Source organism: Aquirufa sp. ROCK2-A2 (assembly GCF_054558485.1).
Genome location: NZ_JBPXKA010000004.1, coordinates 1 through 57,671 on the forward strand (window position 1 = coordinate 1; position 57,671 = coordinate 57,671).

Annotated in this window: 48 protein-coding genes and 1 tRNA gene (1 of these 49 running past the window's edge); 23 read left to right on the forward strand and 26 right to left on the reverse strand. The window is 35.2% G+C overall.

What is annotated here, in order from left to right; genetic code table 11:
- Nucleotides 1-52 precede the first annotated feature (52 nt).
- The 9 genes from V7S76_RS07465 to V7S76_RS07505 form a co-directional block, all read right to left on the reverse strand.
- Entirely contained in the window at nucleotides 53-1,249 is a 1,197-nt protein-coding gene (locus V7S76_RS07465; RefSeq protein ID WP_459508595.1) for an IS256 family transposase, read from the reverse strand.
- 253 nt (nucleotides 1,250-1,502) lie between these two features.
- Nucleotides 1,503-2,420: a type IX secretion system protein PorD gene (gene porD, locus V7S76_RS07470; RefSeq protein ID WP_459509440.1), complete on the reverse strand. Its 918-nt coding sequence runs from the start codon at nucleotides 2,418-2,420 to the stop codon at nucleotides 1,503-1,505.
- Nucleotides 2,421-2,541: 121 nt separating this feature from the next.
- Nucleotides 2,542-2,868, reverse strand: a complete 327-nt coding sequence (locus V7S76_RS07475; protein WP_459509441.1) for a DNA-directed RNA polymerase subunit omega — start codon at nucleotides 2,866-2,868, stop codon at nucleotides 2,542-2,544.
- A 48-nt stretch (nucleotides 2,869-2,916) separates the two neighbouring features.
- The gene (locus V7S76_RS07480) at nucleotides 2,917-3,810 is read right to left on the reverse strand and encodes an outer membrane protein assembly factor BamD (RefSeq protein ID WP_459509442.1); all 894 of its coding nucleotides are present in this window, start codon (nucleotides 3,808-3,810) and stop codon (nucleotides 2,917-2,919) included.
- Nucleotides 3,811-3,854: 44 nt separating this feature from the next.
- Nucleotides 3,855-5,615: an ABC transporter ATP-binding protein gene (locus tag V7S76_RS07485; protein WP_459509443.1), complete on the reverse strand. Its 1,761-nt coding sequence runs from the start codon at nucleotides 5,613-5,615 to the stop codon at nucleotides 3,855-3,857.
- 1 nt (nucleotide 5,616) lies between these two features.
- Nucleotides 5,617-5,778 (reverse strand): FeoB-associated Cys-rich membrane protein, encoded by a 162-nt coding sequence (locus V7S76_RS07490; protein WP_459509444.1) that lies wholly within the window; start codon nucleotides 5,776-5,778, stop codon nucleotides 5,617-5,619.
- Nucleotides 5,779-5,792: 14 nt separating this feature from the next.
- Nucleotides 5,793-6,593, reverse strand: a complete 801-nt coding sequence (locus tag V7S76_RS07495; protein WP_459509445.1) for an inositol monophosphatase family protein — start codon at nucleotides 6,591-6,593, stop codon at nucleotides 5,793-5,795.
- Nucleotides 6,594-6,599: 6 nt separating this feature from the next.
- Complete coding sequence (locus tag V7S76_RS07500; protein ID WP_459509446.1) at nucleotides 6,600-8,729, reverse strand: carboxy terminal-processing peptidase; 2,130 nt, start codon at nucleotides 8,727-8,729, stop codon at nucleotides 6,600-6,602.
- 17 nt (nucleotides 8,730-8,746) lie between these two features.
- Complete coding sequence (locus tag V7S76_RS07505) at nucleotides 8,747-9,493, reverse strand: FKBP-type peptidyl-prolyl cis-trans isomerase (protein WP_459509447.1); 747 nt, start codon at nucleotides 9,491-9,493, stop codon at nucleotides 8,747-8,749.
- A 265-nt stretch (nucleotides 9,494-9,758) separates the two neighbouring features.
- On the opposite strand from V7S76_RS07505, the gene atpA reads away from it, so the two are divergent.
- The 6 genes from atpA (at nucleotide 9,759) to V7S76_RS07535 (ending at nucleotide 18,889) form a co-directional block, all read left to right on the forward strand.
- Nucleotides 9,759-11,339, forward strand: coding sequence for a F0F1 ATP synthase subunit alpha (gene atpA / locus V7S76_RS07510; protein WP_459509448.1), 1,581 nt, complete (start codon nucleotides 9,759-9,761; stop codon nucleotides 11,337-11,339).
- An 11-nt stretch (nucleotides 11,340-11,350) separates the two neighbouring features.
- Nucleotides 11,351-12,232, forward strand: a complete 882-nt coding sequence (atpG, locus tag V7S76_RS07515) for an ATP synthase F1 subunit gamma (RefSeq protein WP_459509450.1) — start codon at nucleotides 11,351-11,353, stop codon at nucleotides 12,230-12,232.
- A gap of 5 nt (nucleotides 12,233-12,237) precedes the next feature.
- Nucleotides 12,238-13,062, forward strand: a complete 825-nt coding sequence (locus V7S76_RS07520) for a DUF2911 domain-containing protein (RefSeq protein WP_459509451.1) — start codon at nucleotides 12,238-12,240, stop codon at nucleotides 13,060-13,062.
- Nucleotides 13,063-13,138: 76 nt separating this feature from the next.
- Entirely contained in the window at nucleotides 13,139-14,395 is a 1,257-nt protein-coding gene (hflX, locus tag V7S76_RS07525) for a GTPase HflX (protein WP_459509452.1), read from the forward strand.
- Between the two features lie 70 nt (nucleotides 14,396-14,465).
- Entirely contained in the window at nucleotides 14,466-16,910 is a 2,445-nt protein-coding gene (locus V7S76_RS07530) for a bifunctional YncE family protein/alkaline phosphatase family protein (protein ID WP_459509453.1), read from the forward strand.
- Nucleotides 16,911-16,912: 2 nt separating this feature from the next.
- Nucleotides 16,913-18,889, forward strand: a complete 1,977-nt coding sequence (locus V7S76_RS07535; RefSeq protein WP_459509454.1) for a TonB-dependent receptor plug domain-containing protein — start codon at nucleotides 16,913-16,915, stop codon at nucleotides 18,887-18,889.
- 1 nt (nucleotide 18,890) lies between these two features.
- On the opposite strand, the gene V7S76_RS07540 is transcribed toward V7S76_RS07535, so the two are convergent.
- From V7S76_RS07540 to V7S76_RS07550, 3 genes are all read right to left on the reverse strand, one after another.
- Entirely contained in the window at nucleotides 18,891-21,566 is a 2,676-nt protein-coding gene (locus V7S76_RS07540; RefSeq protein WP_459509455.1) for a bifunctional YncE family protein/alkaline phosphatase family protein, read from the reverse strand.
- A 78-nt stretch (nucleotides 21,567-21,644) separates the two neighbouring features.
- Complete coding sequence (locus tag V7S76_RS07545; RefSeq protein WP_459509456.1) at nucleotides 21,645-23,237, reverse strand: DUF5060 domain-containing protein; 1,593 nt, start codon at nucleotides 23,235-23,237, stop codon at nucleotides 21,645-21,647.
- Between the two features lie 47 nt (nucleotides 23,238-23,284).
- Nucleotides 23,285-24,421, reverse strand: coding sequence for a GNAT family N-acetyltransferase (locus V7S76_RS07550; protein ID WP_459509457.1), 1,137 nt, complete (start codon nucleotides 24,419-24,421; stop codon nucleotides 23,285-23,287).
- Between the two features lie 113 nt (nucleotides 24,422-24,534).
- On the opposite strand from V7S76_RS07550, the gene V7S76_RS07555 reads away from it, so the two are divergent.
- The 3 genes from V7S76_RS07555 (at nucleotide 24,535) to V7S76_RS07565 (ending at nucleotide 28,835) form a co-directional block, all read left to right on the forward strand.
- A complete protein-coding gene (locus tag V7S76_RS07555) occupies nucleotides 24,535-26,025 on the forward strand; it encodes a sulfatase family protein (protein WP_459509458.1) in 1,491 nt (496 codons plus the stop codon).
- Nucleotide 26,026: 1 nt separating this feature from the next.
- Nucleotides 26,027-27,463 carry a sulfatase family protein gene (locus V7S76_RS07560; protein WP_459509459.1) on the forward strand — a complete coding sequence of 479 codons (1,437 nt, stop codon included), beginning with the start codon at nucleotides 26,027-26,029 and terminating at the stop codon, nucleotides 27,461-27,463.
- Between the two features lie 571 nt (nucleotides 27,464-28,034).
- A complete protein-coding gene (locus V7S76_RS07565) occupies nucleotides 28,035-28,835 on the forward strand; it encodes an FkbM family methyltransferase (RefSeq protein ID WP_459509460.1) in 801 nt (266 codons plus the stop codon).
- Nucleotides 28,836-28,871: 36 nt separating this feature from the next.
- On the opposite strand, the gene V7S76_RS07570 is transcribed toward V7S76_RS07565, so the two are convergent.
- Nucleotides 28,872-28,943, reverse strand: a tRNA-Arg gene (locus V7S76_RS07570).
- Between the two features lie 178 nt (nucleotides 28,944-29,121).
- Here V7S76_RS07570 and V7S76_RS07575 point away from each other — a divergent pair.
- The 6 genes from V7S76_RS07575 (at nucleotide 29,122) to V7S76_RS07600 (ending at nucleotide 34,819) form a co-directional block, all read left to right on the forward strand.
- Nucleotides 29,122-29,703 (forward strand): Crp/Fnr family transcriptional regulator, encoded by a 582-nt coding sequence (locus V7S76_RS07575; RefSeq protein ID WP_459509461.1) that lies wholly within the window; start codon nucleotides 29,122-29,124, stop codon nucleotides 29,701-29,703.
- Nucleotides 29,704-30,065: 362 nt separating this feature from the next.
- Nucleotides 30,066-30,665, forward strand: a complete 600-nt coding sequence (locus tag V7S76_RS07580) for a Crp/Fnr family transcriptional regulator (RefSeq protein WP_459509462.1) — start codon at nucleotides 30,066-30,068, stop codon at nucleotides 30,663-30,665.
- Between the two features lie 49 nt (nucleotides 30,666-30,714).
- Nucleotides 30,715-31,758 carry an NAD(P)-dependent alcohol dehydrogenase gene (locus V7S76_RS07585; RefSeq protein WP_459509464.1) on the forward strand — a complete coding sequence of 348 codons (1,044 nt, stop codon included), beginning with the start codon at nucleotides 30,715-30,717 and terminating at the stop codon, nucleotides 31,756-31,758.
- A gap of 46 nt (nucleotides 31,759-31,804) precedes the next feature.
- Nucleotides 31,805-32,884 carry an efflux RND transporter periplasmic adaptor subunit gene (locus V7S76_RS07590; protein WP_459509465.1) on the forward strand — a complete coding sequence of 360 codons (1,080 nt, stop codon included), beginning with the start codon at nucleotides 31,805-31,807 and terminating at the stop codon, nucleotides 32,882-32,884.
- Nucleotides 32,881-34,140, forward strand: a complete 1,260-nt coding sequence (locus V7S76_RS07595) for an ABC transporter permease (protein WP_459509466.1) — start codon at nucleotides 32,881-32,883, stop codon at nucleotides 34,138-34,140. Before V7S76_RS07590 ends, V7S76_RS07595 begins: the two co-directional genes overlap by 4 nt.
- A gap of 1 nt (nucleotide 34,141) precedes the next feature.
- Complete coding sequence (locus V7S76_RS07600; protein WP_459509467.1) at nucleotides 34,142-34,819, forward strand: ABC transporter ATP-binding protein; 678 nt, start codon at nucleotides 34,142-34,144, stop codon at nucleotides 34,817-34,819.
- A 7-nt stretch (nucleotides 34,820-34,826) separates the two neighbouring features.
- Here V7S76_RS07600 and porX read toward each other — a convergent pair whose 3' ends face one another.
- Entirely contained in the window at nucleotides 34,827-36,392 is a 1,566-nt protein-coding gene (gene porX / locus V7S76_RS07605; protein ID WP_459509468.1) for a T9SS response regulator signal transducer PorX, read from the reverse strand.
- A 137-nt stretch (nucleotides 36,393-36,529) separates the two neighbouring features.
- Here porX and V7S76_RS07610 point away from each other — a divergent pair, with 137 nt between their 5' ends.
- Entirely contained in the window at nucleotides 36,530-36,823 is a 294-nt protein-coding gene (locus V7S76_RS07610; protein WP_459509469.1) for a HesB/IscA family protein, read from the forward strand.
- The gene (locus V7S76_RS07615) at nucleotides 36,820-37,716 is read left to right on the forward strand and encodes a Ppx/GppA phosphatase family protein (protein WP_459509470.1); all 897 of its coding nucleotides are present in this window, start codon (nucleotides 36,820-36,822) and stop codon (nucleotides 37,714-37,716) included. Before V7S76_RS07610 ends, V7S76_RS07615 begins: the two co-directional genes overlap by 4 nt.
- Here the strand turns inward: V7S76_RS07615 and V7S76_RS07620 are convergent.
- Both V7S76_RS07620 and fsa read right to left on the reverse strand, forming a co-directional pair.
- Nucleotides 37,713-38,390: a cell division ATP-binding protein FtsE gene (locus V7S76_RS07620; protein WP_459509471.1), complete on the reverse strand. Its 678-nt coding sequence runs from the start codon at nucleotides 38,388-38,390 to the stop codon at nucleotides 37,713-37,715. The genes V7S76_RS07615 and V7S76_RS07620 overlap by 4 nt on opposite strands.
- Nucleotides 38,391-38,403: 13 nt before the next feature.
- A complete protein-coding gene (fsa, locus tag V7S76_RS07625; protein WP_459509472.1) occupies nucleotides 38,404-39,066 on the reverse strand; it encodes a fructose-6-phosphate aldolase in 663 nt (220 codons plus the stop codon).
- A 199-nt stretch (nucleotides 39,067-39,265) separates the two neighbouring features.
- Here fsa and V7S76_RS07630 point away from each other — a divergent pair, with 199 nt between their 5' ends.
- The 3 genes from V7S76_RS07630 to V7S76_RS07640 are packed head-to-tail and all read left to right on the forward strand — an operon-like array spanning nucleotide 39,266 to nucleotide 41,261.
- The gene (locus V7S76_RS07630; RefSeq protein ID WP_459509473.1) at nucleotides 39,266-39,970 is read left to right on the forward strand and encodes a tetratricopeptide repeat protein; all 705 of its coding nucleotides are present in this window, start codon (nucleotides 39,266-39,268) and stop codon (nucleotides 39,968-39,970) included.
- 11 nt (nucleotides 39,971-39,981) lie between these two features.
- Nucleotides 39,982-40,338, forward strand: coding sequence for a transmembrane 220 family protein (locus tag V7S76_RS07635; protein WP_459509474.1), 357 nt, complete (start codon nucleotides 39,982-39,984; stop codon nucleotides 40,336-40,338).
- A gap of 2 nt (nucleotides 40,339-40,340) precedes the next feature.
- Complete coding sequence (locus tag V7S76_RS07640) at nucleotides 40,341-41,261, forward strand: sugar phosphate isomerase/epimerase family protein (protein ID WP_459509475.1); 921 nt, start codon at nucleotides 40,341-40,343, stop codon at nucleotides 41,259-41,261.
- A gap of 10 nt (nucleotides 41,262-41,271) precedes the next feature.
- Here the strand turns inward: V7S76_RS07640 and V7S76_RS07645 are convergent, their stop codons facing one another.
- The 6 genes from V7S76_RS07645 to V7S76_RS07670 form a co-directional block, all read right to left on the reverse strand.
- Nucleotides 41,272-41,727, reverse strand: a complete 456-nt coding sequence (locus tag V7S76_RS07645) for a hypothetical protein (protein ID WP_459509476.1) — start codon at nucleotides 41,725-41,727, stop codon at nucleotides 41,272-41,274.
- An 83-nt stretch (nucleotides 41,728-41,810) separates the two neighbouring features.
- Nucleotides 41,811-42,542 (reverse strand): outer membrane lipoprotein-sorting protein, encoded by a 732-nt coding sequence (locus tag V7S76_RS07650; protein ID WP_459509477.1) that lies wholly within the window; start codon nucleotides 42,540-42,542, stop codon nucleotides 41,811-41,813.
- A 102-nt stretch (nucleotides 42,543-42,644) separates the two neighbouring features.
- A complete protein-coding gene (locus tag V7S76_RS07655) occupies nucleotides 42,645-43,862 on the reverse strand; it encodes a TCR/Tet family MFS transporter (RefSeq protein WP_459509478.1) in 1,218 nt (405 codons plus the stop codon).
- A gap of 24 nt (nucleotides 43,863-43,886) precedes the next feature.
- Nucleotides 43,887-44,786: a sugar phosphate isomerase/epimerase family protein gene (locus V7S76_RS07660; RefSeq protein ID WP_459509479.1), complete on the reverse strand. Its 900-nt coding sequence runs from the start codon at nucleotides 44,784-44,786 to the stop codon at nucleotides 43,887-43,889.
- 36 nt (nucleotides 44,787-44,822) lie between these two features.
- On the reverse strand, nucleotides 44,823-45,575 hold the full coding sequence (locus tag V7S76_RS07665; protein ID WP_459509480.1) for a PI-PLC domain-containing protein: 753 nt from the start codon (nucleotides 45,573-45,575) through the stop codon (nucleotides 44,823-44,825).
- A 2-nt stretch (nucleotides 45,576-45,577) separates the two neighbouring features.
- The gene (locus tag V7S76_RS07670; RefSeq protein WP_459509481.1) at nucleotides 45,578-49,438 is read right to left on the reverse strand and encodes a pyruvate carboxylase; all 3,861 of its coding nucleotides are present in this window, start codon (nucleotides 49,436-49,438) and stop codon (nucleotides 45,578-45,580) included.
- A 260-nt stretch (nucleotides 49,439-49,698) separates the two neighbouring features.
- Between V7S76_RS07670 and pdxA the strand changes: the two genes are divergently transcribed.
- From pdxA to V7S76_RS07685, 3 genes are read left to right on the forward strand one after another with little or no spacing between them, the layout of a single operon-like run.
- On the forward strand, nucleotides 49,699-50,706 hold the full coding sequence (gene pdxA, locus V7S76_RS07675; RefSeq protein WP_459509482.1) for a 4-hydroxythreonine-4-phosphate dehydrogenase PdxA: 1,008 nt from the start codon (nucleotides 49,699-49,701) through the stop codon (nucleotides 50,704-50,706).
- 1 nt (nucleotide 50,707) lies between these two features.
- Complete coding sequence (locus tag V7S76_RS07680; RefSeq protein WP_459509483.1) at nucleotides 50,708-51,634, forward strand: NAD(P)-dependent oxidoreductase; 927 nt, start codon at nucleotides 50,708-50,710, stop codon at nucleotides 51,632-51,634.
- Entirely contained in the window at nucleotides 51,631-54,072 is a 2,442-nt protein-coding gene (locus V7S76_RS07685) for an endonuclease MutS2 (RefSeq protein ID WP_459509484.1), read from the forward strand. Before V7S76_RS07680 ends, V7S76_RS07685 begins: the two co-directional genes overlap by 4 nt.
- A gap of 37 nt (nucleotides 54,073-54,109) precedes the next feature.
- On the opposite strand, the gene V7S76_RS07690 is transcribed toward V7S76_RS07685, so the two are convergent.
- The 4 genes from V7S76_RS07690 to leuS all read right to left on the reverse strand — a co-directional run.
- Nucleotides 54,110-55,699: an ATP-binding protein gene (locus V7S76_RS07690; protein WP_459509485.1), complete on the reverse strand. Its 1,590-nt coding sequence runs from the start codon at nucleotides 55,697-55,699 to the stop codon at nucleotides 54,110-54,112.
- Nucleotides 55,700-55,716: 17 nt separating this feature from the next.
- Complete coding sequence (locus V7S76_RS07695) at nucleotides 55,717-56,031, reverse strand: hypothetical protein (protein ID WP_459509486.1); 315 nt, start codon at nucleotides 56,029-56,031, stop codon at nucleotides 55,717-55,719.
- Nucleotides 56,032-56,314: 283 nt separating this feature from the next.
- Nucleotides 56,315-57,322, reverse strand: coding sequence for an HTH domain-containing protein (locus V7S76_RS07700; protein ID WP_459509487.1), 1,008 nt, complete (start codon nucleotides 57,320-57,322; stop codon nucleotides 56,315-56,317).
- Between the two features lie 56 nt (nucleotides 57,323-57,378).
- A protein-coding gene (leuS, locus tag V7S76_RS07705) for a leucine--tRNA ligase (RefSeq protein WP_459509488.1) crosses the window boundary here: on the reverse strand, nucleotides 57,379-57,671 show its 3' end. Its footprint extends 2,530 nt past the window's final position; the window shows 293 of its 2,823 coding nt (coding positions 2,531-2,823); its start codon lies off the right edge, out of view — the gene reads right to left on this strand; it ends in the stop codon at nucleotides 57,379-57,381.

Below are 57,671 nucleotides of genomic sequence, written 5' to 3' on the forward strand. Positions count from 1 at the left end.
GACACTATCCCATAAACTGTGTAAGTAAAAAACAGGGGCTTCGGATTTGCTTTTAAATTCGGAGCCTTTTTTCAAATATAGCCAAAAATTGATTCAAAATAATTCCCCAGTTGTGAATTGGCATACCCCATTTCTTGGTGGCTTCGTTGATTGCTAAATAAACGGACTTCATTAGTGCGTCATCTGTGGGAAACGAGAGCTTATTTTTGGTGTACTTACGGATCTTTCCGTTCAGGTTTTCAATCAGATTCGTCGTGTAAATAATCTTTCTAATTTCGAGAGGAAAATCAAAAAAGACGGTTAGTTCATCCCAATTGTCTTCCCAAGAGCGAATAGCGTAAGGATATTTCTTACCCCATTTAAGGCTAAAGTCTTTGAATGCGGCTTCAGCTGCTTGTTTGGTAGGAGCATCATATATGTGTTTCATATCGCGCGAGAACTCTTTTTTATCCTTCCAAACCACATAGCGACAAGCATTGCGAATCTGATGAACAACACAAATTTGCGTTTGAGATTCAGGAAAAACTGCTCGGATTGTTTGCGTGAAACCGTTTAAGTTATCTGTTGCCGTAATTAGGATATCCTCAACGCCACGGGCCCTTAAATCCGTTAATACCCCCATCCAGAAGCTTGAACTCTCATTTTTTCCTAACCACATTCCAAGTACCTCTTTGCGTCCGTCTCGATTTAATCCAATGGCTAAGTAGACTGTTTTGTTTACGACCTTGGAATTCTCTCGAACCTTAAAAACAATCCCATCCATCCACACCACTAAGTATACCGCATCAAGTGGGCGATTCTGCCAGGCGATAGAATCCTCCACAATTCGCTCTGTGACACGTGAAATAGCCGAGGTAGATAGTTCGAACTGATAGATCTCTTTAATCTCTTGTTCGATGTCACTCACGCTCATTCCTTTGGAATAAAGCGAAACAATGAGGTTTTCAACACCTGTAGAATACCTGCTTCGTTTAGGAACCAGTATAGGATCAAAGCTGGATTCTCGGTCTCGTGGAACCTCAATTTGGGTTTCTCCAAATTCAGTTTTAATCACCTTTTTCTGCGTGCCATTACGAGCATTAGAACTAGGTGTTTTTTCGTACTTGTCGTAGCCCAAATGAGCATCAAGTTCTCCTTCAAGAATCTTCTCCAAGCCTCGCTTGTGAATATCTCGTAAAAAAGCTTGGAGTTCTTCTCCAGTCTTAAGTTGCTTTAAGAAAGCATCTGTTAATGAATCTTGTGTTTTCAATTCCATCTCATTAATGTTTAAATGTAAAAAAAAAATAGTGAAGGCCGAAACCAACACTATTTTTCACTTACACACTTTTTGAGATGGTGCCAAAAAAACCCATTACCTATTACCTTTTACCTTTTACCTTTTACCTTTTACCTATTACCTTTTACCTATTACCTATTACCTATTACCTTTTACCTATTACCTTTTACCTATTACCTTTTACCTATTACCTATTACTATTTACCTATTACATCAAAACCCTTCTCTACCTAATCAACTTTCGATAATTTTCCGTTCTGATAGGATCCAATAGACTTAAATAAGCAAAAGCCGATTGCCTTTGAGTAGCGCTTGCTTCATCCATGATTGAAAAAATCTCTTCTGATTTAGCGTCGAAAAATATGCGTATAGAAGCTGCTCCAGGTCGAGTTTGATTAATTTGTCGTATTTCAGTCAATAAGTCAATCATACCCTCACGTGATTTATCTGGACTTTCATAAAAGGTATCCAACAAAATCCGATGATAGGTATAAAAGACTTCGCGATAGCCTAAAAGCTGTTGATTTAACATATTTTCAGCAATAGCCACTCTACTTCGGATATCACTAACAGTTCCCCATCCAGAACCGGCATTTTGAGCAATGTTTGTCAGATTATACAATTTTTGAACAAAAAAATCGCCGCCCATTTTACCAAATGAATCATAATGAAGCGCTAAAGCCAAATTGGCATAATAAGCCATCATGGAACTTAAATTATCATTGAAACTATTATCATTATAAGTAATGGGGGAACCTTGTTGGTATTTAAAATTGAAGCTTTTATCAATCATATTCAAAATGACCGTTTCATAAGAAGTTCCATAAACGGGGCGTAAAACTTGTACACGGGCATTCGCTTCAAAATCACCTTGAGAAGACGCTTTGGTCAACAATAAATTGATATTTAATTTAACTTTCTCTTCTTGACCAAAATTATCGGTAGACCATCTGCGGCCGTTGATAAAATCTTGCATGACTCTTTGTAATTCAGCATAGATTTGAGAGGCGCCTCGTTGTTGATCCAATTGCAATTGTTCTGTATTGATGGTAACAGTCGCTTGAATTTCTTGTGAAAAGACGCCTTGTAGACTAATTACCCAGAAAAAAAGAGGAAGAATGAATAGTTTTCGAAAATTAGACATAAAATATTTATTAGATGGTAATAACGAAATAAAACAAATATCGTAAAAATATAAAAACCGATGTTTTCAGAATTAAGATGACCTAACTCATTGAAACATCGGTTTTAAAAATAACTATTGATTATTTAGATTCAGTTCCTTCTTCTCGAACTCTAAAATCAACTTTATCAGCAGTAAACTCATCAATTGCTAATGAACTTGGTTTAGGCAAACGTTCGTAATATTTAGAAATTTCAATTTGCTCACGATTTTCAAAAATTTCCTCCAAATTATCAACTGAAGACGCAAATTCAGATAATTTATTGGACAATTCTTCCTTCATTTTACTTGAAATTTGACGAGCTCTCTGAGAAATGATCGAAATAGATTCGTATACATTTCCAGTTTTTTCAGCTATTTTATCAACATCACGAGTTATGATGGATGGATTCGTTTGGGTCTTAGACATCTCTATTAAATTTAAGAATGCAAAAATAGATTATTTTTTTTGAATATACTACTGAGGGCTTGTCGCAACTTTGGAAGAATTACTTGACTTTTCTTTTTCAAGAGATTCCTTGTATTCTGCTTCCAATTTTGAAATTCTATCTACCTCTTTTAAACTTTTGCTATACAAATCCTCTGTAAGTTTTATATAAGCACTTTGGGGATACTTATCCACCAATTCCAAATAAAATTTTGAAGCATCTGAAAAGCGTTCCTTTTGTTTCGATTCAATGGTACTTTGCGCCAAAGCATATTGTGCGATAACCTTGTAATAGGCCATTTCTTCGTTGTAATCGGAATCAGGGTATTCTTTTTGAAAGTTGGTAATTTCAATGACAGATGAACGTAGGTTCATTATATTAAAAGGGGAAGTCTTATAATACAACTTCGCTTTTTCATAGGCCTTACGTTCTAATTTTTTCCGAAGTTCCTTAATAATATTATTACACTCTTCTTTAAATTTTGTATCCGGATAATTATTCAGATAGCTTTGAGTCTCGTTAATAGCCGCTAAAGTCCCAGTTTGATCTAAATTATAATTAGGAGAATCTTTGTACATGGAATAGGCAGCCATATAAATCGCCTCTTCTGCGTATTCACTTCGTGAAAACACTTCAGAAAACTTTTTAAAATGACTATTTGCCAAGGTATAATTCCCAAGTTCAAAATCACAATAAGCTTGGTAGTAGGTTGCCAATTCTTGTGTGGAATCGCCTTTCATCAGCGGCAAAATCTCATCTAGCAAAATTCCGGCTTTATCAAATTCCTTCTTTTTGTAATAATCTAAAGCTGCTTTGTATTTAACAGGCAAACTTGCGCTCTTACGAAATTTCTCAAATTTACCACAAGAACTTAGTCCCAAAAGGACTACAAAACCAATAAAAATATATTTTTTAATCATCATAAGCTTGCAAAGATAATCATTATTTTCGGGCTAACAGAAATTTATCACGCTTTACTAAATTGTAAATGATAGAGTTGCGCATATAAGCCTTCTTTGGCCAATAATTCTTCATGATTTCCACGTTCTTTTATTTCACCTTTATCCATTACTAAAATTTGATTGGCATTTCGAATAGTCGATAATCGATGCGCAATAACCACAGCAGTTCGTCCCTTCATTAAAGTTGCGATGGCATTTTGAATCAATATTTCCGATTCCGTATCCACAGAAGAAGTAGCTTCATCTAAAATAATAATCTTCGGATCTCTTACCAAGGCTCGTACGAATGAAATCAATTGCCTTTGACCTACACTCAGGGTTGCTCCTCTTTCCATCACTTCATACGCATAAGCCCCTGGCAATGAACAAATAAAATCATGCACCCCAACAGCCTTGGCGGCAGATTCGATTTTCTCTTGAGTGATGCTAGGATCACCAAGATGAATATTATAAGCAATGGAAGAACTAAACAAAAATACGTCTTGCAAAACGATGGCAATGTTTTGTCTTAGGCTACCAATTTCATACGAAGGTAAAGGAATCCCATCTATGCGAATTTCGCCTTCTTGGCAATCATACAATCGACTCAACAAACCAATAATGGAGGATTTGCCTGCACCCGTGGCACCAACAATTGCTAAAGTTTTACCTGATTTGACTGAAAAACTAACCTGTTTAACGACCCATTCAGGTTCATTATAGGCAAAAGTTACCTCATCGAATTCAATGTTTCCTTTAATATCTGTTCCTAAAACATTTCCATTATTTTGAATAAATTCATTTGAATCTAAAAGCGCAAATATTCGTTCCGAAGAAACAATACCCATTTGTAAAGTATTAAATCGATCTGCTAACATTCGAATTGGCCGAAAAAACAAATTGATAAACATTAAAAAGGCAGTTAATGTCCCTATACTTTGTTGTTCTTTTAGGATAAATGTTGAGGCCGTCCAAACGACTAAACCAGTACCTATGGCTCCAATAACGTCCGCCACTGGAAAGTAAACAGAATAAGCCCAAATACTTTTGATATTCGCGTCTCGGTGTTCCTTGTTTATTTCTTTGAATTTTTCTAATTCGCGATTTTCAGCATGAAACATTTGAACGATCATCATGCCAGAAATATGCTCTTGAACAAACGAGTTCAAATTTGCCACTGCTAAACGTACCTCGTTAAAGGACTTTTTAATTGTTTCCTTGAATACATAAGTAGAAAAAACCATGAAAGGAACCGTAGCCAAAATGATTAATGTTAACTTCCAATCGGAATAAAACATTACGCCTACAATTAAAAACAATTGCAATAAATCACCCGCGATGGAGGCCAACCCTTCTGAAAAAACCTCATTTAGGGTTTCTACATCAGAAACCGTTCTAGTCACCAAACGACCAATAGGATTCGCGTCAAAAAAGGATAATTTCAAATGAACAATTTTCTCATACAATTGAATTCGAATATCACGAATGACGGTTTGACCGAGATGTCCAGCTAAATAACTTGTTGAAAACTGAAGACTCGTCTGAATAATTAAAACAAAAATCATCCAGAAAAACATTTGTAAAAGTGATTGATAGGAGGATAAACTCACAAAATGATCTAAGGTATATCGAATCATCAAGGGAATAACCGGCGAAACACCTGCCATGCACAGGATTAAAAATACCAATCCCCAAAATCGAAAACGATAAGGTTGGATAAAACTATAGATTCGTTTTATAATCTTAAAATCAACTATTTTACCACTGGATGACTCTTTTGATGACATGTTAAATAAGTTCTTTTTGTTCCAAATTTTCGGAAATTGATGAACAAGAACCACAGCCTTTGGAGCAACCTGCAGCATTTTTACCCCAAAACTGAAGATAAACCATACGGCCCAAATAGAAAAGAGCACCGGAAAAAACCAACACAATCAATAAAGTTTCCATTTTCAATGCATTGTTTATTTAAACCATTCTTCTTTAAATATCTCTACAAACTCAGGAAAAATAGGCCCTGCACCAATAATTTCACCTTTGAAAATAACATCATCTCCACCCGAAAAATTAGTAACTACTCCCCCCGCCTCTTCAATCAATATTTTACCTGCAGCTACATCCCATGGTTTTAAATTAGCTTCAAAAAATCCTTCAAAACGACCACAAGCCGTGTAAGCTAAATCAATGGCAGCAGCCCCCATTCTTCGAAGTCCATGACTTTTTCGCATCAAATTTTTCAATAAATCGATGTAACGATCTTGATAGGAAAAATCATAGTAAGGAAAACCAGTTGCCAATAAACTTTTACTAAGGTCTGCCTGATTGGAAACATGTATAGGTGCACCATTTAAAAAAGCTCCTTTACCTAAGGCAGCTGAAAACATTTCATCCCGATTTGGTTCATATATAATCCCCAAAATTGGTTGCTTATTAAAAATCAAACCGACTGAAACTGCATAAATAGGTAATTGGTGTAAAAAATTAGTTGTTCCATCCAATGGATCAATTACCCAATAATAACCATCTCCAACTTCATCGTATACATTGGAAGTTTCCTCTGCAATAAATTCAGCTTCTGGAAAAATGGCATTTAATCCTTTTTTTAATTTGGCCTCAGCTTCCCTATCTACATAAGAAACTAAATCGTTTTTGCCTTTGTAGATAATATCATTCAATTCAATTTTGTGTACGACGGATTGAATCCATTGTCCTGTTTCCTTGATCAAAGGAATTGAATCTTCTAATATTCGAGCTAAATCAGCCATTCTTAATTATTTTACGACTTTAGCCACTTTTTTGGGACCCGCAATCATATCAATCATGATCTGCTCAGTCTCTTTTAAATAGGCATCTTTGGCATGCTTATCTTTTGGTTTATCGTCCTTTTTTTCTTCTTTTTTATCAGAAACTGCAAGACTTTCAGTCGATGATGATGAGGCCAAAGCATCCATAACCGCTAAAGATTCATCTGGTTTTTTCTTCTGCTCATCTAATTCCTTTTTACGCTTTTCCAATTGTAATGCGATTGAATTTTGTTCTTTAAGCTTTTTCCAACGTTCAAAGTCTTCTTTTAATTTAATTAATTCAGGCTTGGTTTTCAATCTGAATTGGAAAGCAGATTGAAGTTTATTCAATAATTCTTGATTTACATTCGATGTGATTTTATAACTAGTTGTCGGAATCATATCCCATGGCAAAGCACTTGGTTGAGAACTTTCGCCAAATTCTTCTGCTGAAAATGCGGAAGGTAAAGCAAAATCTGGGCTAACCCCTTTATGCTGAGTTGAACTACCGTTTATACGATAGAATTTTTCCAAAGTAATTTTCAGTTGGCCAACTTCGTCTTTTTCATCATTCAAATAATTGGATAGATCGACAACCGATTGAACCGTTCCTTTACCGTAGGATTGCTCTCCGATGATAATTCCACGTTTATAATCCTGTATCGCTGCCGCAAAAATTTCACTTGCAGAAGCAGAAAAACGATTGATCATGATGGCCATCGGTCCATCATAGACTGTATCTGGATTTTTATCTATTTCTTGAGAAATACGACCATCGGATTGTTTTCTCTGAACAACAGGACCTTGAGAAATAAATAAGCCTGTTAAATCCACCGCTTCGATCAAGGAACCGCCTCCATTATTTCTTAAATCAAGAACCAAGCCATCAATTCCATCTTGCTTGAATTCATTTAAAAATTTACGTACATCGGCAGATGTTGATTTGAAATCTTGTTCTCTTTTTCTAGCGCCTTCAAAATCGCGATAAAACATCGGTATGGTAATCAGGCCTAATTTGTAGGGTTTACCATCTCGCTGTAATAATAAAGTTTCCTTTTTAGCGGTTTGTTCTTCCATTTTAATCTTCTCACGTACCAATCGTACCTCAGAAGTTGGAGATCCTGTTACTCCAGATGCTGGCAATAATTTCAATCGAACAACTGTTCCTTTGGGGCCTCTAATCAATTTCACTGCATCATCAGTAAACCAACCAATTACATCCACAAAAGTACCGTCATCCCCTTGTGCAACCCCTACAATACGATCTTTGGGATTAATCAACTTACTTCTAAAAGCAGGTCCACCAGGAACTAGGTCTTGAATTGTCACATAATCGCCTTCTAAACGCAGTGTTGCACCAATACCTTCGAAACTCTGAGCCATGTCTTTATTAAACTCTTGAGCCGCTTTGGGGATCATATATGAAGTATGTGGATCAATACTTTCTGTGTAGGCGTTCATGAATATCTGAAATACATCTTCTGATTTGGTTTTAGCGATGTATTTTTCACTTCGTTTGTACCGTTCTTTCAACTCCCGAACAGCGGTAGTATCGGCTTTCCCTCCAATCTTCCAATCCAACAATTGTCGCTTAATGTCTTTTCTCCAAAAATCATTTAATTCCTCTTTGGATGTTGCCCATGTCGCTTTATCGCGATTAGGCGAATAATTTTCATCCAAGGTAAAATCCTGTTTTTGATCCAAGGTTGTACGTATAAAGGCAAATCGCTCCTTCATCCGAACTTGGTACAAATTGAAAATTTTAAATGCAGAAGTAAGATCCCCTAAATTCAATTGCTCATCAATGGTGTAACGGTAATCTTCTAAATCTTTGATATCGGAAGCCAAAAAATACACCTTATTAGGGTCTAATTCCTTTAGATAGGCATCATAAATTTTCGAAGATAATGAGTCGTTTACGGGTATTTTGCGGTAATGATAATTACTTAAAATTCCGTAAACTAAGCGTTCTACTTTTTTTTGAGTGGCTGTTGGTTGTAAATCACCCTCCTGATAAATGGTGGTGGCAATAGAATTAAAATCAGATTGACTTTTTCCATGCAAAAAAAGCACTACCAATAGGGAAAGTGGGATTAAAATAGGAAGGATCTTTTTCATACAGCCTTTAAAAAATATTATTTCTCAATAGAAATTAACTCAACATCAAAAATCAAGGTAGAATAAGGTTTTATTTTTTCACCTGCTGCCCTTGTACCATAAGCTAAGTTTTGTGGAACAAATAATTTCCATTTTGACCCTACTGGCATCAATTGCAAAGCTTCAATCCAACCCGGAATCACACCATTAACTGGAAAAACGATTGGCTCACCTCTATCTAAAGATGAATCAAACACTGATCCATCAATCAGGGTTCCATGATAATGCGTTTTCACTTTATCTGTTGCCAAAGGTTTTGGACCATCACCAGCTTTAATAATTTGATATTGTAATCCACTAGGAAGGGTTACAACACCTTCTTTTTTCTTATTTTCCGCTAAAAACTTCTCACCTTCAGCTTTGTTAGGTAAAAATTGTTTCGCTTTTTCAGCCGTGGTCATTTCTTGTAATTTCATCATGTACGAATTAACTACGCCTTGGCAAGCTTGCTCACTTATCACTGGAACTTTTCCAGAAAATACTGCAGCTAAACCTTTTTCAACCATTTTAGGATCTAAGGTCACTCCTTGCGATTTAAAATTTTGTGCAACTAATACACCAACTGCGTATGAAACGGAATCTACGACAGTAGAAAATTCTTTAACAGGAATTTTAGAAACAGTTAAAGCGACTTTAGTCTTCATTTTTGGTTTGGTTTGCGCAAAAATGGTTTGACAAGTAAATACGGTAATCAGGGTTAAGATAGAAACCAATTTAATTTTCATACGTGATATCAATTAATAGTAAGATGATTTTAAAATTCATTCATAAACAAAGTTTCGAAGTTACATAAATATTGGTTTCAAATAGAAAATTAACATGATTTAACTTGATAATATTTCGTGTAAAATGGGTCTTTCTAAAAAAAGTCTTACAAATGCTGTCATTTTTTGCAAAAGTTATGGGAATAATGAAATTTCATAACTAATTTTGCACCCGAAATTTTATATTAATTAGTATTTAATAAACTTCAGTAAACACCATTTTTATATGGCATCAGTAAGACCAGACGAAGTTTCAGCCATCCTTAGGGAGCAATTATCACAGGCTAAAACCCAAGCAGAATTAGAAGAAATTGGCACTGTACTCCAAGTGGGTGACGGTGTGGCTCGTATTTACGGCCTTTCCAATGTACAAGCAGGAGAGCTAATCGTTTTCGAAAACGGTTTAAAAGCACTTGCTTTGAACTTGGAGGAGGATAATGTAGGAGCTGTACTCTTAGGTGAATCGACCCTTGTAAAAGAAGGCGATACCGTTAAAAGAACCAACTTAATTGCCTCAATCAAAGTTGGTGATGGCATTTTAGGTCGTGTTGTGAACACTTTAGGTGAACCTATCGATGGTAATGGACCTATAACAGGTGATCTATACGAAATGCCTTTAGAGCGTAAAGCTCCGGGGGTAATTTTCCGTGAACCCGTTACAGAACCCATGCAATCGGGTATAAAAGCGATTGATGCAATGATCCCAGTAGGTCGTGGTCAACGTGAATTAGTCATTGGTGACCGTCAAACAGGAAAAACAGCTGTTTGTATTGACACAATTATTAATCAAAAAGAATTTTACGAAAAAGGAGAACCCGTTTTCTGTATTTATGTAGCAATTGGACAAAAAGCAAGTACGGTTAAGCAAATCGAACAAACACTTCGTAAAGCAGGTGCGATGGATTACACTGTCATTGTTTCAGCTTCTGCTGGGGATCCTGCTCCAATGCAATTTTACGCTCCATTTACCGGAGCAGCGATCGGAGAATTTTTCCGTGATACAGGTCGTGCAGCTTTAGTAGTGTATGACGATTTATCTAAGCAAGCAGTTGCTTACCGTGAGGTTTCTTTATTGCTTCGTCGCCCACCAGGACGTGAAGCATATCCAGGAGACGTATTTTATTTACACTCCCGTTTATTAGAACGTGCTGCTAAAATCAATAGTTCGGATGAAATCGCTCGTTCAATGAATGATTTACCAGATTCGATCAAAGGCATTGTAAAAGGTGGTGGTAGCTTAACTGCATTACCTATCATTGAAACACAAGCTGGAGACGTTTCAGCATATATTCCTACCAACGTTATTTCGATTACGGATGGTCAAATTTTCTTGGAAACCAATTTATTTAATGCGGGTATTCGTCCAGCAATTAACGTAGGTATTTCGGTATCTCGTGTAGGAGGTAATGCTCAAATTAAATCCATGAAAAAAGTAGCAGGTACTTTAAAATTAGATCAAGCTCAATTCCGCGAGTTAGAAGCGTTTGCGAAGTTTGGTTCTGATTTGGATGCTTCTACCAAATTAACCATTGAACGTGGTCGTCGTAACTTAGAAATGTTGAAGCAACCTCAATTTGCTCCACAAAGAGTTGAAGATCAAGTTGCTATGATTTATTTAGCTACCACAGGATCATTGGATAAAATCCCAGTGAACAAGGTTCGTGAATTTGAACAAGATTTTATCAATGTGTTAAGAGCTACTGAAAAAGATACATTAGATGCCTTAGCCAAAGGAAAATTTGATGATACTTTAACAGCAACATTGAAAAAAGTAGGTAAAGAAGTTTCAGCTAAATACGAAGTTTAAATTTAAATTTTATGGCTTCCTTAAAAGAAGTAAGAAATAGAATCGTTTCGGTTAATTCCACTCAGCAAATTACCAAAGCCATGAAAATGGTTTCAGCGGCTAAGTTGAGAAGAGCTACAGATGCTATCGTTCAGATGCGTCCATATGCAAAGAAATTAGCCGAAATGATCACTACTGTTTCAGCAAGAACAGAATCTGCCAATGAAAATCCATTTGCAGAAGTTCGAGAAATTAAAAAAGCGTTGATTATTTTAGTAACGTCTGATCGTGGTTTATGTGGTGCTTTCAATACCAATGTTGGAAAAACAGCTATCGCATTGATTCAGGAGAAGTATGCTGATCTACATCAAAATGGCCAACTAGAGGTTTTAACTTTAGGTAAGAAAGGTGCTGAATATATGTCTAGAAGAGGCTATAAATTAAACACCACTCACACTGAAATTTATTCCAAATTAAATTTCACCAACGTGAAAGCTATTGGAGAGGAAGTGCTTGAAGCATTTACTAAAAAGGAATTTGATGTAGTTGAGGTTATTTTCAATGAATTCAAAAATGTGGCAACCCAAATTATTCGCACAGAACAATTATTGCCATTAATCGAAAAAGAAGAAAATCAAGCAACTGCCTCTTCTGTTGATTATATTTTTGAACCGAATGAACAAGAGGTAATCAATGAATTAATTCCTAAGTCGATCAAATTATCCATTTTTAGAGCTTTATTAGAATCGAATGCATCCGAACATGGTGCTCGAATGACGGCTATGGAAAAAGCGACTGAAAACGCAGGAGAATTAATTAAAGCACTAAAATTAGAATACAACCGTTCTCGTCAAGCTGCCATTACCAAAGAGATTTTGGAAATTGTGGGTGGTGCAGAAGCTTTATCAAACTAATACATATGAAAAAGGCATTACTTGTTATTGCATTATTAGGATTTGGATTGACGAATTACGCACAGGGCATTAAAACTCCCGCACCTAGTCCGAGCCAAACAATTAAACAAGATTTTTCACTTTCATTTGTAGAAGTGAATTATTCTCGACCAGCAGTTAAAGGCCGCAAAATTTTCGGCGACATTGTTCCTTTTGGTAAACTTTGGAGAACAGGTGCAAATAGCCCTAGCAAAATAACCTTTGGTGAAGATGTAAAAATTGCTGGACAATTGTTGAAGGCCGGTTCTTATCAATTGATCTCCATTCCAAGTCAAAATGCTTGGGAAATTATTTTCAACAAAGGAACGGATGGTGTTTTCAACTATCATCCAGAAGAAAATGTGTTGAAGGTTTCTGTACCAAGTTCAACACTTGCTCAAACAGTTGAAAGTTTCACCATTCAATTTGCGAATATTTCATCGAATAAATTAGATATTCAAATTGCTTGGGAAAAGACACAAGTGAATATTCCAGTAGAAACAGAAATCGATTCCAAAATTTTAGCTAATATCGCTAAAGTGATGTCACAAGATTCTAAACCCTATTTCGAGGCAGCAAGTTATTACTTTGAAAAAGGTATTCAACTTGACAAAGCGCTGGAATGGGTAAATAAAGCGAATGAATCGAATCCATCTGCTTATTGGCAATTTCATTTAAAAGCAAAAATTCAAGCTAAATTAGGGGACAAAACAGGTGCGAAAGCAACTGCCTTAAAATCAATCGAATTAGCGAAAGCTGGTAAGAATGATGATTATGTGGCTTTAAACGAAAAATTGATTCAGAGTTTATAATTATTGAACTCTTTTACTAAAAAAAGCCTTTCTAACCAGGAAGGCTTTTTTTAGCTATCATTAAAAAGGAAAAAACGTGTATAGTACTGACGAAGAAAAAGAAACCGCTGTATTGGTGGCTGTAAGCACCCAAAAGCAAGATGCTGAAAAAACGAAAGAATATTTAGCTGAGTTGGCTTTCTTAGCGTCAACATCCGGTGTAATCACCTTGAAAAGTTTTACCCAAAATCTAGCTAAACCCGACAATCGAACCTACGTAGGAAAAGGAAAATTAGATGAAATTATCAGCTATGTGATCGAAAAAGATGTTGATATGCTGATTTTTGATGATGATTTAAGTCCTTCGCAAGTAAGAAATATTGAATATTCTATTCAATTACTCGGAAAAGAAATGAAAGTCTTGGACCGAAGCCTTTTAATTTTAAACATCTTCGCTCAAAGAGCTCAAACTGTTCAGGCGCGTACACAAGTTGAATTGGCTCAATACCAATACATGCTACCTCGTTTAACTAGAATGTGGTCTCACCTTTCCAAACAAAGAGGAGGAGTAGGTATGCGTGGACCTGGGGAAAAAGAATTAGAAACCGATAGACGTATTGCCAATGATCGGATTTCCTTACTCAAAGAAAAATTATTAGCCATCGATCGACAATCTTACACGCAAAGAAAAAACAGAGATCGAATGGTTAGAGTATCATTGGTTGGTTATACCAATGTTGGAAAATCGACTTTAATGCAAAAACTATCTAAATCGGATGTTTTTGCAGAAAATAAATTATTTGCCACCGTCGATTCAACTGTCCGAAAAATTGTTTGGGATAGTATCCCCTTTTTACTGACGGACACGGTCGGATTCATTCGCAAACTACCTACCCTGTTGATCGAATCATTTAAGTCAACTTTGGATGAAGTGAGAGAAGCCGATATTTTATTACACATTGTCGATATATCTCACCCGAACTTTGAGGAACAAATTGAAGTCGTTCAAGGAATTTTGAATGAAATGGGTATTGGAGACAAGCCTACTATTTTGGTCTTTAATAAAATAGACCTTTACAAAGTGGAGGACGTTTTCTTTGAGGGAAGTTTTGTTAATGAAAATGGTGAGGTACAAAAAAGTAAAATGGACCGAGTAACGGACTTTTTGAAAAATACCCATTGGCAAAGTAATCAACCGCAAACCGTTTTTATTTCAGCTGAGCAAAAAAGTAATTTAGTAGAGCTTCGTGAGGCCATCATGAAATTAATCAAAGAAAAACATTATCAAATTTTCCCTAATTGGATGAATGACAATCACTTACTAGGACATAGTGACGGTGTCATTCCAGAATAAATTTATTTAACACTTACATCATATATCTTTCATATAAAAGGTTTTAATTTGTAATCTAAAACCTTTTACAATGAAAAATAGATCACTTTACAATGTTTGCTTGTTAATTGCATTATCAATGAATGTGATTCTTGCGCAAGACAACCTAGTAAACCAACTTTCAAAAAATAGGGTCACCTTACCCAATGGCTGGAAACTTTCACCCTATGGCACTTCCCTACCACTTGGCGATTTACCGCTAAACATTGTCTCTACACCCAATCAAAAATACTTGTTAGCTACAAATAATGGACAAAGTGTTCAAAGCTTGCAATTAATTGATATTCAAAATCAACAAGTCCTTGATAGTAAAGAATTACCAAAATCCTGGTACGGGTTGAAAGTTGCGAATGATAATAAAACCGTATTTGTATCGGGAGGCAATGACAATTTGATTATTGTTTTTGAAATACAAGATGGACAATTAATTGAAAAAGATAAAATAGCCTTATCAAAGGAAAAAAAAGTTGAAATTTCACCATCGGGTATTGAATATGATGACGAAAGTGGTCTTTTATATGTGGTAACAAAGGACAATAACACGCTTTACATCATTGATGTAAAAAGCAAAAATATTGAATCCACGCACAAATTGCCAGCAGAAGGATTTACGTGTTTATTCAATAAATCAAAAAAGGTATTATACATATCCATCTGGGGAGCTAGGCAAGTTTTGCCATTTGATGTAAAAAGCAAACAATTTTTAGCCTCTATTTCGGTCGGAGATCATCCCAATGAAATGGTTTTGACCAAAAATGGCAAATACCTATTTGTTTCTAATGCTAATGACAATTCTGTTTCCGTAGTAAGCACCACTCAAGGCAAAGAAATAGAAGTCTTAAATGCAGCCCTTTTTCCTAATTCGTTAGAAGGAAGTTCTACGAATGGACTTGCTTTATCAGCTGATGAAGAAAAGCTGTACGTAGCGAATGCGGACAACAATTGTCTAGCTGTATTTGAAGTAGAAAAACCAGGTCAATCTAGGAGTTTAGGTTTTATTCCAACAGGTTGGTACCCAACGTCAGTCAAAGTCATCAAAGGGAAAATTTATGTTGCCAACGGAAAAGGGTTTTCTTCTTTCGCCAATCCAGATGGTCCCAATCCCATCAATAAAAAGCAAAGTGTAACTTATCAAAAATCCGATAATAATCGGAAAGTACGCACTGGATATATCGGTGGACTCATGAAAGGGACATTATCCATTATTCCAGAACCTAATGCAAAAATTTTACCTATCCTTTCAGAAGCTGTTTATACCAATACTCCATATAACAAGGAGATTGAATCCTTAGCCAAGGGGGAAGAAGGAAACCCAATTCCACGAAAATTGGGTGATGCATCACCCATCAAATATGTTTTCTATATTTTAAAAGAAAATAGAACCTACGATCAAGTTCTGGCAGATGTAAAAGGTGGAAATGGGGACACAACCCTCTTGTTATTTGGAGAAAAGTATACGCCTAACCAACATAAATTGGTAAAAGATTTTGTATTACTTGATAATTTTTATGTGGATGGTGAAGTAAGTTCTGATGGGCATAATTGGTCAACTTCCGCACATGCTACGGATTATCTAGAAAAGACATGGCCAACATCCTATGGTGGCCGTGGTGGACACTACGATGGAGAAGGTAATCGATTGATTGCAAATCCAAAAAATGGTTTTATCTGGGATTATTGCAAAAGAGCTGGCGTTTCCTATCGTACTTATGGTGAATTTGCTGATGATTTCAAGCCCAACATCCCTTCTTTAGCCGATCACTTTTGCGCTACATTTGAATCATTCAATCAAGATGTGATGGATACCACTCGTTTCCATCAATGGAAAAAAGACTTTGACATATTACTTAGTCAAAATAAAGTTCCTCAATTCAATTCCTTGCGTTTTCCAAATGATCACACCGAAGGTCAAAAATTAGGTAAAAAAACGCCATTTGCCTATGTAGCAGACAACGATTATGCCGTTGGACTTTTTGTTGACTATCTATCTAAATCGCCTATTTGGAAAGAAACCGCGATTTTCATCGTAGAGGATGATGCTCAAAATGGTCCTGATCACGTGGATGCACATCGGACAACTGCCTATGTTGCTGGAGGATTTGTCAAAAGAGGATTTGTGGATCACACCCCTTACTCCACTTCCTCTATGCTTCGCACAATGGAATTAATTCTAGGTTTACCTCCAATGAGTCAATATGATGCAGCAGCCACACCGATGTATAAGTGCTTTTCTAAAGAAGCAAATACGAGTCCTTTCCAACATGAATTACCTAATACCAATTTATTTGAATTGACTACCAAAGAATCACTGAGTACTCTAAAAAGTGCGAAGTTCAATTTCAAGAAAGAAGATTCTGTCCCTGATTTAGAATTAAGTGAAGTCGTTTGGAAAGCAGTGAAAGGTGAAAATTCCATTATGCCAGCGCCAAGAAGAGCTGCTATTTTTAATGCATCTGAGGAGGAAGACAAAGATTAAATATGAATATTGCATTTATTGGTTTATTGGGTGTCCGAATGTTGATGATACAATCGGACACCCTAAGCAATGTAGTCGTTACTGCAAACAGACAAGCGAATAAAGTAGAATTTGTTGCTGCTGCGGTAACTCAATCTAAAATCCAAAAAGGATCAATCAATACTCCTGAGGGGTTAACTAATCTACCTGGAATATTTATCCAAAGAACCAATCAAGGTGGTGGATCGGCTTTTGTAAGGGGATTAACAGGAAATCAAACCTTGTTACTTTTGGATGGTATTCGATTCAACAATTCTACTTTCCGATATGGCCCCAATCAATACTTAAATACCATCGATCCATTTAATTTAGATAAAGCTGAAGTATTATTGGGTTCAGGATCGGTTCAATATGGATCAGACGCATTAACGGGTGCCGTACAATTATTTACCTTAAATCAGGAATTTTCAAATCAAGAAAAATGGGGTGGCATTCATTCTGCTAGATGGGGAAGCCAAGGAATGGAAAAAAGCCTACTTAATCGTATTTCTTATCAATCTTCCAAATTAAGTGCCTTCGCATCTATTGGATACAAGAGCTTTGGAGATATAAGCAGAGGAGGAAACAATATACTACAAAAACCTACGGGCTACGATGAAACAAATGTCCTTTCCAAAATTCGAATCAAACTATCGGAAAATTGGCAAATAGAAACGTTGATACAACAAAATCAACAAAAAAACGTACCCGTTTACCACAAAGTTCAATTAGAAAATTTTGCTGTAAATGAAATGTCATTACAAAGGTATCAAAGAGGATATGTCAAATTGAAAGGCGAATTCAAACACCCTCTCATACAATCCTTAGAATTGATAAGCTCAATTCAAAATAGTTTAGAAGATCGAAAATTACAAAAAAACGGAAGTTCTACTACTCGCTATGAATCAGATGAAGTGAATACCGTTGGATTTACCGCACAAATTAAGAGTCAATTTAATTCTATACATTCGGCGATGAGTGGAATAGAAATATATTCTGATGACATTAATAGTAGTAGAAAAGATATCAATCCAACAAAAACTCAAAAGCTAAGAGGACTTTATCCTGACAATTCCCAATACACAAGTTTATCAGCATTCAGCTTACATCAATGGCAATTGAATAAATGGGCTATTAATGCTGGATTAAGGTATCAACAATCGATTGCCGCTCTTCCCGATACGACAGTTGGAAATTCGACGATTTCATTAGGGGCTTTGGTTTATGATATTGGAACTGCATATCAACTCAATCCAAACAATTTCCTTTTTGTCAACTATTCCACAGGATTTAGAGCACCCAACATGGATGATTTAGGTAGTTTAGGAATTGTTGATTTCAGATATGAACTTCCTGCTTTTCAATTAAAACCTGAATATTCAATTAACAAAACATTAGGCCTTCGAAATAAAGTAGGAAATTGGCGTAGTGAATGGGTACTATTTCATACCCAACTTGAAAATATCATTACCCGAGTAAAAACATCTGAAATCATTCAATCCTATTCGGTTTATAAAAAAGAAAATATCGATAAGGCTTACTTATATGGTTTTGAAATCAACCAAACCTTGTTAATCAGCCCTAGTTTCACTGTAAAAAGTCAAATTTCTTATACCTATGGACAAAATGTAAGTCAAAATGAACCGATGCGACGCATACCACCTTTGCATGGGAATGTAGGCTTGCAATATCAAAATGCTAAATGGAATATGGATGTTAATTGGTTATTTGCGGATCGGCAGGACAGATTAAGTGCTGGAGATAAAGCTGATAACAGGATGAATTCCAGTGGAACAGCAGGATGGGGAATCATCAATACCCAAATTTCTTATCAAATAAATCCCCACATACGTGTAAATATGCAGGGATTAAATCTAAACAATGTTCCTTACCGAATGCATGGTTCGGGAATTGACGGTGTCGGTCGAAGTTTATTTATGCAATTAAACTACCAATGGTGAATTAGTGATTTTTTCTTTGATCATCAACATCGTCCATTTCAATCGTTTTTTTAATTTTTCGCCAATCAATTTTACGATTGTATTTGATCATCGTTTTGTCTGCATCAAAGATACGTTTATCTGGAAACACAAATTCATAAGGAGTAAAATCAGCTTGTTCAGTAAAAAAATCATCCAAAACAGTTGCCGTTTGATCATAATGATTGACAGCTGGTATATCCAATAAGGTATAAATTACCCGTAATATGGACCCAAAATTAGCATGTCTTTTGGATACATAATTCTTTTTCACATAGGGCCCTGCCATCATTAAAATACTCCTGTGAGCATCAATGTGATCAATACCACCTTGCGGGTCATCTTCTGTCACTACGACCAACATATTTTTCCAATAAGGCGTGTGAGAAAGAAACTCCAACATTCTACCTAATGCCAAATCATTGTCCTCCATATAGGAAGGGCGATATGGAAAACCTGCTGCAGAATCCACATCAGCGCCATGATCGTTGGGTAACTGAATGGTAATTAACGAAGGTAATTTTTCTTTTCCTGTTAACCATTTTTTACTAAACTCCTCAGTAAATTGTTCTACCCGAAACTGATCAGGAATACTCATATTGAACCCTGCATAGTTATGACTCGTATTTTTATACAAAGCCTTTTGCATAGGAACCATGACAATATGACCAGCACCCGTCAAGGTATCAAACCAATCCTCACGAACATGTCCCGTTTCATTGGCTTCTCCAAAATTATAAAATGAAACATTTTTTCGTTCCAAAGCTTCCCATAGTCCACCAATTTCGGCGTAATCTTCCGGGTCCATACTTCCGGTTGTTTTAGGTAATCGACGACCAGGAGCTGGAGATAAGGCTTTTGATGTTTTAGAAACGCTGGAATTCGCTTCTACCCATTCATTGGGAATCACTCCCATCATCCAATGATGACCATGGATGGATGCATCACTGTCGCAATAAAAATTATCACTCATCGCAAATTGACTGGCTATTCGATGATGATTCGGAGAAATATGAGCATTTTTGAAAACAACATTTTTATCAATAACCGTTTGATTTAATCCAAATTTCGAAATGGTAGAATCGCCAATAGCACCTTTGAACTGTCCAAAAACCTCATCATAGGTTCTATTTTCTTTGGTAATGTATACAATGTGTTTGATAGGAGAATTGGTATTGGATTTCAACGAAAAAACCTTATTTCCTCTTCCAACCATCTCTTTTTCGACAAACGTATTATTTTTTGCCTGTAGCGTATATTCTGCCAATTTTTGTGGATCAGGCTGGGAAATGATTTGAAAAGTCCCTAATTGTACATCTCCTATATAGGTTCCTTGTGCGGGAGCTTTGTAACCTTTTCCACCATTGGGCCCTGCTCCATAACCGCGGCAAGATGTTACATAGATGGTTTTTTCATCTTCTGATAAACGAACCCTGGTAGGTCCCCAACCGGTTGGAATAAATCCTTTATTTTTTTTCGATGCAACATCAATGACAGCCACAGCATTAAAACCCAATAATGTTACGTATAAGGTCTTTTCATCTTTGCTGAGCGTTAATCCAAAAGGTAAATAACCCCTTCTCTTATCCAAGAATGGTGAAAATTGAATAGGGATATGCGTCTTGATTTTTCTAGTTTTATAATCAATAACAGTAATATTATCATTGGTCGCATTGCTCACAAAAATAGAGTTGGAACTCACAGCAATAGAGTTCGGACTAGCCCCTCCAACAACCTCCATTTCTTCTACCATCTCTCCTATTTGAAAACCAGGTTTGTATTTTTTGACTATTTTATTCGTCAATAAATCAATTTGAAAAACGCTCATGGCCTCATCCGCACGAGGATCTCCTAGCCCTGGGATTTTTTTCCCTTCTATTTCAGTCCCTTCTCGTGATTCTTTTGTATCGTTCCCATAAGGATGATAAGGAATATGCTGGGATTCTATATTTTTTTCATTTGTGCCTTCCACTACCGGATAAGCGTACATACCCACATTGGCAACAAATGCATATTTATGATCAGGACTTAAAGAAATTCCAAATGGAATACGACCTGTAGGAGTATTTGAAACAACCTTGCCTGTGATTAAATCCAATCTAACTAATCGATAATTGGCTTGATCCAACACGAGCAATTGATTTTTTTCAGGTAATAAAACCAAATCCGTTGTAAAACTTTCGTCAAAAACTCTTTTACCAACTTTTCCATTAATAGACAAGGTTCGTAATACTTTTCCATCCAAAATATCCACTTCCAAAACGGTACCAAAATCGCCCCCACTTAAATAAATTTTCTTACTATCAGAAGAGAAAATCACCCCGATAAACGTACTTTTCCCATATGGTGAAAGTTTATCTGGCGTTCCAAAGGCCGGAAAACGTTTGGCAACTTGATTGGATAAATCGACACGAGTAAATGCCGCATTGTGCAAACTCACAGCCCATTTTCCATCGGGACTAATCGCCAATCCAAATGCATCAGAATTAATCCTCAGGGTTTTACCAGCTGGACGAACATAACGACCACTGGGTAAAACAGAATAATTAGAAGTATCGATTTTGGCATACTCATTCATGCCCGGCACTTCTAACAATTGTTGACTAAAGGTCGAAAAACAAAAAAATGTAAAAATAAATATGAGTTGTATTTTTTTCATTGATTGATAAATTAGTTAGAAATTTAAATGTTCTAAAAGTCATTAAGGTTACAGAGTCATTAAATGTCGGTTAAATCTTTACTTTATTTGGTATATTCTTACAGCTAGATATGGTTTATCGTCCATTTGTATAAGTTGATTTTTCAAATCATACACTCGATAGTCTTGATCTTTACCTGATTCATAAGTGGTAGGTAAATCTTCCATTGTCATATTCCAAGTATCAATTAATTGTACTCGAAATTTCACCCCCGCAGGTATTTTCCCATACTTACCATTGTTGAAAGGTAAGTTGAACGTCCAATTTTTCATGGTTTGATTTCCAAAATAAATTAAAAAATCCCATTGGCCCGAAATGGCAGTTTGGTAATCCCTTGAAACGTCGGCCATAGATAGTTCACCTGGCAATGATTCTAGAATTTTGCGTAGAAACTTAACCCTTTTCCAACTTTCTCCTTTAAATTCACCTCCTTTTGCCCAAAAAATAGTATCAGATGCATCCTTAAACATGTACGATTCTCCATGTGTAACATAAGTGCCTCCCACAACACCGTTCCAAATCAATTCTGTCATTTTTTGTGGACTATACCTTCCCCATCTAGATTTTAAATTCCCTTCATAACCCACTTCATCAAATACAATCGGCTTTTGAAGTATATTTCTAAGCAATGCCGAAGATGCAGGACTTTGTACGGGAGCTTCATCTTGAATACTTGCATGACTTATTTCATTATCCCAATAAGGATAATAAACCGCGGTAGAACCATGAATGGAGCTTAAATGATGATATACATCTGATTTCGCTAACACATGAATCAGATGTTGCCAATCGGTGACCGTTTTTGATTTTACATAATCCCATTCATTGGCCATTGACCACCAAACATTTTTAAAGGAAGATAGTCGAGCAGAAATATATTCAATATACCTATCGTTTACTTCCGCCGGCATTTCATCGAAGCCCCAACGACCTTTGTCATAAGGATGAAAAAGAATTAAGTCAGCCTGAATTCCTAATTCATCTAATTCATCTATTCTCTTTTCTAAATGACTAAAAAATATAGGATTAAAATTTTCGAAATCCCAAATTGGTTTTCCATGATCATTTCCTTTGATAATAAAAGGATACAAACTTGGTTCTTCCTTTACGAGGTCATAGTTTTTAGGAAAGACACACATTCGGACCTTGTTAAACCCTGACATTTGAAATGATTTCAACGTGAGTTCTTGAAGTTCATTCCCCATGTGAGTCCAAGCATATGCAGTTGTTCCAAAAGGGAAAAAAGATGACTTGTCAGAATAGGTAAAATGTAATTTATCTTTCACTTCTACCATTCCATGGTTACGTTGACTAGCAGGTGAACAAGAAAATTTACCTTTCAAACCAGAAAAAGCCGGCAAATTACTATTTGTTACATAGGACCAATTGCCTATTTTAGGTGGCATAAATCGAATGATATATTCTCCATTTCCATTATAAAAGCCATTAACCGACATAGTCGTTTCCTCATTTTGAAATATGGCAGTGAGATGTATGGAATTGGGTTTGGCTGTTTCTAGAGGATGATTTAATTTAATTTCAAAACGTTTCCATTGTTCAATTGAATTTTGGCCAAAAGAAAATATTGTGTGAATTAACCCCAAAAGGGTTAGAAGCAATTTAAGTTTCATAGGTTTTAATAATTTAAGCTAATTTACAAGACTTAAACTAAAAATAACTAATTCAACTTAAATGGATGCCTTTCTTTCCAACTAACTTTGGGTTCTAATAATTGGTAAATAGAACTTAAATAACGATTGATCATTGGATTAGTATGCTGCATAAAACTATTAATGTATGCAGCTTTAGCACCTATCGAACTTTTGATTTCCATCGCCGTTCGACCATAATTGATGGTTTGTATTTCACTTTCAATACCAAATTCCAACATATCGTAGAGCATATTGAGGTAGAGCATACAATCCTTTTGGACTTGTTCATTATATCCCAAAAAATAGGTTTCCAATGTTTGATTACAAATAATGATCGAATTAAATCCAATTAATTCTCCCTTTAAATAATACCCACATACCCGAAAATGGTCACCCATTTGTGTCTTCATTTCAATAAAATGATTCTTCGGAAGAAAAAAAGTATTAAAAGGCGCATGATGAGCGACGTGTAAATACAATTGATACAACATTGCTTCATTGGCAATCAAATCCTCTAAATCAAAGATTTTTTTAGTCAAAACTTCTCCCTTTTTCCGACAACGCTTAAATTGGTCCCGATACTTTTTTGATAAATCATTTGAATAATCGCTCATCGAATTCCAGCTATCTCTCAGGTTAAAAACCATATTAGGTTGGGCCTTAAAATTCAAATACTCCTTGGAAGTTGGTGGTAATATGAAATCTGAAAAAATAGGATCTATATCCTTCCAAATCAATAAATGAAATTGAGATTTAGCATATTGATGAATCGTCTTTTTTAGTATTTGGATAAGTGATTGAGGATCTACATTCTCGTTAATTTCTATTGCATGAGAGCCCGTCAAAAGATTATTACCCACTATAAAAAGTTGCCCAGAAAAATTTTTGAATAAAAAATTACGTAAAGTTCGAGTAATAAAATGATCTCTTTTACCAAAATGCCCGATTTGCGTTAAATCAACAGACTGAGCCAAAGCTATACCTTGTAATTCGTCGCCCGCAAAGAGTCCAATAAAATAATTAGTCATATTGGGAGGAGAAGCATTCTCCAAAAATCGAAGATATGGAAGGCTTAACAAGACATTTGATTCAGCAAGGACCTGCCAACCCAAGGGAAGCTGATCAAAGGAAGTATAAATTTGACTACTTGTTATTTGAATCATTTAATAATTTGTCCTTGCTTGTTAATTTACAGCATTGAAATTTATAACATAAAAATCCTTAATATTGTTCCAATAAAAAGGCAAAAAACCTTTTCATTTTAAACCTATTTTAAATGAATCCGTTCAAATACTTGATCAAATTTATTTTGATCATACAATTGTTGTGTTCCAGTTTTGAATCAATTGCTCAAAAGAAGGAGAAGCCCAACATTCTTTATATTCTAGTAGATCAATGGAGAGCCCAATCAATGGGTTATGCAGGTGACAAAAATGTCCAGACGCCCCATTTAGATCAATTAGCAAGTAAAAGTATTAATTTAACCCATGCCGTTTCTGGAATGCCTGTATGTTCTCCACATCGTGCCTCCTTTTTGACAGGCCAATATCCCTTGACGCATGGCGTTTTCATGAATGATGTATTATTAGATTCTAATCAAATAACCATTGGAAAGGTTTTTAAAGAAAACGGATACCAAACTGGCTTTGTAGGCAAATGGCATGTAGATGGACATGGGCGTAGTTCTTATATCCCCATAGGTCGCCAACAAGGTTTTGACTATTGGAAAGCATTGGAATGTACGCATGATTATAACCACTCAGCCTATTATGAAGGTAACTCATCCAACAAGAAAATATGGGATACCTATGATGCCATAGCACAAACACAAGATGTATGTCATTACCTCAAAAATCGAACAAAAAATGAGGCTCCTTTCTTCTTAGTTCTCTCAATAGGATCTCCGCACGACCCCTATCAAACTGCTCCTGAAAAGTACAGAAAAATATATGAGGGGAAAACATTTTCATTACGAGAAAATGTCCCAGATGAGAAAAAAACGAAAGTACAAAATGATTTAAAAGGCTATTATGCCCACATGACAGCTATAGATGATTGTATTGGACAACTTAGACAAACGTTAAAAGATCAAGGACTAGATAAAAATACAATTTTGGTATTTACATCAGACCATGGTGATTTATTGGGTTCGCACGGTGCTTGGAACAAACAACAGCCCTATGATGAAAGTATTCGCGTTCCATTTTTAATCCATTATCCTCAAAAATTAGGCGAGAAAGGGAAAAAATCGAAAGCATTAATCAATACACCCGACATAATGCCCACGATCTTAGGCTTAACTGGTATAAAAGTTCCAAATTCAGTTGAAGGAAAGGATTTTTCTCCCATTTTATTGGGCAAAAAGTCCAAAGATGTCCCATATACGTTGATATCATGTGTACAACCGTTTGGTCAATGGAGCAGGAAAAATGGTGGTAAGGAGTATAGAGGACTTATGACAGAAAAATTCACTTATGTCCGCGATTTAAAGGGTCCATGGTTGTTATTTGATCGAACCAATGACCCATATCAAATGAAAAATTTGATAGACAAGTCTGCATTTATTAAAGTTCAAAATCAGTTAGATAATGATTTAATCCGTGAATTAAAAAAACGGAAAGATGCATTTTTACCTGGTTTGGCGTATATAAAAAAATGGAACTATGTGATTGATTCAACAGAAACTGTTCCATATGTTAATATGAATTATCAAGGTAAAGTTATTACAGAATCAAGCTCAGGATATCCAGTTTTAATAAACAAATAAAATGATGATTTTTATCAAAAAAATGGAGCAGTTATTACGGATAAAGATAATGCGAAACTGTGCATACATTGCCATCATTGTTTGCCAGATTGCTCCTATCAGTTTCGCTCAAAAAACGGCGATCAAACCCAACATTATTTTCATATTGACAGACGACCAACGATCTGATGCACTTGGATATGCTGGCAATAAGATTATTAAGACTCCTGAGATGGATAAATTAGCCAAGGAAGGAATCTATTTTAAAAATGCATTCGTAACCACACCAATCTGCGCTGCTAGTAGAGCGAGTATTTTGACAGGACTATATGAAAGAACGCATTTGTATACTTTTCAACAGGGTAATTTAAAGCAAGGGTATGCAGATAATTCATATCCCGTTTTACTGAAAAAAGCAGGCTATTATACTGGATTTTACGGAAAATTGGGTGTTGAATATCCCTACTTTCAAACCATGTTTGATGAAGGAGAAAACTACGATAGAAACACGAAATATAAAGATCATAGAGGTTATTTTTACAAAACCTTAGATCAAGATACGGTGCATTTAACACGATATACAGGACAAAAAGCCATGGATTTTATTGCTAATTCACCGCAAAATAAGCCATTTTGCTTGTCATTAAGCTTTAGTGCTCCACATGCCCATGATCCAGCATTGGACCAATATTTTTGGCAACCAGAGGTCAATGATTTATACAATGACGTAGATATTCCTACACCGCCCATGAGTTCTGATGCTGATTTTATGTCACAACCCGCATATGTGAGAAATGGCGAAAATCATACTCGATGGTTATGGCGATTTGACACTCCAGAAAAATATCAAAAGAGCGTTAAAGGTTACTATCGAATGATTTCAGGAATCGATTTAGAAATTGGCAAAATACGTCAAAAACTAAAGGAAAAAGGTTTAGATAAAAATACCATCATCATTTTTTTAGGTGATAATGGTTACTTTTTAGGTGAGCGACAATTAGCAGACAAATGGCTAATGTATGATCGATCCTTACGAGTACCCATGATGATTTTCGATCCACGCAATGCTCATCATAAAGAAATTGAGGATGAAGTATTGAACATTGACATCGCACCCACTATTTTTGGATTTGCAGGTATCAATCAACCAAAAAGCTGGCAAGGATTGAATCTGTCTAGTTATGTGAAAAATTCATTCCCTGCCAAATCAAGGAGAGATTTCTTATGTGAACATCTATGGAAAGTAAATATTATACCATCCAGTGAAGGGTTTAGGACAAAAAAATGGAAATATTTTCGTTACAGAGAGGATTTAAAGCATGAAGAACTATATGATTTAATGAAAGACCCCCTGGAAAAAAATAATCTTGCTTTCCAACCCAAATACCATAAAATCTTACTTGAAATGCGAAAAAAAATGGAGAAAAAAATTACTCTATTGGAAAAAGATCGAATTTGAAATTGATAAAAAATTAAGTTTGGGATCTTAATAATTACGAAAAAAATTCATTTAGAGTTCAGCTTATTTTCTCTGAAGAAATTGTAAATCGGAATGAATCTGGACAATTATCAATGACTGAAGCTACACGGGAATATGGAGTATATTTTTCATGATTAGCGTCTTGTAATAAATTTAGACGCAGACATTTTATTCTTCTGAAAGCAATAATCTTAAATGTTAATCATAGATGCTACATAATTTTGTAAAGCGATTGTTTCTTATATCCTTTAACCGCTAAACCTAAATTATAAAAGATCATTTAGCCTACTGCGTGAAAATTAATTTATATTGTATGCTAGTAATATATGATGCTTTTAGATCATTTTCATCAAATAATAATCCAAAATTAAAACCCAAAAAGGCGCTAGATGCAATACGAGGATATTTGGTGTAAATAAAAGTAAAATAAGGAAGGTCTTAAGATGATTCTCTATTTTTAAACCCTGTCAAAAGAGCAAATTAAATAGTAGTAAAAAATCTGAATTCAGTTTAATATTTGTTAAAAATCATTTAAAATATATCGAAATAAATGAAAAGCATTTTACAATTTTTGGTAAATAAATTTGGATATACAATCATTAAAAGGAGTCGTTATTTAGAATTAGTAAATGCTCCTTCATTCATCAAATTATGGAATAATTTAGATAATTCTGAAAAAGAATGGATTGCACCTTATTTACATCGAAGCAAAAGTCAATACTCACAAGATCTTTTTGTAATAAGTCAATTAAATAAAAGAGCAATTCCAAATTATTTTGTAGAATTTGGTGCGACAGATGGCCTAAAATTTTCTAACACATTTTTATTAGAAAAATATTTTAAATGGGATGGGATACTTTGCGAGCCGGCTAAAGTTTATCACCATGTATTGTCAAAAAATAGAAATTGCAACATTGATAAACGATGTGTTTATAATGAAAGTAAACTGCAAGTTGAATTTTGTGAAACACAAGATCCGAATGAATTTCACAAAATATCAAGTCCTGAGTTATCTACCATAAAAAAATACATGCATTCCAATGATTGGGCCCATAATATTCGAATAGAAAATTCAATTCATTATATGGTAGAAACGGTAAGTTTAAATGACCTACTTTCGCATTACAAAGCACCCAAAGAGATTGGATATTTATCCATTGATACGGAAGGTAGCGAACTAGATATTTTATTAAATTTTAATTTTCAAGAATACAAGGTGACTATCATATCAGTTGAGCACAATTCAAACATTTCAAATCGAAATCAAATTTATGCTTTGTTAACTCAAAATGGTTATAAAAGAGTATTGGATAATATTTTTGGAGAAGATGATATTTATATGTTAGAATAATTTTATTAATTCTGATAATATAAACTGTCATAAATGTGGCCCCGCCGGGAATCGAACCCGGATCTAACGTTTAGGAAACGTCTATTCTATCCGTTGAACTACAGCGCCATGTATCAGAATACAAAAATTCAAAAATTAAACCTCAATTGCAAGGTGAAAAAACAATTAGACAAATTGTCAGAGGTAATATTCTCAAAAAACAAAAACAGAAAAAGATAGGATAAAAATGATAATCTATTAATTTTGCTATTGCACTATTCTACTTGTTTTATAAATCCACTTTTAAATGAAACTATCTGATAAATTATCCTCCGGCAATCAAGCTATTAAGGGTTTTGTTTCCTCCTTCATTGTTACCATCACCGAGTTAATGTACAAAACTTCCTATAAAAAAGGTGATATCCTCTTAATGGAAGGTGAAATATGCGACAAAGTATTCTATGTGGAAAGTGGTTTACTGAGATTCTACACCGTGTCGGAAAATAAGGAGATATCGACTTGGTTTTCCAAAGAAGGCGATTTTATTACCTCTGCTAATAGTTTTCATTTCGGCACACCTTGTCATGAAAACATTCAAGCATTGGAAAATAGTGTGATTTATTCATTTGATAAAAGCGTATATTTTCAAATGGCGAAAATGCATACCAATTTCTCTTTATTTAGCATAAATGAATTATTTCTAAATTTATCCGAATGCCAAAACCAGTGTCTGCTGTTAAGGACCTTAAAAGCCGAAGACCGATATAAATTTTTTATTAACAAATACCCAAGTTTAAAAAATCGAATCAGCCAAAAATATCTATCGTCATTCCTAGCAATTGACAACTCCTATTTGTCAAAAATCATCAATAAAGAAGATTCTGAATAAAAAAATAAAAAATTTGACAATTTTTAAAATTGCATATTTCCAATAATCTACAAATTAATCAAAATATAAAAACTTGCAAAATTGCAACTTTTTATAATGTCACCAAAAGATTACTTGGAACTATAATCAATCATTTTAACGATAATTAAAGACTTTCCAAGAAGTGAATTTAACAAAATTGTAATTTTACAACTTTCCTTAACAATTAGTTCAAAAATATAAATTAATTTATTTTATATTTTTTCCATATCCACCTTCCTTCAAATTAGAAATATTCTAAATAAGCCTGTTGAAGGTTAGAGATATATTAGAAAATTATGATAATTTTGAGTCAAATTTAGGTTCAAATACTGCTAATTATCATGAAATTAACCGAACGATTACAGTCAGGAAAATACGGAATTAAAGGATTCGGAACTGCCTTTCTCGCTGCCACAGCATCCTTATTTATGGCGCAAAAATATAAAAAAGGAGATTATATTTTAAAACAAGGTGAAATTGGCACGAAAGTGTTTTATATCGAAAAAGGACTTATACGATTATCCACAACTCACAAGAACAAAGAAATATCTACCTGGTTTGCCAAGGAAGGCGATTTTATTTTTAATCCAAAAAGTTTCCACTACGAAGTACCTTCGCATGAAAATTTTCAGGCCTTAGAGGATTGTGTGGTTTTTTCTATTTCAAAAAGCATGTGGTTTCAAGTCTCTACACTAGAATCTGTTTACGCTACTTACGCCTTAAATGAATTAATTGCCAACCTTTGCGAAATTCAAAACCATTGCACCATTTTAAGAAATTTAGCTGCTGAAGAACGTTATGAATTTTTAATTACCCATTATCCAGCTTTAAAAGGAAGAATTAGCCAAAAACACTTAGCCTCCTTTCTAGGTATTGACATCACTTACCTTTCTAAAATTATCAAAAAATACGAAAAGGATTCAGAATTAATAGATGAATAAACAAGTAAATCGATGTATATTTATGCACTAAAAATAAACATCTTTTTAAATGATTTCAATTAAAGCATATGGTGCTTTGGATGCTCAATCCTCAATATCACCCTTACAAGTAGAAAGAAGAGAAGTTGGCCCACATGACGTATTGATCGACATATTATTTTGTGGAGTTTGTCATTCAGATATTCATATGGCAAGAAGTGAATGGGGTCCATCCATTTACCCTATCGTACCTGGACATGAAATAGTAGGAAAGGTTATTCAAATAGGATCACATGTGACTAAATTCAAAGAAGGTGATATCGCAGGTGTTGGTGTGTTTGTAGATTCATGTCGGACTTGTCCATCTTGCAGAAGTGGTATGGAGCAATATTGCGATGAAGAAATGACAGGCACGTACAATGGATATTACCGAGATGGGCTTACCCCTACTTATGGTGGTTATTCAGACAAATTTGTCATTGATGAAAAATACACCTTGCACATTCCGTTTAAAACGGATTTAGAAAAAGTAGCACCATTACTTTGCGCTGGAATTACCACTTATTCTCCCTTAAAATTTGCAGGAGTTGGCCCAGGACACAAAATAGCTGTATTAGGTTTAGGAGGACTAGGCCACATGGCGGTTAAACTTGCAGCCTCCATGGGTGCTGAGGTAACCATGCTGAGCACTTCACCTTCCAAAGAAGCTGATGCTCGCAAATTAGGAGCACACCATTTTGTACTTTCAACGGATAAGCAAGCGTTAAAAGGGCTACAAAATCACTTTGATTTTATTCTTAATACCGTCGCAGCTAAACACGATATGAATAAATTCTTGAGTTTATTGAAAGTGGAAGGAAAAATGCTTTTGGTAGGTATACCATCAGAAGATAATACTTTTAATGCGGCAACCCTAATATCAAAAAGAAGAAGTATCATAGGGTCAATGATTGGAGGAATAGCCGAAACACAAGAAATGCTAGACTATTGTGCAGAAAAAGGAATCGTTTCCGATGTTGAGGTTATTTCTATGAAAGATATCAATCAAGCATTTGAAAGAGTCATTAAATCAGATGTAAAATACCGATTTGTGATTGATATGAAAACAATTTAAAAAATAAGGCCAACAATTACTTCTGAAAATTCATTATTTAGTCATTATGAAAAAAATCATCCTACTATTTTCAATGATCATATTCTTTTCTTGTAAAGAGAAAATTGAAACGATCAAGCCAGAATATCAGGCCATTTCTGAGTCTATCTATGCAACAGGAAATCTAAAGAGCGAAGATCAATATCAAGTTTTTTCATCTGTGAATGGAATCATTGAAAAAATATATGTCAGTGAAGGTTCAGAAGTAAAAATAGGCGACCCCATCTTATTAATATCCAACAAAACACAAGAACTTAACAAAGAAAACGCCCAATTGGCTGCCAGTTTTGCAGATTTATCGAATAATTCAGGTAAAATCAATGAAGCCAAACAATTGGTGGAATTTGCTAAAAACAAATACCTGACAGATTCAAGTTTTTTTCAACGCCAAAAAAACCTTTGGAAAGAACAAATTGGGACAAAAGTTGAATTAGAACAAAAAGAGCTGCTTTTCTTGAATTCAAAAACAGCCTACTCCTCGGCATTGGAAAAATTATCCGACCTCAAAAGAACCCTGAATTTTAACGCAAAAGCCTCACAAAAAAACTTATCTATTTCGAATAAATTGGCCGAAGACTTCATAATTAGAAGTAAAGTCAATGGTGTTGTATTTAATTTAGCCAAAGAAGAAGGAGAAATAGTCATTGCCCAAACTCCCATAGCTACCATCGGAAATCCAAAAAGATATTTCCTCGAAATGCAGGTGGATGAAAATGATATTTTTAAAATACAAGTAGGTCTTCAAGTTTATGTCACCTTTGATAGCTATAAAAATCAAGTTTATGAGGCAAAAGTGAGTAAGATTTACCCCTACATGAATGAAAAATCCAAGTCTTTTTTAATTGAAGCTACCTTCACAAAAGTTCCTCCAAAATTATTCCCTAATTTAACTTTTGAGGCTAGCATCGTCTTACATGAAAAATCCAAAGCATTGCTAATTCCAAGATCCTATGTCATTCAAGACTCTTTTGTGATCAATTCCAACAAGGAAAAAGTAAAAATTAAAACCGGTTTAATGGATTTTCAAAAAGTAGAAATAATTAGTGGTTTAACTGCCTCCGATGAAATAATAAAACCAGAAAAATGAAATTAAAATTGCTCTTTGAAATAGCAATATCATTGCTCATGGCTAGATGGAAGCAAACCCTAGTGGCTGCAATTGGAGTCACTTTTAGTATCACCATGTTTGTTACTTTGTTGAGTTTCATGTCTGGATTGAACGATATGCTCGATGGACTTATTGTTAACCGAACACCTCATATACGATTGTACAAAGACATCAAACCTTCGAAAGAACAACCAATTGATAAAGTTTCTAAACATAAAAAACATTATAATTTCGTTTCATCTGTAAAACCCAAAAACGAAAGGATTGAATTATTCAACAGCGGAACCATCATAAAGAGCTTAGAAAAAGACAATCGCGTTTTAGGAGTAGCACCCAAAGTTACTGCACAAATTTTCTACAATGTCGGCGCTCTGCAATTTGGAGGAGTCATTAATGGTATCGAACCAGAAGAAGAAAATAGATTGTTTTTATTCGACAGTTATGTGACGGAGGGTAGCTATTTAGATTTAAAAAATGTACCTAATAGTATTATTTTAGGCAAAGGTGCGGCTGACAAAATGTTAGCTAAATTGGGTGATGTCATTCAAATAACCACGAGTAAAGGTGAATTGGTATCCCTCAAAGTGGTTGGCTATTTTCAATCTGGCATACAAGATATCGATAAGGTTCAAAGTTACGCATCCATCAAAACCACGCAGAAAATTTTGGGCCAAAGCTCTAACTATATAACTGATATACAAGTCAAATTAAACAATATTTTAGATGCCCCTCCTATCGCAAAAGAATATGAAAGATTATATGAAACAGATGCCATAGATATACAAACGGCAAATTCTCAATTTGAAACTGGAAGTTCCGTCAGAACCTTAATATCCTATGCGGTGGGTGTTACCTTATTAATCGTGGCAGGATTTGGCATTTACAACATTCTCAACATGATGATTTACGAAAAAATGGATTCCATCGCTATCATGAAAGCCACAGGGTTTTCGGGTAAAGATGTACAGTTCATATTTATAAGTATCGCTTTAAGCATCGGTATATTTGGAGGGCTGCTTGGATTACTCTTTGGCTTTGGACTGACTTCTATCATTGATCAAATTCCTTTCAACACAGAAGCTTTACCCACGATTAAAACCTACCCAATTACCTATAATGGTAATTTCTATTTAATCGGAATATCATTTTCCATCATTACAACATATTTCGCAGGCTATTTCCCATCCAAAAAAGCCAGCAACATTGATCCGGTTATCATTATTAGAGGAAAATAATATGAATCAAAAGGTTTTAGAAACTCGGCATATCAATAAATACTTCCACGATCCCATTTCGATGCGTGTTTTAAATGATGTCAGTTTTACTCTAAATCATGGCGAGTTTGTTTCCATCATTGGTAAATCAGGATGTGGTAAATCAACCTTATTATATATTTTGTCGACAATGGACACCGAATATGAGGGCGAACTTTTGATTCATGATCAATTAATGACTTCAAAAACGGAATCAGAATTATCAAAGGTAAGAAACGAACAAATCGGCTTTGTTTTTCAATTTCATTATCTCTTGAATGAATTTAGTGTTTTGAAAAATGTCATGCTACCTGGACTCAAACTTGGGAAATATTCAAAGGAAGAAATTGAAGATAGAGCTTATAATAAATTGAAAATTTTAGGTATAGAAAATGAAGCATTAAAAATGCCAAATCAATTATCGGGTGGGCAAAAACAAAGAGTAGCCATTGCAAGAGCATTAATCAATGACCCCTTACTGATCATGGGTGATGAACCGACAGGTAATTTGGATAAAAAAAATACCGACATTGTCTATAATATTTTCAATGATTTGGCGAATGAATTTAAGCAAACCTTATTAATTGTTACTCACGACAATGAATTTGCCGCAAAAACACACCGGATCATTGAAATGGAAGATGGTAGAATAATTAATTAATTCTCCATTATTTCCCAGTCAAATAGACAATTGGAATAATACATTCTTCTAAAGAAATTCCTCCGTGTTGAAATGTATTTCGATAATGACTTACATAATGATTATAATTATTGGGGTAAGCAAACATATAATCTTCTTTGGTAAATACATAAGTAGTAGAGACATTGTTCTTAGGCAAGAAAATCAATTCCGGTTTTCTGCAAACCATCATTTTATTATCATGATCCCAATTTAAATTCTTGCCTTGCTTGTACCGTAAATTGGTATTTGTATTTCGATCTCCAATAATTTTGATGGGATTTTGAACTCTTATCATCCCGTGGTCAGTTGTGATGATCACACGACCTTTTTTATCAGCAATTTTTTTCAACAAATCGAACAAAGGAGAGTGTTGAAACCAACTAGCAGTTAGACTTCTATACGCCGATTCATCAGGTGCCAATTCTTTAATCATGGCCATATCTGTTCTAGCATGAGACAACATATCCACGAAATTATACACAACCACATTTAAATGATTGGTCATTAATTTATTAAAATTATCGACTAGGGTTTTACCTTGGTATTGATGAACAATTTTGTGATAAGAAGCTTTTGCATTAATTTTCAAACGCTTAAGTTGTTCATTCAGAAAAAACTCTTCATTCTGATTAAAACCCTCCTCATCTTCTGAATCGCCAGAATCTGTAATCCATTTTTCAGGATATTTCTTCTGAATCTCTGAAGGCATCATGCCTGCAAAAATTGAATTTCGGGCATAGGCGGTTGTGGTAGGTAAAATGGAATAATATGTTTTTTCTTCTTCCAATTGAAAATAATCCTGAATGATGTGCTCCAATGTTTTCCACTGATCATAACGTAAATTATCAATTAAAATAAAAAACAATGGACTCTTATCGTTGATTTTAGGAAACACATGTTTACGCATCATTAAATGAGATAAAACAGGCGTTTCCTCATTGGGTTTTTGTAACCAGCCTTCGTAATTCTTTTCAATAAATTTACCAAAATGTACGTTAGCCTCTGATTTTTGACTACTCAAAACCTCAGCCATGGATTTATTTTCTGTTTTATCAATTTCTAATTCCCAATACAAGAGCTTTTTATAAATTTCAGACCATTCCTCCGCATTTAATTTATCTTGATATTGCAATGAAAGTTGTCTAAAATCTTGTTGATAGCTGATGTTGGTTTTTTCTTCTTCCAATCTTTTTTTATCAAAAATCCGTTTTACGGAAAGCAGTAATTGATTCGGATTAAGAGGTTTAATCAAATAATCAGCAATTTTTGATCCAATGGCATCCTCCATCAATTCTTCCTCTTCCGATTTAGTAATCATGATGACTGGAAGATTCGGTCTTATTTGTTTGGTGGCTACTAAAACTTCTAAACCGGACATTCCGGGCATATTTTCGTCCAAAAAAAGCAAATCGAATTTTTGATTTTCCACCAATTCTAGCGCATCAGCACCCGAATTCACGGTGGTCACCTGATAACCCTTACCTTCAAGAAAAAGTACATATGGCTTAAGTAAATCAATTTCATCATCAGCCCACAAGATCGAATAGTTCATTTCAATTATTTTTAACTCAAAACTTTTTCGTCAATCATTTATTGTTCAACACAAAAATTAATTTTTGTTAATTCTAATAAATTACCTTTGACTTCCTAAATTTAGCTATTTTTACGCTTGAAATCATTATTCTGACAATGTCAAATTCATTACCCATTCAATTTTCCCAAAGTGCAAAAGAAAACCTTCAAAATATGTTCTACAATGGTTCATTCCCTGAGCCATTTTTAAGAATTGGTATGAAAGGGGGAGCATGTGGTGGAACGTATATACTTGGCTTTGATCATAAAACAGAATTTGATGAAGAATATATCGTAGATGAAATCCCTGTTGTTATTGATAAAAGACAATTACTATTTGTCATTGGAACAAGTATTGAATTTGAAACCAGAGCAAATGGATTTTATTTACACAAACCCCAAAGTATATGAAGTTTGCCGCGATAGATATAGGATCAAATGCCGCTAGATTACAAATTTCTAGTGTACTAGAAAATGATGGCTTAATTAGTTTTAAACGAATAGAGTATGTGCGCTTTGCATTACGTTTAGGCCACGATGTATTTAGTCATGGAACCATTAGTCCCGAATCAGAAGTCCGCATCTTTAAACTCATGCATGCCTATAAATTATTAATGGAATTGCATGAAGTGAAGGATTATGCTATTTGCGCAACTTCAGCTATGAGAGAAGCAACCAATGCGAGTGATATCGTTACCCGAATTCAAAAAATATTGGATATGAAAATCCAAATTATCGAAGGTAGTAGAGAAGCGGAACTCATTAATGATGTTGTTGTACAGTCTTTGCACCCTATGAAAAATTATTTACACATCGATGTGGGCGGTGGATCAACTGAATTAAATATTTATCAAAATAGAGAAAAATTAGCCTCCAGGTCATTTAAAATTGGGTCTGTCCGATTATTGGAAGGAAAAGAAAAGCAAGGCGATTGGGAAAAAATGAATAATTGGATTGCTCAGCAAAAGTCATTAATCAAAGGTCCGATTACGGCAGTAGGTACGGGTGGCAACATTAATAAATTATATAATATTTCGACCCAAGTAAGTGAAAATAAAATCATGTCATTGGAAGAACTCAAAAAAGTTTCCGATTATGTATCATCTTTTTCCTATGAAGATCGAGTACATAAATTACGATTAAACACCGATAGAGCCGATGTAATTGTACCAGCTGCATCTATTTACTTAACAGCTATGCAAGTATCCGATTGTAATGAAATTTTTGTTCCAGATTTAGGACTAAAAGATGGCATGATTCAAATGCTATACGACCGTTATAGCAAGAAAAGGAAAGAAAATTAAATCCCAGAGACCTCTAAGATATTTCCATTTTCACAATTAAGAAAACGCGCTGGAATTTGTCGCATGGTATTGTAATCATGACTAGCCATTAAAATAGCCATGCCTTGCTGATTCAGTTGCTTAAATAATTGCATGATCTCCAATGAGACTACAGGATCTAAGTGCCCTGTGGGCTCATCAGCAAGCAATAAAACGGGATTATTTAAAATCGCACGAGCGATACATATTCTTTGTTGTTCTCCACCTGATAAACGATGAACACGTTTTTCAATCGAAGATGACATACCAACCTGTTGTAAGACTTGTTCAATTCTAAATCGATTTTCATCTTTATTCGAATGCCCTGTCGCCTCTAATACAAAAGACAGGTTTTTCTCTACATTCCGGTCGGTTAATAATTGAAAATCTTGAAACACAAATCCCAACTTACGTCTTAAAAAAGGAATATCACTCTTTTTTAAATTATTCAAGCTATATCCAGCCACTGAAGCTAGTCCCAAACTAATGGGTAATTCAGCAAAAATAGAACGGAAAAAAGTGCTTTTCCCACTTCCTGTTTTGCCAATCAAATAGTAAAAATCGCCCTCATTAACGTGTACACTGATGTTTTGCAGAGTAGGAACACCATCCTGCAAAATGCTAACATTTTCGTATGATAAGATCGAATTAGCCATTTAAATATAATTATTAATTACTTGAATTTACTTTCGCATGATCAGCTAAGAAGGTTGCCAAGCCTGAATCAGTTAATGGATGTTTCAACAAAGCTAAAATAGCTGACAATGGGCCTGTCATTACATCGGAACCAGCTTCTGCGCATTTGATAATGTGCATAGAATGACGTACCGATGCTGCCAAAATTTGAGTCTCAAAATTATAATTATCGTAAATTAATCGAATTTGTTCAATCAATTCAATTCCATCAAATGAAATATCATCTAAACGACCTACAAAGGGAGAAACGTATGTTGCACCTGCTTTAGCTGCTAACAAAGCTTGCCCAGCTGAAAAAACCAAGGTACAATTGGTCTTAATACCTCGATCTGAAAAATACTTCAAGGCTTTAATTCCGTCCTTAATCATTGGAATTTTTACAACTATTTTATCATCCAATTCAGCTAATTCTTCACCCTCACGAATCATTCCTTCAAAATCGGTAGCTATCACTTCTGCAGAAACATCACCTTCAACAATATCACAAATGGCTTTGTAATGACGTAAAACATTATCTTTTCCACTGATGCCTTCTTTCGCCATCAAGGATGGATTGGTTGTTACTCCATCTAAAACGCCTAAGTCTTGTGCTTCTTTTATTTGTGCTAAATTAGCTGTATCGATAAAAAATTTCATGAGAAAATAAGGATGTATTGAACAAAAAAATGGCAAATTCACCGCTACAACCAACCTACCCTTGCTTCGATCAAGACCTGGGGGATTCAGCGGGAGCTGGTAATTTGCCGATGCAAATATGCGACAAATTATCCTTTTTTCAAAATATATATGGTATAATTGAACTAAGCGTTTAACTTTGGTAGCAGAATTCTTTCCTATGAAAAACAACTTCTTCTTTCTAATTACCTTTTTGACCATGGCAGCATGTAGCTCATCTTCTGATGCTTGGCTAGAAGAAGCAAAATCGCGTTTGAAAAAAGGAGAACTTATTTCTGCCAAAGAGGCCATTGATAAATCATTGGAAAAAAATCCAGGATTAGCAGAGGCTTATAATATCAAAGGAGTAATTGCCTTCCAAGAAAAAGATTTTGAATCAGCAGAAAAAAATTACCTGAAAGCGACTGAATTGAAACCTTCATTTTATCAAGCTCAATTAAATTTAGCAGCTGTAAGAATGGAAACATTGCAATGGGATAAGGCACTTATCCCAGCCCAGCAAGCAGTAAAAGTGGCTCCAGATTCGAGCAATGGATATTTACAAAGAGGAATTATTTGGGCAGCATTGAAAAATCCAACATTGGCTAAAAAAGACTTCAAAACATCTATTTTGAAAAATTCAAAAGAAATAGATGCTATTTATAACCTTGGTAATTTATATTATCAATCAAATGCCTTAGATTCAGCTATCGTACAATTTGAACAAGCCATACAAGTTAATAATTCCTATTCCAAAGCTTATTATGCTTTAGGACTTAGTTTATACCAACAAAACAATAAAGAAAAAGCTTGTCTGGCTTTCCAGCAAGCAAAAAAACTCAATTACCCAGGGGCGAATGAAGCCGTAAAAAATCTTTGCCCATAAACCTATCAACCATGCAAAAACTCATTTTCGTTCTTGGTGTATTATTTACCATCACTTTCCTTTTGTTTACCTATTGGCAATTAAATGATCCAGATCCTATCCTTTGGGTTCCCATTTATGGTGTTGCCTCTTATTCTGGCTTACAGGCTGTTCGAAATAAAATCAATAGCGAATTAATGCTCATATTACTCTTACTTTCATTTACCGCAGGATTACAAACTTGGTTGCAAATGGATGCTTGGGAAGGATTTTTAACAGATGGACTAAGTATGAAAACCCATAACCAAGAATTAGCTAGAGAGGCAGTAGGATTATGGATCGGTTCTCTTTCATTTGCGAGTTTTTACGGACTATCAAAAGTTAAATAAAGATGCTTCAATTAGGATTTGCTTCAGCTATTTTACCGAATAAAACCTTAAGTGAAGTATTAAACTTTGCGCATGAAAAGGAATTCGAATGTGTTGAAATCATGTGTTGGCCTTCTGTGAATGAAGATACAAGAAGATATGCCGGGGTTTCACATATTTCGGTGGATTCCATGTCAGATTCAGAATTTATTGTCTTAAAACAACAATTGGATGCCCACCCTTGCAAGGTGTCAGCCTTGGGTTATTATCCCAATCCATTGGATCCAGATGAACAAAAGGCCGAATTTTACCGAAACCATATCAAAAAAGTTATTGTAGCGGCATCCAAATTAGGGATATCGACAGTAAATACTTTCATTGGTCGAGATTTTACTAAAAATGTACATGACAACATTCGGAAATTTCAAGAAGTTTGGCCAGAAATTATTCAGCTGGCTGACCAACTGAACATCAAAATAGGTATCGAAAATTGCCCGATGTTTTTTACTGATGATGAATGGCCTGGTGGAAAAAACATAGCCACAACTCCTAAAATTTGGGATCAATTATTCACTATCATTCCTTCGACAAATTTTGGATTAAATTACGATCCATCCCACATGGTTTGGCAAATGATGGATTACCTCTACCCTATCTATCATTATAAGGAAAAATTGCATCACATTCATTTAAAGGATGTGCGCGTTTATCAAGATAAATTAAACCGAGTAGGTATATTAGCAAATCCTTTGGAATATCATTCTCCAAAAATACCGGGACAAGGGGATATACAATGGGGTAAGTTTATTTCAGCCCTAAATGATGTGAGATATCGAGGCCCAATTGTCATTGAGGTAGAAGACAAAGCCTACGAAAGTAATGAAGTAGACATTGAAAAAGCCATTTTATCGGCAAGAAATCACATTCGAAGTGTGATGAATTAAGTAGAACTTTTTAAGGAGCTGGTACCATTTTAACGGTTGCATTAATAGCGTTTGACTTATAGGTCCTGGATCCTTGAAAGCTAAATTCTGTTTCCGATATTCCAATTACAGTACCTGTACCATCCAACAAAAAGTTGTTGGTCTCTGAAACCAATATTTCTGTTTCATTAGTCCCCAATTTCCATTTCCCTGTTGCGGTACTATTACCTGTGTTATCAATCGCAAAAGCGGTACCATCTTTTTTAAACGTTACACGAACTTTGGATAAATCATAAGGTGAACCTTCAGGCGTTTTTCCTCTGGAAAACACTTGTCCCTCTAAATAACCTAACGCGTTTACTTCTTGGATCATCCAAACTTTAGAAACCAAAATTTCAGTCTTAGTTTTGGGGCCACTTACAGTCTCTGTACAAGAGAATAACGTAAAAATTAATAAAAAAGGCAATAAGTAGTTAAGAATACGCATATATCAGATCATTGAACAACAAAATTAACAAAAAAAGAGGTGCGAAAATCACACCTCTTGATGAATCTTTGAAAACTAGTCTTTTATTTTTTTGGACGAGCAAAAATAGCAGGGTCCAAACTTGCGTTCAATTCAATGCCAGTTGTTTCAATTTGCATCATACCACCCATTGGGCTAGCAGATTCAACCGTAAATGGAAAATATAAACCATCAACTGCCTTGTAATTTGAAAAATTAGTTTCCGTATCAATTTCTTGACCATTTGCCTTCACTTTTCCTGTTGTTTTTAACACGAAATAAGTAGAAGCAGAAACAAATACTTGCATCGTTTCTCCAGAAGTTTTGGTCACTGTCAATAAAAATGCATCAGCACCATCCAATTTTTCTTTGCTAACTAATTCAATTTTTGAGCCAGATCTTTTTGCGCTGGTTAAAGCTGAACCTAATTCTTTTTGAGTATCGGCCATTTTAACCTGATCCGCTGGCATATCTTCAGGCTCACCAGTTCCACCCATCATGGCCGGACGAATCATCCATCCTTTATCTCCATCGATCGCCGTGATAATTTTATTACCCATTACTTCAATTTCAGTACGAAAGGATTTACCAATTAATAATGATGTTTTTGATTCAATATCCATTCCTTGAACAGAAAATTTGTTTTTCACAATTGCCGATTTGATGGATGCCCATTTTTCCGGACTTCCCATGGCAGCTTCGTGTTTGGCTAAGATTTCTTCAGTGGTTTGAGCAGTTGCTTGATTAGTTAATAGACAGGCTACTCCTAAACAAAGACTTAAAATGATTTTTTTCATGTTGGGTTGGGGGTTGTTTAAAATTTCGTGAAATATAATTAGAAAAGGTTAATTACTGAAATTATTGGTACAAATAACTAGATATAAGGATAAATGGTTCTATCAAACTTTTAACTTTTTGGGCAAAGCGCTCATCGTAATGGATAAACCGATAAAAACCAAAATACCGGCGACTAAAAATGCAGCACCCGGAAACTGAAAAGGTGCTTTATCACTTGTATAAAATGCAAATAAATTAGATGCCACTAAAGGACCCAGAATAGTTGTCACAGATTGCAAACTCGTTAATCCTCCTTGCAACTCTCCTTGTTCATTGGCTCCCACTTGTTGGGTAATCAAACTTTGTAAAGCAGGACCCGCTAAACCGCCTAGACCAAATGGAATCATGAACACATACATCATCCAAGACTTAGTGGCCATCGCAAACAACATAAACCCTACTCCATACAGAATTAAGCCATATAATACTGCATTTCTTTCTCCAATTTTAGGTATAACAATTCGATTCAGGCCTCCTTGTATGATGGCAACAATTAACCCTACAAATGCTAAAGAATAACCCACTTCAGTTGGAGTCCAATTAAAAACCTTCATTGTAAAATAAGACCATGTACTTGGATGTGCTTGACCAGCCAATTGCAAGCAGAAAAACCCTCCTACTAATCCGGTAATGACAGGATATTTGGTTAGATGTTTTAATGAGCCCATTGGATTTGCTCTTGACCAATCGAAAGATCTGCGATTTTCTTTGGCAAGAGATTCAGGTAAAACAAAATATCCGTAAAGTGCATTGACAAATGTCAATACTGCAGCAGCGTAAAACGGCACTCGAACGCCGTAATGACCTAACATTCCTCCAACTGCTGGGCCAATGATAAAGCCTATTCCAAAAGCAGCTCCTACCAAACCAAAATTCTTAGCTCGATCCTCTGGCTTTGACACATCCGCAATATAGGCTTGTGCCGTAGTAAAACTAGCTCCTGTAATTCCAGCTAGTATTCGACCCACAAATAACCAAGTTATATCAGGTGCATTCGCTAAAATTAGATAATCAACTGAAAAACCAAATAAAGAAGCCAAAATAACGGGTCTTCTTCCAAATCGATCTGACAAACCACCTAAAATAGGTGAAAAGAAAAATTGCATAATAGCATATGATGCCATTAACCAACCTGAATATTGAGAAGCCGTGCTTAAATCACCTCCCGTAAAACCCCTTATCAAAGTTGGCATAATAGGAACGATTAATCCTATTCCCAACACATCAATCACTAAGGTGATAAAAATAAATCCAATCGCAGGGTTTCTCTTGCTCGACATATATACTAATTTGGCTGCAAGATACTAAAATTGGTAACTTATTTTATCCCTTAAAAAATTTCTGCTAGTTGTTCCACATTCCAATGGTGTCTTTGAAGGAGAAGGAACACCGTCTAATTCAACAATTGCCCAGCCTTTAAAATTGATTTTTTCAAGATTTTTAAACACCTGCACAAGATTCACTCGTCCTTGTCCAAGTTCTACAAATTTATACGATTTAGGATTAGATTCCTGACCCTTTATGGGTGCTTCAACGTCCTTAATATGTAAACTATGAAGTACTTTTTTGAATTTCAAGACAGCTTCTGCAGGATCGCCTCCTCCTTGAAAATAATGAGCCACATCCAATTCCAATTGTATTTTGGAAGGATCCATGTGCTTCACTATCGTTTCAACTTCTTCGGGAGTTTCACCCCATTGATTCATATGATTATGATAGGTCGATTGTACACCGTATTCTTTTGTCTTTGCTCCAATTTCATTCATCACCTCAGCTAAACGAATCAGCTCTTGTTCGGTTGGAATTTGATCCTTTTTTCTCAAAGAATTAGTCAATTGTATAGCATTTCCTCCTAAGGATTTAACGAATTTAGCATGGTTCACATGAAGTTGAATACTTGCTTCCACTTTCGCGGGATCTACTTCCACATTGCCACTTGAAAACATCACTAGTTGTAAGCCTGCTTTGTCTAATGCAGCTTTTAATTCTTCCGGTTTATCTTTAAAAGGAGCGTATGTATTGGCTCTTAATTGTATGCCCTTAAAACCTAAAGAAGCAATTTCTTCTATGGCTAGTAAGTCTTTTCCACCCCAAGTGATAGCAGAATAACCTAATTTAAATGATTGCTTAAATTTTGTGTTGGGAAGACCCGCGGCTAAAGCAAATAAAGAACTGTTTTTCAGGAATATACGTCGATTCATCATAGATTTAGATTTTTAACTAAAAGCTAATAAACTAAATTATTTACTGATTCCCAAACGCAAGAAGTCGGCAAGGTCTGTTAAATGATCTGTTCCCAAATAATCAGCCCCTAAATCATAGAATGTTTGATATGACAATAAATTATCAGGAGTAGCCCATAAACGCACCTTTCTGCCTTGGGAATGAACTTTATCGATATATGTTTTTAGTTTCAATTTTAATTCAGGCGACATTGGTTTTTGTCCGTCCCATAATCCAAATTTATAAAAAGCATCTGATTCTAATTCTACTTTTTTATCGATACCAGGACCATACGTCTCATTCGATCTTCCATCAAACGTAATAAATGCAGGTGCTAGAATAAAATCTTTCACAGCTGGCCGATTACCCGAAATAACTATTCGCAAACCTCTTTTTTGAATTAATTCAGCATAGGGTTGCAATGCCTTGATGATTAAAGGTAGTGTTTCTTCAGAGGAAGTTTTACAATCAATTAAAAACTGATGAAAATTTCCTTGTTTGTCAGCTTCAAGCGCCTTCATGATGGGATCGATGTACAAGGACTTCAAGGTCCTGTCTGCTTTTAAATCTTTCACATCATGTGCGACAAGCAATTCACCATTAATAGCATAGACATCGGATTCTATCGAACCAAAATCTAATTGAAATGCCTCGTAAAAAGGCTTAATATGTTCGTAATCATTGTGAGCATGAGCTCTTCGCAATGGATTTTGAGCCCAAACTATTTGGTTCAAAATCAATAAAAAAACGATAAAAAGTCCTTTTTTCATGATTATTTTTTCAAAAAATCTCCCGAGACAATTTTATTTTTAGGATCTACAGGTCGATTGTACAAATATGCGTACGTTTCTATTTCTTCACCTTTCAAATTAACTTTCACTTTGGAACGAATAAATAAGGATTTATCTGAATTTTCAGTGTCAAATTCTTCATACTCATCCAAAACATTCAATAACTTAATGGTATTTGAAAGTAGGTATAATTCCCCGACTACTTGGTCATTGGAATTTTCGGATGACACAATCCCTGGATAATCTTCCAATTGATACATCAAACCTTGGTAGGTTGCCATGCCCACATAATCAGAATTACGGGCAATTAATCGATGTAAATCATTTCCACAATCCCTTCTTAGCGTACCATAAACAAATAAATACTCATCTACATCTGGTTCTGGAAGTTTGGCTTCTTCAAGTGTTAAAACTAAATCTTCTTGTTCTACTACCGTACCTTCATTCAACACCACATTTCCAATAATACCCTCAAAAGGGGCTGAAACAATGGATTCCATCTTCATGGCTTCAATAACATATAAAGGAGCATTTTTCTTCACTTCCTCACCAGGTTTCACCAAAATACGACTTAATCTGCCTTGTAACGGAGCTCCAATATCACCTTTTTGTTTCGCCTTAACATGCTGAGCTCTTTCTACTTTGATATTTTTATCTAAAATTTTCAAACGACGTGCTTGACCATTTAATTCAAACGTAATATTTCGCAAACCTGATTCATCGGGATCCGACATATACAAATACTTGACAATAATGGTTTTACCGGGTTCTATGGTAATCATGATTTCTTCATCTTGCTTCAATCCATAGAAAAAGGCTGGAGTTGGCATAGCGGATAAATCGCCATAAAGTGCTTGATTTTTATAAAAATCTTCATACACTTTAGGATACATTTTGTACGATAAATAATCATAAAATCCATTATCATTTTCAGGAAACTTAGCTTGAAATACCGCAAAATCCTTGTCAAAATCAATTGGAGCCAAAGTATCATTGGGTCTACCCTCCAATGGAGCCTCTCCTTTTAAAACAATTTCTTGCAATTGTTTTGGAAAACCTTGGTAAGGTTGACCTAAACCACCTTTAAAGAAATCTTTAACCGATTCTGGAAAAGAAAGTGTAGAACCTTTGGCATAAACATCCTCTGCAGTTAATGAATTAGCCGTCATAAAAATAGCCATATCCCCAACAACCTTGGAAGAAGGCGTCACCTTCACAATATCCCCAAATAATTTATTCGCCTCCGAGTAATTATCTTTTAATAATTCAAATTTGTCGCCAACCCCCAAAGCAATGGCTTGACCACGTAAATTGGTGTATTGGCCGCCTGGAATTTCATTGTTGTAAACTTCTGCAGTTCCTGCTTTTAATTCTGATTCAAAAGGAAAATACATGGAACGAACGGCTTCCCAATAATTGGAATATTCATTCATTCGGTCTAAATCCAATTGACTATCAGCAGGATGGCCTTGCATCATAGCAACCAATGAATTCAAATTAGGTTGTGATGTTAAACCTGACATGGCAGCTAAGGCTCCATCAACTACATCAACACCCGCTTCAATAGCTTTCAAATAGGTGGCAGATTGGACAGAGGCTGTATCATGTGTATGTAAATGAATAGGAATAGCTACGGCTTTTTTCAATTCAGTTACCAATTTTTCTGCTTGAAAAGGACGCAAAAGTCCTGCCATATCTTTGATAGCCAACATATGGGCACCTGCGTCTTCTAATTGGCGCGCCATATCTAGGTAATATTGCATGTTGTATTTTTCGTTCGTAAATACATCACCAGTATAACAAATGGCAGCTTCAGCAATCCCTGGAGTCCTTTCTCGAACAGCTTTGATCGAAACCTTCATGGCATCGATCCAATTCAATGAGTCGAATATACGGAACACATCTATTCCAGCTTCAGAGGATTTCTCTACAAATTTTTCAATTAAATTATCTGGGTATGCAGAATACCCTACTGCATTAGAACCTCTAAACAACATTTGAAGCAGCATATTTGGCATAGCTTCTCTAAATTCTTCTAACCTTCTCCATGGCGATTCATGCAAGAAGCGCATCGCAACATCAAATGTGGCTCCGCCCCAAACTTCCATGGAAAATAAATTAGGAAACGACTTAGCAAAACCCGAAGCCACGGCAAGCATATCTTGGGTTCTAACTCGAGTAGCAAGTAAAGATTGATGACCATCCCTGAAGGTGGTATCTGTAAACAATACTTGTTTGGATTCGCGAATGTATTGAGCAAATTTATCAGCTCCCATCTCCATCAATAATTGCTTATGACCCCGTGGAAATTCAGTCGTTTCATCAAAAGATGGAATAATGGCAGGACGAAATGCAGAAGCGGGCTTAACCTTAACATCTGGATTGCCATTGACAATCACCTCTCCCAAATAACGCAAAGCTTTAGTAGATCGATCGCGAGTCGGTTTAATATTAAATAATTCTGGATGACTAGCAATGAAAGGTACAGTACATTTTCCTTCTTGAAAAACAGGATGGGTAATCACATTTCTCAAAAATGGAATATTTGTTTTTACACCACGAATTCGAAACTCTGATAAAGCACGGTTCAAACGTTCGGATGCACCTCTTAAGGTTCTACCTTTGGCAGAAACCTTCACCAACATAGAATCGAAATAAGGAGATATTTTCACCCCTGGATAAGAGGAACCTTCATCCAAACGAATACCAAATCCAGCGGCATTTCGATAAGCAATAATGGTTCCAAAATCAGGTTTAAAACCATTAGAAGGATCTTCAGTCGTAATCCTACATTGAATCGCAAAACCATTTATTGGTATTTTTTCTTGACTTTGAATAAAAATACCTGGATCTGATAATTTATAATTTTGAGCGACAAGAATTTGAGTTCTAACGATATCAATTCCGGTAACTTCTTCCGTTATCGTATGTTCTACCTGAATCCTTGGATTCACTTCAATGAAATAAATATTTTCATCTTTATCAACCAAGAACTCAACTGTACCAGCATTGTAGTAATTCACCGCTTTACCAATCGAAAGCGCATAAGCATATAACTTTTGCTTTGTCTCTTCTTTTAGTCCAAACGAAGGAGCTACTTCCACTACCTTTTGGAAACGACGTTGAACAGAACAATCTCTTTCGTAAAGATGAACTAAATTACCATGCTGATCACCTAATAATTGAACCTCAATATGCTTGGGATCATCGATGAATTTTTCTATAAACAACGTATCATCTCCAAAAGCATTTTTAGCTTCATTTTTAGCTTCTGAATGTGCTTTTTCTAATTCTTCTTCCGTTCTAACTACCCGCATACCACGTCCTCCACCTCCAGCAGCGGCTTTCACCATGACAGGAAAAGTAATTCTTCGCGCTTCAGATAAAGCATTTTCGTAAATGGAAACATCGCCTTTGGAATCTTGAATCATCGGCACATTGGCCTTCAAAGCAGCGACTTTAGCCGCAACCTTATCTCCTAAAGCATTCATGGCTTCCGGAGAAGGCCCAACAAAAACAATTCCCTCTTCTCGGCATCTTCTTGCCAAACCAACGTTTTCAGATAAGAAACCATAACCTGGATGTATGGCATCTATCTTCTTCGATTTACAAAGAGAAATCAATCCTTCTATATCTAAATATGGTTTCAATGGCTCATTGTCCTTACCAATTTGATAGGCTTCATCCGCTTTATAACGGTGCAAGGAATATCGATCTTCGAAGGTATAAACAGCAACCGTTTTAATACCCAATTCCGATGCGGCTCGCATAATTCGAATGGCAATTTCTCCGCGGTTAGCGATTAGAAGACTAGAAATTTTCTTTACGTATGATTTTGGCATAATACTTCATTTAATGCATTCTAACAAAAATGACAAATAAATTGGAAAAATGATACACTCACCTCATTTTTATTCTTAAAATATTAAAAATTTACAATTATTATTGGGTTCGTTACCAAAAAACAGAAAGAGTAGAATCTCAAAAATATTTTTCAAAAACAAACTGATAAAAAAAATTGAAAAACAGATCAACCGATAATTTAGAAGAAGCTTCCCTTTAAATTTATTAACTTGCAAATTGAAATTTTTCGAGAGCAACTATGAGCGATAAAAAACCTTTGATTGGAATAACGTTAGGTGATTACAATGGCATCGGTCCAGAAATAATTCTAAAGGCATTAAGCAGTCCAAAAATTTTAAATTGGTGCACCCCAATCATTTATGGTTCCCAAAAAGTACTCAATTTTTACAGAAAGCAATTAGATTTGAAAGAATGGAACATTCAAACCATTCAAAGTTTGGATCAAATACAAAAGTCGCAAACCTATTTAATTTCGGCATTTGATGATTCCCAAACCTTCATTGAACCTGGAAAAGTAACACCAGAGGCCGGAAAAGCTGCATTTGATTGCTTAGAAAAAGCAGCAAAGGATTTAGATACTGGTACATTATCTGCATTGGTAACTGCTCCAATCAATAAACACAATATTCAATCTGAAGCTTTTCATTTCCCAGGACATACCGAATATTTAACTGATCGATTTGAGGCCAAATCTTCTCTAATGATGATGGTGAGTGAAAATTTCAGAATGGGAGTTGCCACAGGACATATTCCATTATTGGAGGTTAGCTCAAAATTAAATGCTGAATTATTGAGAACGAAAATCGATTTATTTTTAGCAAGTTTAAGGGAAGATTTTGGGATAGAGAAACCCAAATTAGCTGTTTTAGGATTAAATCCGCATGCAGGTGAATCAGGTTTATTAGGACAAGAAGAAATAAACATCATACAGCCTGTGATTGATGAATACCGTTCTAAAGGACAAATCGTTTTAGGCCCATATCCTGCGGATGGTTTTTTTGGCAAAGCTCAATTCCGCGAATTTGATGGCGTTTTAGGCATGTATCATGATCAAGGTTTAATTCCGTTTAAATACATTGCTTTTGAAACGGGAGTCAACTTTACCGCAGGTTTACCCATTATTCGAACCTCACCCGATCATGGTACCGCATATGACATTGCAGGCAAAAATCAAGCTGACCCTAGCTCCTTTTTGCATGCTTTATATTTAGCATTGGATTTGGTTAAAAATAGAATGAACTCTTAACATGAATAAGCAAGTTCTTATCATTGATGAAATACATGAATCCATGATTTCAGGCCTTGAAAATCAAGGCTTTGAAGTGATTTATCTACCATTCATTAAAGCGGAAGAAGTTGTAAATAAAATCAAACATGCAGCGGGACTAATCGTGAGAAGTAAATTATTTCTCGACGAAAAGACGCTTGCTCATGCCAATCAATTAAAGTTCATAGGAAGAGCAGGAGCAGGATTGGATTTAATTGATTTAGAATATGCGAAATCGAGAAATATAGCAGTATTTTCTGCCAATGAAGGTAATCGAGATGCTGTAGCAGAACATGTTATTGGTCAACTGCTCTGTTTAGCACATAAATTAAACACCTCTGATCAGGAAGTTAGAAACGGTATTTGGAAAAGAGAAGAAAATAGAGGTTGGGAAATTCAAGGAAAAACACTTGGAATTATTGGTTTTGGAAATATGGGTCAAGCATTGGCTGAGAAAATCAAGGGTTTCGGGATGAATATTTTGGCTTATGACAAGTATCATCCGGCAAAAATACATGGAGCTCACCTAGAGGATCTATTTGAACAGGCAGATATCGTTAGTTTACATATTCCTTTAACGGAAGAAACCAAAAACATGGTAACGATCGATTTTTTAAACAATTTTAAAAAGAAAATCGTTTTGATTAACAGTTCCAGAGGTCAAATATGTCCTTTAGAAGCAATTTTATGGGGTTTACAAAACGATAAGTTAAAAGCAGTCGCTTTAGATGTATTACCCAATGAAAAACTAGCTTCTTGGTCTTTGAAAGAACAAGAATTATTCAATTCCCTAGCGGCATTTCCTACTGCCCTATTTAGTCCACATGTAGCAGGTTGGACATTGGAAAGTTATTGGAAAATCAATGATGTATTATTAGAAAAAATTAAGTCCTTTTATCATAAATGAATTACCCAGAAGGTTTAGCAGAGAAAATCGGTTTTTCGCAAATTAAAGAGCAAATTAGTCGGCATTGTTTAAGTAGCATGGGACAAGAATTTGTGGATAAAATGCGTTTTTCCAATCGATTCACCTTGGTCAAACAATGGGTACAGCAAGTCGATGAAATGAAAAACATTTTATCGGAGCATGGAGGGGAATGGCCACAAGTTGATTTTTATGATTTAAGGCAAAGTATCGCTCCATTAAGTTTAGAAGGGCATTATTTATCCGCAGAGGAATGGAGAGATTGGCAAAGAGGCTTGGATGTTTTATATCAATGCATCCGTTTTTTTAATGGAATTGATGCTGAAAAATTTCCTGAAATCTACCAAATAACTCAATCCATTGTATCCAAAAATATAGAATCAGGAAGTGATTTTAGACAAATAATACCCATTCTTCAAGAACTAGAACGGGTATTTGATATCAATGGAAATATCAAAGAAAATGCTTCCATTGCATTGGGAGACATCCGAAGAAAGAAATTTGCGGAGGAGCAAAGTTTAAGAAAGAAGCTTGACAATTTATTGTCACAAGCACAACAACAAGGTTGGGTAAGCAAGGATTTTTCTTTGGCGTTAAGAAATGGCAGAATGGTGATTCCATTGGCGGCAGAACATAAAAGAAAAATAAAAGGATTTGTACAAGATGAGTCTGATACTGGTAAAACAGTTTACATGGAACCAGCCGAAGCATTAGCCTTGAACAATGAAATCAAATCCTTGGAATCTGCTGAAAAAAGAGAAATTATTCAAATATTAAGTCGTCTATCCGACCGAGTTCGACCGATGGTACCGATGTTATTGCAATGGTTTCAATGGTTAGGACTGATTGATTTTATTCGAGCAAAGGCCATTTGGGCAATTGAACATCAAGGAATTCTTCCTCACATAAGTAGTGAACCTAAAGTTGATTGGAAAGAAGCAAGGCACCCCATTTTAGAAGATTCATTAAAAAAAATAGGCAAACAAATCAAAGCGTTATCCATTCAATTAGAGGAGAAAAAACGCATTATGATTGTTTCTGGACCTAATGCGGGAGGAAAATCGGTTACATTAAGTACAGTAGGATTGTTGCAATACATCTTTCAATCCGGATGTTTGGTGCCCATGCAAGAAGGAAGTACAATGGGTTTTTTCCAACAAGTATTTTTGGACATGGGAGATGAACAAAATATAGAGAATGAACTTAGTACCTACAGCTCCCATTTGAGCAACATGAAGTACTTCTTACAACATGCCAATCCAAAAACCTTGGTTCTTGTTGATGAATTTGGAACAGGTACAGAGCCAAGTTTAGGGGGAGCTATAGCGGAGGCAATTTTAGAAAAATTAACCGATAAAGGTTGTTTTGGTGCGATCAACACCCACTTTTCCAATTTGAAAAGTTTGGCAGATAAAAAGGAAGGATTGTTCAATGCCGCAATGCGCTACGATACAAGCCACTTAGAACCATTGTTTATTTTGGACATGGGTAAACCTGGAAGTTCATTTGCTTTTGAAATTGCTCAAAAAATTGGCTTACCGAATCAAATCATCGAAAACGCCAGAAAAAAAATAGGTAAAAAACAGGTCGATTTTGATAAATTATTGTTGGAAACAGAAACGGAAAAACAAATTTGGGCAAGTAAAAATGCAGGATTATTGGCTCAAAATGAACAATCGAAAGTGATCAAGGATCAATATGAGCAGCTAAAAAACCACTTACAGGAAGAACAAAAAAACATCATCAATGCTGCTAAATCAGAGGCTAAAAAACTAGTCAGAGATGCGAATCAACAAATTGAAAAAACGATTCGAGAAATCAAAGAAAAAGCGGCAGGCAAAGAAGAAACCAAAAAGCTGAGGGAAGATTTGGAGCATTTCGTTCAGAAAAAACTGAACGAAGAACCCATCCTCAAAATTCAAAAAATCAATCCAACTAGTACCAAGTTATTAACGGGTCCTTTGGAAATTGGACATTGGGTAGCCATTCAAAATGGTTCTGATGAAGCAACAATCGGCCAAGTATTGGAACTGAAAGGAAAAGATGCGGTGATTGCGCTTGGCGGAATACGAAGCACCATCAAAGTGAATCGATTACAAAGAGTCGCTAGTCCCAAACAAGAAAAGCAAAAACCTTTAGGAATGCGTGGCATCGACATGAATGATCGGATGGCACAATTTAGTATCACATTGGATATTAGAGGAAAACGTGGTGAAGAGGTATACAATTTGGTAGATCAATACATGAATGATGCCATTTTATTGGGTTCCAATGAGGTTAAAATTTTACATGGTAAGGGAGACGGTATTTTACGAAATCTAATTCGAGAACAATTGAAACGATACGCTCAAGTAAAAATGGTACAAGATGAACATGCTGACCGTGGTGGTGCAGGAATTTCAATTGTTACATTTAAATAATTTTAGTGGTTAGGATAACAAACAATCAACACAAACATCAACTAGCAAAACGCTGAAAACCAATTCCTGAACCTACTTTAGAGTTCCCATCCGTTTCAGCTTCTTCCTCTGCCAATTCCAAAAGCAGTTCACTCACCAGTGACTCATCGGCAAAGGAATTAATCAAATCAGCTTTGATCACAATATTTTGAATATTAGCCCCCGTCAAATCAAATTCACTTAATTGATCAATTAGATACTGATTGTTTTTTAAATGATTAGGTAATTTGGATTTCCATAAATGTTGTCGAGTTTCAAATGAAGGTCGTTTTACTTCCAATTTGAATAAAAATCTTCTAAAAAAGGCCGGATCTACCGAACCATCCATAAACTGATTAGTCGTTCCAATGATTAAACCAGAAAAATTATCCAAATTTTGAAGTAATTGTGTTTGAGCCTGATTCATAAAATGATCCAAACTCCTTTCTATTTGAACACGTATACCCATTAAAGAATCAATTTCTTGAAAGACCAAGCAAACTTTTTTGTTTTTTGATTCATCTTCATATGCTTTAAAAAGGCGCTCAATCGCTTTGGGAGTATCACCTACATATTTCGATTCAATTGCAGAAGAATGTACTTCCATTAAATGAAAACCCAATTCAGCACAAATCATTTTAGATAATAGGGTTTTACCTGTTCCTGGAGCACCATGCAGGATGATGCCACAACGGGTGCTTTTCAATTTATCAAGTGAGATATTCTTTAAAATCTTCAATAAACGATTGACTCTTTTCAATTCATCCCCATTATTGAAAATCATTTCTTCTTTGTTAAATGATTCCGGTGAGAACAAGGTGTATTCTCTATTTTTTTTATTCTTTGCCATCGGGGATATTTGTAATCCCCAATCTGGAAAAATACAATCAATACTTTTTTCTGTAATTCGAATGCCACCTTCCCGTGGAAAAAAATCATCTTCAGATAATTCCCAATAATTATTTTCAATCAAGGGATGATTTTGTAATGCATATCGAAACTTGATGAAATCACGATTACTCGACAAAATGGATTGAAAATTTTCAATATCAATACATGTTATTGTTCCGGCATCTACGATAAACCGGCTTAGGCTAAACATCCATAGTACACAATCCAATCTAGAAAATTGGACCAACATGTCATTCAATTTACTAGAAAGCGGCAAATGACTCAATTCATTTGTCAAATGATCAAAAAATAAAGAGGCAAATTGCATCCCAACTGATAAATCCTTCGCTATTTTAAAAAAATGATAATATTCCGCTAAAAATAAGGTTTCATCTATCAAAAAATTCGACTTAGGAGCATGAGCAATAAATACTTTTTGAAATTTTCCTCGATCATCATCCAAGTAAAATGACATTAAATTGCGTCTTAAAGGACAGCACTCAAACAAAAACTCTAAGCAAGTCAAATCATTTTTCGGTAGAATTGTACGAAACCTCGAAATAAATTCTTTTGAACGTAATTTTCCTTCAAGCACCAAAGAATCTCCATCATCGGCTAAATCAAAATCATCTAGCCATTGACCATTTTTAGGACTTGAATACTTCATTTTATTCAAACGAAATTTTTCATAATATTTTTCAAATACAATTGTTTCCATGATGCTAACGGTTAAAATTATCCTTGATTTAACATAATCTGATTGACAATTAAACTATTGGGAAATTCAAAATTCACTTTGGTTATTCCCAATTTGTTCAATACCTCTACACGGTCAGCAGCAAGTTTGAAGCCTTGAGGTTTTTGAATCAAATGGATACCCAAATTTTCTTGGAGCATGAAGAGGTACCTGCGAACTTGCCGCACCGAACAATCCATTTTAAGAGCCATGATATCCAAGCGTGTAAACACATTTCGATCCATCAAAAACAATCCAAGCTTACGAACCCTATGTAAGGTATGAGATGTTAATTTTTGATTTTCAACTTTCATATGACTGCCAAATTTAAGGTATATTTTATCCAGGGAAACAAGGATGGCAAAAGTATGAATTAATCAAAAATCTACCAATCTAAGAATGAATTAATAAAGACAAAATTATGGGGAAAACAGAATCAAATAAGCTAAAATAGGCTCAAATGACGAATATTTGACAATAAAATTTAGTGACAAAATTCAAATAAGTCAGGATGAAATAATTTATTCCAGATTACTAATCATTTCAAATAAAAAATAAATAGTGACAAAATTTGACAAAAATAAATGAATCATATATCTATAAACCGATCCCTAATTCAAGTAAATTTTGTTGAATATTTTTTTGATAAAACTCTTTCAAAGCGATAATAAATTCAGGGGATTGAATTTGTATGTGATTCAAGCAGCCAAGACAAAAACCAACCAGTGGATCAGGCCGAACGATTTCCATTTGAATACGAAATTGTGGATGTTGAACAGAGTCGCCAATGTATTCAACCTGAGTAATTAATTGAGGAAAATGTAATTCAAATAATTTCAATGCCATTAAATCCATATCAATCACAACCGGAATCAATGATTGACCTTTAATTAAATAACCAAATTTATCCCTCGACAAATCTTGATTTTCATCGTTCAATAATACCGTTGGAATACGATCTTTTAATTTCTCTTCTCCTCCCATTCGGGTTAACAAAAAGGTTTTCAACACATAGCCTTCCTCATTTTGTGGCTCCATGTCGAACGCATACAATTCATGGTTAACCGAATTAAAGTAAACAGGCGAGACAATTCGATCACGAATATTCAAACCATTCAAAGAAGTATAATTCAACAAACGCATTTGAAACTTGATCTTACTTTCATTGACATGTTTTTCAAACCATTTGATTCGATCTATGATTTGATGATCGATCAAATTCTCAGCCTTTTTACGCTCCGAATAAATGTGCAATAATTTATTTCGAATTTGGGTTTGAACCTGAATATCTGGGTAATCCATCATGGCAAGGTACATCGATTGGATTTCATCCGCACTAAAAGTTAATTGTTGGCCCTCAGGAACTGCCCGATCAATGGAATATCGCCCGTTGATTTTATTAACTGGAAATTTTAATTGATCTTCAATGATATTCAAATATCGAAAAATACTTCTTGAATTAACACCCAATTTTTTTTCTAAGGTAGCTCGACTAACAGGTAATTTTTGCTCCAATAGAAAAAGAAGCATTTGCATCACTCGGTCTTGAGTAGATTTGGATTTAATGATTGAATCAAGAGAGGATTTTGACGATTTATTTGACATACGAATCAAACATTCAAAAAAGCCCTTTCATTTTACAACAAAAGGGCTTCGCATTATTACAAGACAATATTAACAATTCGCTTAGGAACGACAATTACTTTTTTAGGTGCCGCTCCTGCCAAAATTTTCAAAACTTGGTCATTGGACAATACCGACAACTCAATTTCTTGAGGACTAGCCGTCGCGGAAAATGGAATGGTTAATTTTACTTTACCATTGAATGAAATCGGATATTTGAATTCATCTTCTTCCAAGAAATTGGCATTGAATACAGGGAATTTTGCTGTAGAAAGCGAACCTGCCTCCTCGCCCAAAGCCACCCATAATTCTTCTGAAATATGCGGTGCGT

Coding starts and splice junctions, on each gene's coding strand:
- porD (WP_459509440.1), bottom strand. CDS start 2,420: ATGTCTAATTTTCGAAAACTATTCATTCTTCCTCTTTTTTTCTGGGTA.
- V7S76_RS07475 (WP_459509441.1), bottom strand. CDS start 2,868: ATGTCTAAGACCCAAACGAATCCATCCATCATAACTCGTGATGTTGAT.
- V7S76_RS07480 (WP_459509442.1), bottom strand. CDS start 3,810: ATGATGATTAAAAAATATATTTTTATTGGTTTTGTAGTCCTTTTGGGA.
- V7S76_RS07485 (WP_459509443.1), bottom strand. CDS start 5,615: ATGTCATCAAAAGAGTCATCCAGTGGTAAAATAGTTGATTTTAAGATT.
- V7S76_RS07490 (WP_459509444.1), bottom strand. CDS start 5,778: ATGGAAACTTTATTGATTGTGTTGGTTTTTTCCGGTGCTCTTTTCTAT.
- V7S76_RS07495 (WP_459509445.1), bottom strand. CDS start 6,593: ATGGCTGATTTAGCTCGAATATTAGAAGATTCAATTCCTTTGATCAAG.
- V7S76_RS07500 (WP_459509446.1), bottom strand. CDS start 8,729: ATGAAAAAGATCCTTCCTATTTTAATCCCACTTTCCCTATTGGTAGTG.
- V7S76_RS07505 (WP_459509447.1), bottom strand. CDS start 9,493: ATGAAAATTAAATTGGTTTCTATCTTAACCCTGATTACCGTATTTACT.
- atpA (WP_459509448.1), top strand. CDS start 9,759: ATGGCATCAGTAAGACCAGACGAAGTTTCAGCCATCCTTAGGGAGCAA.
- atpG (WP_459509450.1), top strand. CDS start 11,351: ATGGCTTCCTTAAAAGAAGTAAGAAATAGAATCGTTTCGGTTAATTCC.
- V7S76_RS07520 (WP_459509451.1), top strand. CDS start 12,238: ATGAAAAAGGCATTACTTGTTATTGCATTATTAGGATTTGGATTGACG.
- V7S76_RS07530 (WP_459509453.1), top strand. CDS start 14,466: ATGAAAAATAGATCACTTTACAATGTTTGCTTGTTAATTGCATTATCA.
- V7S76_RS07535 (WP_459509454.1), top strand. CDS start 16,913: ATGAATATTGCATTTATTGGTTTATTGGGTGTCCGAATGTTGATGATA.
- V7S76_RS07540 (WP_459509455.1), bottom strand. CDS start 21,566: ATGAAAAAAATACAACTCATATTTATTTTTACATTTTTTTGTTTTTCG.
- V7S76_RS07545 (WP_459509456.1), bottom strand. CDS start 23,237: ATGAAACTTAAATTGCTTCTAACCCTTTTGGGGTTAATTCACACAATA.
- V7S76_RS07550 (WP_459509457.1), bottom strand. CDS start 24,421: ATGATTCAAATAACAAGTAGTCAAATTTATACTTCCTTTGATCAGCTT.
- V7S76_RS07555 (WP_459509458.1), top strand. CDS start 24,535: ATGAATCCGTTCAAATACTTGATCAAATTTATTTTGATCATACAATTG.
- V7S76_RS07560 (WP_459509459.1), top strand. CDS start 26,027: ATGATGATTTTTATCAAAAAAATGGAGCAGTTATTACGGATAAAGATA.
- V7S76_RS07565 (WP_459509460.1), top strand. CDS start 28,035: ATGAAAAGCATTTTACAATTTTTGGTAAATAAATTTGGATATACAATC.
- V7S76_RS07575 (WP_459509461.1), top strand. CDS start 29,122: ATGAAACTATCTGATAAATTATCCTCCGGCAATCAAGCTATTAAGGGT.
- V7S76_RS07580 (WP_459509462.1), top strand. CDS start 30,066: ATGAAATTAACCGAACGATTACAGTCAGGAAAATACGGAATTAAAGGA.
- V7S76_RS07585 (WP_459509464.1), top strand. CDS start 30,715: ATGATTTCAATTAAAGCATATGGTGCTTTGGATGCTCAATCCTCAATA.
- V7S76_RS07590 (WP_459509465.1), top strand. CDS start 31,805: ATGAAAAAAATCATCCTACTATTTTCAATGATCATATTCTTTTCTTGT.
- V7S76_RS07595 (WP_459509466.1), top strand. CDS start 32,881: ATGAAATTAAAATTGCTCTTTGAAATAGCAATATCATTGCTCATGGCT.
- V7S76_RS07600 (WP_459509467.1), top strand. CDS start 34,142: ATGAATCAAAAGGTTTTAGAAACTCGGCATATCAATAAATACTTCCAC.
- porX (WP_459509468.1), bottom strand. CDS start 36,392: ATGAACTATTCGATCTTGTGGGCTGATGATGAAATTGATTTACTTAAG.
- V7S76_RS07610 (WP_459509469.1), top strand. CDS start 36,530: ATGTCAAATTCATTACCCATTCAATTTTCCCAAAGTGCAAAAGAAAAC.
- V7S76_RS07615 (WP_459509470.1), top strand. CDS start 36,820: ATGAAGTTTGCCGCGATAGATATAGGATCAAATGCCGCTAGATTACAA.
- V7S76_RS07620 (WP_459509471.1), bottom strand. CDS start 38,390: ATGGCTAATTCGATCTTATCATACGAAAATGTTAGCATTTTGCAGGAT.
- fsa (WP_459509472.1), bottom strand. CDS start 39,066: ATGAAATTTTTTATCGATACAGCTAATTTAGCACAAATAAAAGAAGCA.
- V7S76_RS07630 (WP_459509473.1), top strand. CDS start 39,266: ATGAAAAACAACTTCTTCTTTCTAATTACCTTTTTGACCATGGCAGCA.
- V7S76_RS07635 (WP_459509474.1), top strand. CDS start 39,982: ATGCAAAAACTCATTTTCGTTCTTGGTGTATTATTTACCATCACTTTC.
- V7S76_RS07640 (WP_459509475.1), top strand. CDS start 40,341: ATGCTTCAATTAGGATTTGCTTCAGCTATTTTACCGAATAAAACCTTA.
- V7S76_RS07645 (WP_459509476.1), bottom strand. CDS start 41,727: ATGCGTATTCTTAACTACTTATTGCCTTTTTTATTAATTTTTACGTTA.
- V7S76_RS07650 (WP_459509477.1), bottom strand. CDS start 42,542: ATGAAAAAAATCATTTTAAGTCTTTGTTTAGGAGTAGCCTGTCTATTA.
- V7S76_RS07655 (WP_459509478.1), bottom strand. CDS start 43,862: ATGTCGAGCAAGAGAAACCCTGCGATTGGATTTATTTTTATCACCTTA.
- V7S76_RS07660 (WP_459509479.1), bottom strand. CDS start 44,786: ATGATGAATCGACGTATATTCCTGAAAAACAGTTCTTTATTTGCTTTA.
- V7S76_RS07665 (WP_459509480.1), bottom strand. CDS start 45,575: ATGAAAAAAGGACTTTTTATCGTTTTTTTATTGATTTTGAACCAAATA.
- V7S76_RS07670 (WP_459509481.1), bottom strand. CDS start 49,438: ATGCCAAAATCATACGTAAAGAAAATTTCTAGTCTTCTAATCGCTAAC.
- pdxA (WP_459509482.1), top strand. CDS start 49,699: ATGAGCGATAAAAAACCTTTGATTGGAATAACGTTAGGTGATTACAAT.
- V7S76_RS07680 (WP_459509483.1), top strand. CDS start 50,708: ATGAATAAGCAAGTTCTTATCATTGATGAAATACATGAATCCATGATT.
- V7S76_RS07685 (WP_459509484.1), top strand. CDS start 51,631: ATGAATTACCCAGAAGGTTTAGCAGAGAAAATCGGTTTTTCGCAAATT.
- V7S76_RS07690 (WP_459509485.1), bottom strand. CDS start 55,699: ATGGAAACAATTGTATTTGAAAAATATTATGAAAAATTTCGTTTGAAT.
- V7S76_RS07695 (WP_459509486.1), bottom strand. CDS start 56,031: ATGAAAGTTGAAAATCAAAAATTAACATCTCATACCTTACATAGGGTT.
- V7S76_RS07700 (WP_459509487.1), bottom strand. CDS start 57,322: ATGTCAAATAAATCGTCAAAATCCTCTCTTGATTCAATCATTAAATCC.